Genomic DNA, 56705 nt, shown 5'->3' with positions numbered 1-56705 from the left:
TGAGCCCGGCGAGCGCCGCCGCGCGAACCGGGGCCGCGTTCTCGCCGACCCCGGCGGTGAAGGTCACGGCGTCGACCCGGCCGAGCAGCGCCGCGTACGCTCCCACGTACCCCTTGATGCGCTGGCAGTACATGTCGAACGCCAGCGTGGCCGCGGCGTCGCCCGCGTCCCGCCGCGCGATGATCTCGCGCATGTCGTTGTCCCCGGCCAGGCCGACCAGGCCGCTGCGCCGGTTGAGCAGTTCGTCGATCTGGTCGACGTCGAGGCCACCGACGCGACGCAGGTGAAAGATGATCGTCGGGTCGATGTCGCCGCTGCGGGTGCCCATCACCAGGCCCTCCAGGGGCGACATGCCCATGGACGTGATGAGGCTGCGCCCGCCCTTGACCGCGCACGCGCTGGCCCCGTTGCCGAGGTGCAACGTGATCACGTTGGTGTCGGTCACCTCGCGGCCGAGCAGCGCGGCCGTACGGCGTGACACGTACTCATGGGACGTGCCATGGAACCCGTACCGCTGGATGCCCCACCGGTCCGCCACGGACGTGTCGATGGCGTACGCGCGCGCCCAGGCCGGCATGGTCCGGTGGAAGGCCGTGTCGAAGACCGCGACCTGCGTCACGTCGGGCAACAGGCGGCGGGCCACCTCGATGCCGGTCAGGTTGGCCGGATTGTGGAGCGGGGCCAGCGGCACCAGGTCGCGCACCGCGGCGATCACCTCGTCGGTGACGATGGTCGGCGCGCTGAACCGGTCGCCGCCGTGCACGACACGGTGGCCCACGGCCGCGAGACCCGAGAGGTCCACACTGGACAGGATCGACGCCAGGGCGGCCTCGTGATCGGCCGGCCCGCCCGAGCCGACCCGCTCGACGAGTCCTTTGCCGGCGGTGTCGGATCCGTGGAACAGCCGCCACTTCACGGACGACGAGCCGCAGTTGAGCACCAGGATGCGCGACATGCCTCAGCCTTGGGCCTGGATCGCGGTGATCGCGATCGTGTTGATGATGTCGGGCACGGTCGCGCCCCGGGACAGGTCGTTCACCGGCTTGCGCAGGCCCTGCAGCACCGGCCCGACGGCCACGGCGCCGGCCGACCGCTGCACGGCCTTGTAGGTGTTGTTGCCCGTGTTCAGGTCCGGGAAGATCAGCACCGTGGCCTGGCCCGCCACGGCCGACCCGGGCAGCTTCGTGGCCGCCACGGCGGGGTCCACCGCCGCGTCGTACTGGATGGGCCCTTCCACGAGCAGCTCCGGCGCGCGCTCCCGGACCAGCTTCGTCGCCGCCGCCACCTTGTCAACGTCGGCGCCGCGCCCGGACGAGCCCGTCGAGTACGACAGCATCGCCACCCGTGGGGTGACGTTGAACCGGGCGGCGGTACGCGCGGAGGACAGCGCGATGTCGGCGAGCTGCTCGGCCGTCGGGTCGGGATTGATCGCGCAGTCGCCGTAGACGAGCACGTGATCGGCGAGGCACATGAAGAACACGGACGAGGCGACGCTGACCTCGGGAACCGTACGGATGATCTCGAAGGCGGGCCGGATCGTGTCGGCGGTCGGGTGCGTGGCGCCCGACACCATGGCGTCGACGCGGCCGGTGTGCACCAGCATCGTGCCGAAGTAGTTCACGTCGGTCACCGTGTCGAGCGCGTGGTCGAGGGTGACGCCCTTGGCGGCGCGCAGGCGCGCGTACTCCCGGGCGAACTCCTCCCGCAGCGGCGACGTGGCCGGATCGACCAGCTCCGCTCCGGAGATCTCCAGGCCCAGCTCGCGGGCGCGGCGCGAGATGTCGTCCGGGTGCCCGAGCAGCGTCAGGCGCGCCACGCCCCGGCGCAGGACCACCTCGGCGGCCCGCAGGATGCGCTCCTCACGGCCCTCGGGCAGCACGACGTGCCGCGGGTCGCGGCGGGCGCGGTCGATCAGCTCGTACTCGAACATGAGCGGCGTGACCCGGTCGGAGCGGGCCACGTCGAGCCGCTTGGACAGCTCCCGGCCGTCGACGTGCGACTCGAACAGGCCGAGAGCCACCTCGATCTTGCGCGGGTTGGCGGCGGTCAGCCGCCCTTCCAGCTCGGCCAGCGACGCGACCGTGGTGAAGCTGTCCTGGTCGACGGAGATCACCGGCAGGTCGGTGCGCAGCTTGCCGACGAGGTCGAGCACCCGCGCGTCCGGCACCTCGCCGAGCGTGAGCACCACCCCGGCCACGGACACCACCCCGGCCGCGTGCGCCGCGAACGTCGCCGTGACCAGGTCGTCCCGGTCGCCCGGGGTGATCACCACACCGCCGTCGGCGAGGTGGTCGAGAAAGACCGGCACGTGTGCCGCGCCCACCACGTACCGCAGCGCGTCGCGGGAGAACGCGTCGTCGTCGCCGAGGATCCGGCGCGCGCCCAGCGCCTGGGTGACCTCGGCCAGCGTCGGCGCGCTGATCGCCGGGTCGGCCGGCAGGGCGTAGACCGGCACCGGCGGCAGCGCCGCCGCGCCGAGGATGGCGTCGCGATCCGCGGGGGCGGTGCGGTTCGCGATGAGCGCGGCCACCGTCGTGCCCAGCTCAACCAGAGAGTGGTACGCGCTGCGCAGCGTGCCCGCGACCGTCTCCGGGGTCCGCCCGGCCCCGTCCACGACCCCGATGACGACCGCGCCGAACTCGCTGGCCAGCCGGGCGTTCATGGCGAGTTCCTCGTGTACGCCCGAGTCGCCGGCGTCCTGCCCGAAGTCCGAGCCCACGACCAGCACGGCGTCCGCGCCGTCGGTGACCTCGTGGTAGCGCTCGATGACCCGCGCCACGAACTGCTCGGCGCGGCCCTGGCTGAGCAGCGCGGCGGCGTCCGTGTACGTGGTGCCGAAACCCGCGTCGGTCAGCTGGAAGCGGTCGCGCAGCAGGGCCACGATGGGGTCGTCGGCGTCGCGGACCACCGGCCGGAACACGGCCAGGCGGTGTACCCGCCGCGACAGCAGCTGGGCGACGCCCAGCGCCACCGCCGACTTACCCCCGCCGGGCTCCAACCCGGTCACGTACACGCTGCGAGCCACCGTGGCCTCCTCGAAGATCCGCTACCAGGCTACGGTCGGCCATCCACGGATCAGGTGATAAGGCCGTTAGTCCTCATCCTCGTCATCAAGACGGGCCAGCCAGGTGGCGAGCCGCTCGATGGGAGTCTCGAACTCCGGGTTCAGGTCGACGAAGTCGCGCAGGCGCTCGGCCAGCCACTCGAAGCTGACCTCCTCGTCTCCGCGACGGGAGGCCAGTTCCTCGATGCCCCGGTCCGTGAAGTACATCAGGCGCTCCGGGGGAGGGCCGCCTCGATGAGGGCGGCCTGCTCGGCGTCGTGGGTCTTGGCCGAGCCGCCGGCCGGGGCGGCCGCGGCGGGCCGGGAGACCCGGCGCAGCGGGATGCCGTCGAGGTGCTCCAGCAGGTTGAGCGCGATGAACGACCAGCCACCCTGGTTGGCCGGCTCCTCCTGGACCCAGACGATGTCCTTGGCATTGCCGTAGCGGCGCAGCACCGCCTTGATCTCCTCGACCGGCAGCGGGTAGAGCTGCTCCAGTCGGACGATCGCGGTGTCCGTGATGCCCCGCTCGCCCCGCGCCTGCAGCAGGTCGTAGAAGACCTTGCCGGAGCAGAGCAGCACCCGCTCGACCTTCGCCGGATCCGGCGTGAAGTCGCCGAAGCCGGGGTCGTCCAGCACCGGCTGGAAGCCGCCCGTCGTGAAGTCGGCCACGGGCGACACGCACAGCCGGTGCCGCAGCAGCGACTTGGGGGTGAACACGATCAGCGGCTTCTTCTTCGGCGACAGCGCCTGGCGGCGCAGCAGGTGGAAGTAGTTCGCCGGGGTGGTCGGGATGGCCACCCGCATGTTGTCGTCGGCGCACAGCTGCAGGTAGCGCTCCGGGCGGCCGGACGTGTGGTCGGGGCCCTGACCCTCGTGACCGTGCGGCAGCAGCATCACGACCGACGAACGCTGGCCCCACTTCGCCTCGCCGGACGAGATGAACTCATCCACGATCGACTGCGCGCCGTTGGCGAAGTCGCCGAACTGCGCCTCCCACAGCACGAGCGCGTCGACGTTCTCCACCGAGTACCCGTACTCGAAGCCGAGCACGGCGAACTCGCTCAGCAGCGAGTCGTGCACGAAGAACCGCCCGCCCCCGGCCTCCGCGAGCGCATTGAGCGGCAGGTAGTCATCGCCTGTGCGCGCGTCCACCACGGAGGCGTGCCGCTGCACGAACGTGCCGCGCCGCGAGTCCTGGCCCGACAGCCGTACGGTGGCGCCGTTGCTGACCAGCGAACCGAACGCGAGGATCTCGCCGAAGCCCCAGTCGATGTCGCCCTCGGCGGCCATCTTGGCGCGCCGCTGCAGCAGCTGCATGACCCGCTTGTGCGGGGTGAAGCCCTCGGGCAGCTCCAGGTGCGCCTGACCGATGCGGGCGATCTCCGCGGCGGGGACGCCCGTCTCGATCACCGGTTCGGGTTCGATGCCCGCGGGGCGTACCGCGCGGCCCGGGCTGCTGCCCGCCGCGTCGCGGGTCGCCTTGAACACCTGCTCCAGCTGGCTCTGGAAGTCGCGCAGCGACTCCTCGGCCTCCTCGAGTGAGATGTCGCCCCGGCCGATCAGCTCCTCGGTGTAGATCTTGCGAACGGAGCGCTTGGTGTCGATGATCTGGTACATCAGCGGGTTGGTCATCGACGGGTCGTCACCCTCGTTGTGACCGCGCCGGCGGTAGCAGAGCATGTCAATGACGACGTCCTTGTTAAACGCCTGCCGGTACTCGAAGGCCAGCCGCGCCACCCGGACCACGGCCTCAGGGTCGTCCCCGTTCACGTGGAAGATCGGCGCCTGGATCATGCGCGCGACGTCCGTGGAGTACATGGAGGAGCGCGAGTACTCCGGGGCGGTGGTGAAGCCGACCTGGTTGTTGACCACGACGTGCACCGTGCCGCCCGTGCGGTAGCCGCGCAGCTGCGACAGGTTCAGCGTCTCCGCCACCACGCCCTGGCCCGCGAAGGCCGCGTCGCCGTGCACCATGAGCGGCAGCACGGTGTAGCCCTCCAGCTTGAGGTCGATGCGGTCCTGCTTGGCCCGCACGATGCCCTCCAGCACCGGGTCGACCGCCTCCAGGTGCGACGGGTTCGCCGTCAGCGACACCTTCGTGGTGTGCTCCCCGTCCGGGGTCGTGAACTTGCCGTTCTGGCCCAGGTGGTACTTCACGTCGCCGGAGCCGTGCGCCGACTTCGGGTCCAGGTGGCCCTCGAACTCGGAGAACACCTTCTCGTACGGCTTGCCGACGATGTTGGTGAGTACGTTGAGCCGGCCGCGGTGGGCCATGCCGATGACGACCTCGTCCAGCCCCGACTCGGCGGCCGCCTGCAGCACCTCGTCCATGAGCGGGATCAGCGACTCGCCGCCCTCCAGCGAGAAGCGCTTCTGCCCGACGTACTTGGTCTGCAGGAAGGTCTCGAACGCCTCGGCCCGGTTGAGCCGGTTGAGCACGTGCTTCTGCTCGTCCGTGGAGGGCTTGGCGTACTTGGTCTCGATGCGTTCCTGGATCCACTTGCGCTGCACCGGGTCCTGGATGTGCATGTACTCCACGCCGACCCGGCGGCAGTACGAGTCGCGCAGCACGCCGAGCACGTCGCGCAGCTTCATCTTCTGCTTGCCCGCGAAGCCGCCCACCGGGAACACGCGGTCGAGGTCCCACAGGGTCAACCCGTGCTGGATGACGTCCAGGTCGGGGTGGCGGCGGATCTCGAACTCCAGCGGGTTCGTGTCGGCCATGAGGTGGCCGCGCACCCGGTAGGCGTGGATCAGCTCCACGACCCGGGCCGCCTTGTCGATCTGCCCTTCGGAGGTCTTGGCGACGTCGCGGGTCCAGCGCACCGGCTCGTACGGGATGCGCAGCGACATGAAGATCTCGTCGTAGAAGTCATGCTCGCCGAGCAGCAGCTCGTGGATGACCTTGAGGAACTCGCCGGACTGCGCGCCCTGGATGATGCGGTGGTCATAGGTGCTGGTCAGGTTCATGACCTTGCTGACGGCGAAGTCGGCGAGCTGCTCGTCGCTCATGCCCGCGAACGGGGCCGGGTGCTCCATCGCGCCGACGCCGAGGATCGTGCCCTGGCCGGTCATGAGGCGCGGGATCGAGTGCACCGTGCCGATGCCGCCGGGGTTGGTCAGCGAGATCGTCGTCCCGGCGTAGTCGTCCATGGTCAGCTCGTTGCGCCGGGCCCGCCGCACGATGTCCTCGTACGCCTGCCAGAACTGGCGGAAGTCCATCGTCTCGGCGGCCTTGATCGACGGTACGACCAGGGTGCGGGAGCCGTCCGGCTTCACCAGGTCGATCGCGAGGCCGACGTTGACGTGCTCCGGGGTGATCATCGTCGGCTTGCCGTCGGTGACCGCGAAGGAGTTGTTCATCTCCGGGTGGGCCACGACCGCCTTCACCATGGCGTACCCGATGAGGTGCGTGAAGCTGACCTTGCCGCCGCGGCCGCGCGTCAGGTGGTTGTTGATCACAATGCGGTTGTCGGAGACCAGTTTGGCGGGCACGGCGCGCACGCTCGTGGCGGTCGGCACGGTCAGCGACGCGTCCATGTTCTGGACGATCTTGCTGGCCACGCCCCGCAGCGGGGTGACCTTGGGACCCTTGGCCGGCTCCGCCTTCTTCGCGGGCGCGGGCTTCGGGGCGGTGGTCGGCTTGGCCGGTGCCTCGGAACTCACTGTGGCGGCGCTCGCGGCCGGCGCGGTCGCCGTCCGGCCCGCGTTGGCCGACGGGGCCGGGATGTCCGGCGTCGTGCCGGCCGCCGGGACCGCGGGCGCGGTGGACTTGGCGGCGGCCTTCACGGCCGAGGTGCTCGCCGGACCGGCGGCGTCGCCGCCTGGTTTGTAGTCGTGGAAGAAGTCGTGCCACGCTGGGTCGACGCTCGTGGGGTCGGCCAGGTAGCGCTGGTACATGTCCTCGACGATCCACTCGTTGGGCCCGAAGCCCACCAGAGGATTGTCCTGCGAGTTTGTCGCTTGGGTCGACACGGCCCTAATCGCCTCTTCCACCGAACACGGCTCCGCCACGGCGGCGGGATCTGAATGCGGGTTAAAGGCTACGCGTTAGCGTCCGTCCCGGCATCGCGGCCAGCGTCTCGTGTCGTGGTTCACACCGGAGCAATGGCGATCCAGGTGCTTGACGCCCTGGCCAGTGGCGCGCCCGTCGGGTCGTACAGCGTCGTCCTGACCCGGGCTTTCCTGCCCTCCTCGCCGAGCACCTCGCCCATGATCACGCACTGGCTGCCCGGTTCCGGAGCCTTTGCGACGCTCGCCGTGATGCGCCCGAGAACGTACGGGCGGGCCTCCAGCGGCACGGCCCAGCCGCCCGGGCAGTCCAGCGCCGCCCAGACCAGGGTCTCGTCCACGTCGCCGGGCACGAGCCAGGGCGCCGCCGTGCGGGTGGCGTCCACCCGGCCGGGGAACAGCCGCAGCCCGTCGCCGGGCGCCCGGTCGGGCCCGCACACGAAGCACGTCGGGAACGGGTGGCTCGTCAGCCCGCTGTAATGCCGCGACGCCGCCACGGCGGCGGCCCACGACACGGGCGCGACCAGCGCCTCGTCACCCAGCTCGGCGGGCGCCGCGTCCGCCACGAGCCGCCCCTCCGGGTCGGTGAGCGCCACCCCGGCGTCCGTGGGCGCCACGTCGAGCGGTGTGTCCAGCGGCGGCGGCCGGCGCAAGGTCACCACAGCCCCGCCCGGCGCGGCCAGTTCGCGGGCCAGCAGGCCCGCCGTGTACCCGCCATTGGCGGACCCGGGCGGCCCGTTGAACCGCCAGTCAATGACCATGTCCCGCACCACGCCCTGATGGTATGCCGCCCGCCGCCCCCAAGATCCCGACGTTTGGGTGGTTCCGCGCGGAATCGGGCCCCTCCATGGGGCGCGAAACCACCCAAACGTCGGAGCGCGCGGGCGCGCGGGCGGGCGGGGCGCGGGCGGGCGGGGTGGGCGGGGGCGGCGCGTCAGCGGCCGACGGCCCTTTCCAGCTCGGACTTCGTCATCTGGCTGCGGCCTCGGATGTTCTTCCTTTTGGCCTCCTCGTAGAGCTGGTCGCGGGTGCGGCCGGCGGCGCCCTTGTGGGAGCGCAGGCCGCCGCGACGGCCGGAGGAGATGTCCTGCTTCGACAGCTTGCTGGACGTCCGGGCCTCGCCGGCGCGTGCCCGCTCCTTGTTCACCGTGCGGGCGGCGATCTCCTTGGCGGTGTCCTCGGACTCGCCCCGCTCCTCGGCGCTCTCCTTGATGTGCTCGTACTGCCGTTCGCGCTTCTTGTTCCACGCCTGCTGCGGCATGACGCCCTCCTGTTGAACGCGGACTCCGTCAACCACCCCCTGCCCCCGCCCAACCGTCACGAAACGCCCGCACCCCCCTCGCCGGGTGCGCACCTGGGCGGCTACGCGGTGACCCGGATGCCGCCCAGGTGCGCACCTTGTCAGCTGGGTTCGCTCGGGGAGTGGGGGGTGCGGGAGTGGGGGGTGCGGGAGAGGGCGGAGGGCCACCAGACGCGGCGGCCCACGTCCAGGGAGAGGGCCGGGACGATCAGGGTGCGGACGATCAGGGTGTCCAGCAGGACGCCCAGGGCGACCACGATGCCGATCTGCATGAGCGACACCAACGGCAGCACCGTGAGCACCGCGAACGTCGCGGCGAGCACGATGCCGGCGCTGGTGATCACCCCGCCGGTCACCGTCAGGGCGTGCAGGACGCCCTCCCGGTGGCCGAGCGTGGCCGCCTCCTCGCGGACCCGGGTCATCAGGAAGATCGTGTAGTCCACGCCGAGCGCCACAAGGAAGAGGAACGCCAGCAACGGCATGGTCAGGTCGATCTTCGGGTACCCGAGCGCGTTGAAGATCAGTGCCGCCCCACCGAGCGCGGCGCCGAAGGACACCACCACGCTCGCGATGAGCAGCAGCGGCGCGACGACCGCGCGCAGCAGGATCACGAGCACGAGGAACACCACGATCAGGATCAGCGGAATGACCAGGCGGTTGTCGTCCGCCGCGGCCCGCTCGGTGTCGAGCTGGACGGCGGTGTCCCCGCCGACGAGCGCGTCCGAGCCGGGCACGGCGTGCGTCGCGGCCCGGATCGCGTCCACCGCCCGCGCGGCGGCCTCGCTGTCCGGCGGGTCGGCGAGGACCGCGTCGACCCGTACCCACGTGCCGTCGCGCGAGGTCACCGGGTCCTGGACGGTCGCGACCCCGGGGACCGTGCGGACGGCGGCAACGACCGGGTCCGTCGCCGAGGCGCGGGCGATGACCTGCACCGGCGAGGACGTGCCGCCCGGGAAGTGGGCCTCCACGAGGCGCCCGCCGGTCACCGAGCCGACCTCTTTGGTGAACTGCTCGGACTCGGGCAGGCCCAGGCTCAGGTTGGTCACGCCGATCGTCAGGGCCAGCAGCGCCGCTGTCGTGAGGGTCCACAGCATTCGCGGCCGGCGGCCGACCAGGCCGGCCACCCGGCCCCAGATGCCGTGCTCCTCGGCGACGTCGTGCGCGGCCGCGTCCTCGGCGTAGCGCGGCACGAAGGGCCAGAACAGCCACCGCCCGCAGATCACCAGCAGGGCGGGCAGCAGGGTGATCATCGAGACGAGGCCGGCGGCGACGCCGATCGCGCCGACCGGGCCGAGCCCGCGAAGGCTGTTGAGCTGGGCGGCGAGCAGGCACAGCAGGCTGATGGTGACCGTGGCCGCGGACGCCAGGATGGCCGGGGACGACCGGCGCAGGGCCTCCTTCATGGCGTCGTGGCGGTCGCGGTGGCGGCGCAGTTCCTCCCGGTAGCGGGCGATGAGCAGCAGGGCGTAGTCCGTCCCCGCGCCGAACACGAGGACGGTCATGATGCCCTGCGACTGCCCGTTGACGGTCAGGTCGGCGTACTTGGCCAGCAGGTAGACGGCCGCGGTCGCCAGCTGGCTCGCGATGCCCACCGTGAGCAGCGGGATGATCCAGAGCACGGGGCTGCGGTACGTGATGAGCAGCAGCACCGCGACCACGCCGGCCGTGACGAACAGCAGCGTCGTGTCGATGCCTGCGAACGCGTCCACGACGTCGTCGACGGCACCGGCCGGACCGGTCAGGGCCGCCTGCAGGCCGGGCTCCCCGCCGGTACCCAACTGATTTTTGATCTTTTCGATGGACGCGTCCCGCACCTCCTCGTCGCCGGCGACCGGGAACGAGACGATCGCGGCCTGGCCGTCCTCGCTCTCGATGAGCGGGCTGACCCGGCCGCCCTCGGCGAGCGCGGCGAATGACGCGGCGTCCGCGCCGGCCTTGGCCTTGTCGGCCGCGGTGAGGCCGGTGTCGCGCGCGTAGACGACGACCGCGACGAGCTGTTCGGCGCCCGCGAACTCCGCGCTCGCGCGCTCGTACGCCTGGGTCGCCTCGGCGCTGTGCGGCAGGAAGCTGACGGCGTTGTTCGTCGTGACGTCGCTGAGCTTGCTGGCCAACGGCGTGGCGATGCCCGCGATGGCGGCCCAGATGAGCACCACCACCCACTTCGACCAGCGGCCGGCGACGGCGCCGGACGGAAACCTTGCAGACATGACCGTCCTTAGGGGGAGTTGATCGGCAGAGCGTATTCGGAGCCCGTGCGGAAACGGATTGGGTGTCGCGATGTATCGCGTGTACGATACGATGTATCGCGACGTCAGTTACCCCCAGGCGCGGAGGCCAACCATGACAACCCGGACCATCCACGAACCCCAGCGACTACCGCTTGACGGCGATGTTTCCCGCCTGGATGTGTGGCTCGCCGCGGGCCGGCTCAACGTGGTCGGCACGGACGGCCCGCCGAGCGTCACCGTCAAGCTCGTCGGCCGCAAGGGCCTGACCGTCAGCCACGAGAACGGGGAACTGTCCGTCCGCCACGAGATCGCCCCGTCCCGCCTGCGCCCGATCGTCGGCTGGTGGCTCTTCGGCGGCAAGCGGCGCTACAACGCCGACGTGACGATCGCCGTCCCGACGACCGCGGCCGCCAGCCTCACGCTGATCTCCGGCAGCCTGACAGCCTCCGGGCTGCGCGACGGCGTCGACGCGGACGTGATCAGCGGTTCCATCACCCTGCTGGGACTCGGCGGGCGGGTGCGCGCCAAGACGGTGTCCGGCTCCGTGGAAGCCCTCGGCGTCGGCGGCGACCTGCTCATGGAGACCGTGTCCGGCGAGATCGTCCTCGGTGACTCCTCGGCCGACCGGGTCAAGGCGCGCACCATCTCCGGCTCGGTCACCTGTGACCTGGACAACCCGAAGGCGCGCGACATCCGGGTCGACACCACCTCCGGCGAGATCGTCGTCCGGGTCCCGGAGAACGCCGACCTGCAGGTCGACCTCAACGCCACGAGCGGCCGGGTCTCCAGCGCCTTCCCGCAGATCGCGAGCCAGGGGCTGCCCGGCGCCCGGTACGCGCGGGGCCGCCTCGGCGCGGGCACCGGCCAGCTGTCCGCCTACGCGGTGTCTGGCAACGTATCGCTCCTGGCGCGACCGACCGAGGACTTCTCTGAGGAGGATCAGGCATGAGTGCGGTGTTCAGCCACGGCCGGCTGAGGTTGTACCTGCTCAAGCTGCTGGGCGGCGGTCCCAAGCACGGGTACGAGCTGATCCGCCTGCTCGAGAACCGTTTCCTCGGCCTGTACGCGCCCTCCGCCGGCACCATCTATCCGCGCCTCGCCCGGATGGAGGCCGACGGCCTGGTCACCCACACGGCCGCCGGCGGCCGGAAGGTGTACGAGATCACTGAGGCCGGCCGGGCGGAACTGGCCCAGCGGGCCGACGAGCTGGCCGCCCTGGAAGCCGAGATCCACGCCTCCGTGGCCGACCTGGGGGCGGTCGCCGAGCAGATGGAGCAGGGCGTGCGGGGTTCCGCGCGCGACCTCAAGAAGGAACTGCGGGCGGCCGCCCGGCAGGTGCAGGGACCGCGTACCCAGGACTGGAAGCAGTGGCGCGCCGAATGGGAGCGCGGCACGCGCGAGCCGGCGCCCGCCCCGCCCGCGGCGGCCGGGGCCGGCACGGAGGTCGAGCGGGCCGCCGACCTGCTCGTCGCCGAGGTGCGGGACGCGGTGGCGAGAGGGCAGGGCACGCCAGATAATCTTCGAGTGGCCGCCGCGTTGATCGACTCGGTCCGCGACCAGGTGCGCCGCCTGATCGGTGGGTAGGCGCGGGAGTACCGTCAAGAGGATGGTCGCTCTCCCAGGAACTTCCCAGAGAAAGCCAAGCCCTGGCACAGCCGACCGCGCCAGGATGGTGGCCATGGGAGTCACGGACGGTGTGGTGCAATCCGGGGTCACCGCCTCGTCGGGCCCCCGGTTCGGAGAAGCGCAGGCTCGCGCGCGGCTGCTCGTGGTGGAGGATGATCCAAACATCCTGGAGCTGCTCTCAGCGAGCCTGCGCTTCGCCGGGTTCACGGTCAGCACGGCCACCAACGGCGCCGACGCGGTCAGCGTCGCCCGGGCCGACAAGCCGGACCTCATGGTCCTGGACGTGATGCTGCCCGACCTCGACGGCTTCGAGGTCATCCGCCGCCTGCGCGACAACGGCGTGCGGACGCCCGTGGTCTTCCTCACCGCGCGCGACGGCACGGAGGACAAGGTCCGCGGCCTCACCCTCGGCGGCGACGACTACGTGACCAAGCCGTTCAGCCTCGAAGAGCTGACGGCCCGCATCCGCGCCGTGCTCCGCCGCACGATCGGCGAGCAGGAGGACACCTCCCGCCTGACGTTCGCCGACCTCGAACTCAACGAGGAAACCCACGAGGTACGCCGGTCCGGCGAGCGCGTGCTGCTGTCCCCGACCGAGTTCAAGCTGCTGCGTTACCTCATGCGCAACGCCGGCCGCGTGCTCAGCAAGGCGCAGATCCTCGACCACGTCTGGCAGTACGACTTCCGCGGCGACGACGGCATCGTCGAGTCCTACATCTCGTACCTTCGCCGAAAGGTCGACAACGTCGAGCCGCGGCTGATCCACACCCTCCGCGGCGTCGGGTACGTCCTACGCCTGCCGTCCTGAGCATCTCGTGAGCACCGCTCCGCGCATACCACTACGGGTCAAGCTGACCGTCGCGATGCTCGCGCTCGTGGCGGCCGCGATCGTGGTGATCAGCGCGGCCGGCACCGTCCTGCTGCGTGACTACCTGATCGACCGCATCGACGCGCACCTCGTCGAGCAGGCCAACGACATCATCGAGGTCGACAAGCAGGGCCGCATGCCCACGCAGCAGGAGGTGTGCTTCGTCGACTTCAATCCGGTCAACCCCGAGATCGCGCTGGTTTTCCAGAACGACGCGTGCGGCGTGCGCTCGTTCCTGCCGCCGCGCTACCGGGAGGAAGCCGGCCCCAAGGTCGACGGCTCCCTCGCCGAGGCGCGCGAGCAGGCGGGGGTCGTGCACACCATTCCGGCACAGGACGGCAGCCACCGCTGGCGGGTGATCAGCGTGCCGTTGCGTGGCGGCCAGGTCGTCACCGTCGGCGAGGACCTGGCCGGCGTGGAGCACGCCATCGGTCGCCTCGTGCTCATCCAGCTGCTGGTCGGCGCTGCCGTACTGCTCACGCTCGCCACCGCGGGCGGCTGGGCGGTGCGGCGCAGCCTGCGACCCCTGGGCGAGATCGAACGGACGGCGGCGGCCATCGCCGGCGGCGACCTGCGCCAGCGCGTACCGGACCTGGGGTCGCAGACGGAGGTCGGCCGCCTGGCGGGAGCGATCAACGTCATGCTGGCGCAGATCGAGCAGGCGTTCACCGCGCGGGCCGCGTCCGAGGCGCGGGCCATCCGCTCCGAGGAGCGCATGCGGGAGTTCGTCGCGGACGCCTCGCACGAACTGCGTACCCCCTTGACCACGATCCGCGGCTTCGCCGAGTTGTACCGGCAGGGCGCGGCCGACGACCCCGCCGCCGTGCTCAAGCGCATCGAGGACGAGGCCGCCCGGATGGGCCTGCTCGTGGAGGACCTGCTGCTGCTCGCGCGCCTCGATCGGGAGCGGCCGCTGCAGATGAAGCCGGTGGGCCTGGCCGGGCTCGTCACCGACGCGGCCGTCGCGGCCCGTGCGGTCGCGCCCGACCGCACCATCGAGGTGGAACTTTCACCGGCCGACCCGGTCGTCGTGGGCGACGAGCCCCGGCTGCGCCAGGTGATCGGCAACCTCGTGACGAACGCGCTGACCCACACACCGGCTGGTTCGCCCGTGACGCTGCGGCTGCGCGAGGAGGCCGGTGGCCCGCACGCCGAGGGGACCGCGGTGATCGAGGTCAGCGATGCCGGGCCGGGCCTCACGGCGGAGCAGGCGGAGCGGGTCTTCGAGCGGTTCTACCGCGTTGACAAGGCACGCACGCGGAAGGCGGCGAGCAGCGGCAGCGGGGCCACCGGCGCCCCGCACAGCGGCAGCGGGTTGGGCCTGGCCATCGTCGCGGCCCTGGTCGCGGCCCACGACGGCACGGTTGAACTGGACACGAATCCGGGCCAGGGCGCGACGTTCCGGGTCCGGTTGCCGTTGGCGCCCTCACCACAGTCTGTGACTCACAGCTAACTTCCAGTTCGGGTCCAGCGGTACCGCAGTCCGGTCGGGCAAGCTCGTAGGCATGAACGAGAACCAGCCCACCCACGGGTCGGAGGCGAGCGGCCCGGCGCCGGGCTCCGCCTGGGCGCAACCGCCGGCGACCCCCGGCACGTCCATCCCGGCCGCGCAGGCTCCGGCGTCGCCTGACGCGCCGGGCGACGCGGCACAGCCGTCCCAGGGCGCGCAGCCGTCCCACGGCGCGCAGCCGGAGAGCGCCGCGCAGCCGGCCTCGGCGCCGGTGGAGACTGGCGCCGTCGCCCGCGACGACGCTCCCGCGCGCGACACGACCGAGGTTCCCGCGCGCGACATGACCGCGCAGCCCCAGAGCCCGTCCCAGAGCCCGTGGCAGCAGCCCGCCAGCCCGACCACGACGTGGCCGACCACGCACGCGACGCCCCAGGCCCCGCCGCCGAGTCCGTACGCGAACCCGGCCGCGGCCAGCTACCCGCAACCGGCCACCGGCACGCCCGGCTACGGCCAGCCCGGCGCCGGCCAGCCCGGCGCCGCTCAGCCCGGCTACGGCCAGCCTGGCTACGGCCAGCCGTACGCCCAGTCGGCCTACGGGCAGCCCGGATACCCCCCGGCGAACGCCCCGACCACCGGCCAGATCCCGCCGTGGGCCACGAACACGACCGTCCAGCCCAAGAAGCCCTCCCGGGCGGGCCGGATCGTCGGCGTCGGCCTCGCGGTCGCCCTGCTCGCCGGCGGTTTCGGCGTCGCGGGCGGCTACGTGGGCTCCGCGCTGCAGTCCGACGGCGGTACGTCGATCACCAAGGTGTTCGACTCCGCTCCCGTGGTGGACCGCTCCTCGCTGGCGGAGATCGCCGCGAAGGTGCAGCCCAGCGTCGTGCACATCACGACCAACTCCGGCGAGGGCTCCGGCATCGTGATGACCGCCGACGGCTACATCCTCACGAACAACCACGTGATCGCGGGTGCCCGCGGCACCTCGGTGACGGTCGGCTTCAGCAACGGCAAGAAGGTCAAGGCCACGGTCGTGGGCGCCGACCCGCGTACGGACGTCGCGGTCATCAAGGCCCAGGGGGTCACCGACCTGACGGCGGCCGAGTTCGCCGACAGCGACGGCGTGCGCGTGGGCGACACCGTGCTCGCGATCGGCAGCCCGCTGGGCCTGGAGGGCTCGGTGAGCGCCGGCATCGTCAGCGCCCTGCACCGCACGATCTCGGTCGGCGGCGAGCGGCAGTCGCCGTTCGAGCAGGGTACGGGCGCCACGACCATCGGCGACGCGCTGCAGACGGACGCGGCCATCAACCCGGGCAACTCCGGCGGCGCGCTCGTCAACACCGACGGCAAGGTCATCGGCATGAACACCGCGATCGCCACCGGCAACTCGTCGAACAGCGGCAACATCGGCGTGGGCTTCGCGATCTCCTCCAACAAGGCCAAGAGCGTGGCCGACCAGATCATGAAGGGCGGCAAGGTCAGCCACCCGTACCTGGGCGTGAAGGTCACCGACGCGGAGACCGGCGGCGCCAAGATCACCTCGGTCGAGACGAACAGCCCGGCCGACAAGGCCGGCCTCAAGGTCGGCGACGTGGTCACCAAGGTCGGCGGCCAGACGATCGGCGGCAGCGAGGGCCTGGTCGCCTCCGTGCAGGCCGGCACGGTGGGCCAGAACCTGCAGCTCACGATCACCCGCGACGGCAGCGAGCAGACCCTGACGGCGACGCTCGGCGAGGCGCCGTAACCCGATCTCTCCTCTCCTCCCAGAGCGCGCGGGCGGCATCCTCCGGTGCCGCCCGCGCCGCCGTCTGTCAGACCCAGTCGAGCGTACGGGCGACCGCCTTGCGCCAGCGCCGCTCGCCGGTCTCGCGCTCCCCGGCGGTCAGCGTGGGCTGCCAGGTGCGCTCGGCGTGCCAGTGGGTGCGCAGCTCGTCGGTGCCGGACCAGAAGCCGACCGCGAGCCCGGCCGCGTACGCCGCGCCCAGGCAGGTGGTCTCGATGACCTGGGGCCGGGTCACGGGGATGTCCAGCACGTCGGCCTGGATCTGCAGCAGCACGTCGCTGGCGGTCATGCCGCCGTCGACGCGCAGGCCCGCGAGCGCGAGGCCCGCGTCCCGGGTCATGGCTTCCGTGACCTCCCGGACCTGCCAGGCGGTGGCCTCCAGCGCCGCGCGGGCCAGGTGGGCGCGGGTGACGAACCCGGTGAGCCCGACAATGACGCCCCGCGCGTCCGAGCGCCAGTGCGGGGCGAAGAGGCCGGAGAAGGCGGGCACGATGACGCACCCGCCGGTGTCGGGCACGGTGACGGCGAGTTCGTCCACTTCGGACGCCCGGGACACGATGCCGAGGTTGTCCCGCAGCCACTGGATGAGCGCGCCCGTGACGGCGATGGAGCCCTCCAGGGCGTACACGGCCGGCGCGGCGCCGAGCTGGTAGCCGACCGTGGTGATGAGACCGGCCTCGCTGCGCACGGGCCGGTCGCCCGTGTTGAGCAGCAGGAACGATCCCGTCCCGTACGTGCACTTGGCGTCGCCCGGGTCGAAGCAGGCCTGGCCCACGAGCGCGGCGTGCTGGTCGCCGAGGGCCCCGGCCACGGGCACGCCGGCCAGCGGGCCGCGGCTCGTGCCGTACACCTCGCTGGAGGGCCGGATGGCCGGCAGCGCCTCGGCGGGAACGCCGTAGGCGTCGAGCAGGTGCGGATCCCAGCCGAGCGTGGTCAGGTTCATGAGCATGGTGCGCCCGGCGTTGGTCACGTCCGTGACGTGGTGGCCGGTGAGCTTCCAGATCAGCCACGCGTCGACCGTGCCGACGAGCACCTGGCCCGCCACGGCGCGGCGCGCTGTCTCCGGGTACTCATCAAAGATCCACCGCAACTTGGGCGCGGAGAAGTAGGTGGCGAGCGGCAGCCCGGTCCGGTCGCGGAAGCGGTCCTGCCCGCCCTGCGCGGCGAGCCCGGCGACGACGCGGTCGGTGCGGGTGTCCTGCCAGACGATGGCGGGGTGCACCGGCTCGCCGGTCGCCCTGTCCCACACGACGATCGTCTCGCGCTGGTTGGTGATGCCGATGGCGGCCACGTCGGCTCTGGTGGCGCCGGCCGCGGCGACCGCTTCGTCGAGGCACGCGACCACGTTGCGCCAGATCTCGGCCGCGTCGTGCTCGACCCAGCCGGGGCGCGGAAAGATCTGCCGGTGTTGCAGCCGCGCCACCGCGACCGGCCGCCCGCCCCGGTCGAACACCATGCACCGCGATGAGGTCGTCCCCTGGTCGATGGCGACCACAAACTGTGCGCTCACGCCGCCCAGTCTCGTGGCCGCCGCCCGGCTCTGTCACCCCGGCACGCCGCCTGGAACATCCACTACGCACGGTCATGTCCCGCGCGCCGGCACCTGGCCACCCGCCGCGCTTGTCCTGCCGCCCATACACGCTATGTAGTACCTCCAGTTCGGATAGTGGGAGTAGCGCCGCCAACACGGGTGGTCGGCTGCGGTGGTCGCCGTCGTGGTCGCTCTCCGTGACGCCTTGGTGAGTACGCAGCGTGAGCGCCGTGAACGGCCCCGGGGCGGATCGGAGGTGCGCGTGTTAGATTGCCGCGAATTTCGATCCAACGATTCGAACCGTGAAGGTCGGCGCTATGGCCACAAGGGCAGGGTTGCGCGCGGCGGTCGCCGTGATCGGGCTGGCGCTCGTCGCCGGCTGCGGTGGCGAGACGCCGCCGCCGGCAGGCGGCGGGGGAGGCGCGGGAGGCGCGGCGTCCTCGGCCGACGCGCCTATCGGCATTCTCAAGAGCCCCACCGACGGCCTCGTCGTGTTCATCGGCAACCAGTGTGGCGACGCCACCTATCCCACGCGGGTGACCGTGAACAACTACGACACGGCGGCCAACAGCGAGAAGTCGCCGGCCGTCTGGGACATCTCGACGAGCAGGCCCAACCTGCTGGCCTCGCTGGTGATCGGCAAGCTGCCCGACGGGTTCAACGAGGTCACCAACAGCATCGACGAGCAAGGGCTCGGGCCGGTGCTGCGCGTGCAGGTGGTGGCCGACGGCGCTCAGGCGGGCGTGTTCGATACCGGCAGGGCCGCCGACGGTCAGCTGGTCGACGCGCGGGGCAACATCACCACGATCGACGAGTTCCGTAAGCGCTGGGGTTGCGGCGCGAAGTGACTCGTATGTGACCGCGGCTCGCAAACCCTGACATCATCCGCCTACTCTGCGGGCGGACATCGATGGAGGGCTGTGGCGGTGGCGGTCGGCAGGACCCAGATCAGCGTGTGGGAGGCGCTCGCGGGACGAGCGCCCGGACGGCCGACCGGTCCGGCCGACCCGGGACTGTGGGCGGCGGTCGCTGAGCGGATCAACCCCACCAAGGCCCGACCCCAGCTGCGCGACGGCATCGAGCGCGCGGACCTGGTCAGCGTGCGCGGCGTCCCCTACGTCATGCTGCGCTCGCCCGACCACGGCAACGGCCGGCGCGGCAGCGCACCCTGCTACCTGCGGCTCGCTCCCGAGGAGGTCGCCCTCGCCGAGCTGATGGACGGCACGCGCACGCTCGCCCGGCTCGTCGCGGACTTCGCGCGCATCAGCGGGCAACTCGCGCCCGACCGCGTGCGGCGCGTCGTGGCCGACCTCGCCGGCAACCGGATGCTGGAGGAGCTTCCGGTCGACGCGTTCAAGCCGCTCGCCCGCGTCCGGCGCGACCCGTGGCCGCTGCGGCTGGGCCGCGCGATGCTCGCCTTCGCGCAGGGCCGGCGGATGATCGTCGCCAACATCGACCCGGTGCTGTCCTTCGCGTACCGGGCCGGCGGATGGCTGCTGTTCACCCGGCCCGTGGCCGTCCTGCTCGCCACCATCGCCGTGGTGGGCCTGGGCGCGTTCGGCTGGCTGTGGTGGGGCGGCGAACACTCCGTGTTCCTCAATGGACAGTCCTACGTGACCGGCGCGGCGATCCTGCTCGGGCTCAACGTGTTCGCGCTGGCCTGCCACGAGCTCGGGCACGGCCTGGCCGCCAAGCACGCCGGCCGCCGCGTGCCCGTAGCCGGCTTCCTCATCTACTTCGGCATCCCGAGCGTCTTCGTCGACACCACGGACGTATGGATGGGCGGGCGGCGGGCGCGCATCCGCACGACCGCCGCCGGCCCGGCCGCCGGGCTCGTGCTCGCGGGGGCGTCCGCGCTGGTCGGCGTGACGAACCCGGCCCTGGCGCCGTGGTGCTTCAAGCTCTGCTTCGCCTGGTACGTCAACGCGCTGTTCAACCTGAACCCGTTCCTGGCGCTGGACGGCTACTACCTCGTCATGGACTGGCTGGAGGTGCCGAACCTGCGCGCCCGGGGCCTCGCCTGGGTGACCGCCCGGGTGCGGCGCAAGCCGCCGCGCTGGCGGGCCCTGGACCGGGAGGGCCGCCTCGTGGCCCTGTACGGGCTGCTGTCCATCGCCTGGCTGGTCATCGCGGCGAACATCGCCTACCGGGTGTACGTCGACCGGGTCGCCGGGCTCATCGTCGGGCTGTGGCGTACCGGCTGGCTCGCGCAACTGCTCGTAGTCGGGGTCATCGCCGCACTCTGCGCACCGATGATCTATCTACTGTGTACGTGGCTCAATCGGCACCGGCGCCGGATCGTCGACCGGTGGCGCGAGCGGCGCGACGCCGCCGACGTGCCCCGCCGCGAGCACGCGCTGCGCCAGTCGACGCTCGGTGAGCTGTCCCCGGCCGCCCTCGCCGACCTGGCCGCCCGTGCCACCTGGCTGCACCCGCGCCCCGGCGAGCAGCTCATCTCGGCCCGCCAGCCGGTGCCGACCGTGTACGCCGTGGTGGACGGGGCTCTGGAGGGCCGCGCCCCCGGCGACCCGGGTGGCACGGTGCGCGAGCGCGTCGGCGTGGGCGGCGTCGTGGGTCTCGGCAGCGCGCTCACCGGGGCGCCGTCCGCACTGACCTGGCACGCGGCCGGCACCCGGCTGTTGGCCCTGCCGGCGGTGTCCGTCGCCGCACACGTGCGCCCGCACACGGAGAGCCTGTCGGTGGCGCTGGCCGCCGCGACCGAGACCGAGGCGCTGCTCGCGCGGGCCCCCGCGCTGGCCGGCCTCACCTACGAGGACCGGCTCGGGCTGGCCGCCGCCGCGCGGCCGGTCACCCTCGCGCCGGGGCAGCCGGTCATGCTCGACGACGCCGAGACCGCCGTGCTCGTCATGGCCGGCATGGTCGAGGTCGCCGGCCGCAGGACGCACGGCCCGGGCATGGTCATCGGGCCGACCGGCGAGCAGGGCGTCAGCGAGGTCGGCGTCGCCCGTACGCCCGTGCAGATGCTGGTCATGCCCGCCGTGAGCGGCCTGCCGCTACTGCTCGGCGCGTCCGAACACGCGCTGCGCGCCGAGGCGGAGGGACGCGAGGCCGGGCGCGCGCCGGTGTTCGGGGTACACCCGCCGGCGGCGTACCCGCCCATGGCCGTGCCGCCCGGGCCGCCACCGACCACCGTGGATGTCGACCGCGACCGCTGGTTCGAAAAGCGCATGCGCTGGCTGTTGCTGCTCATCCTGCTGATCGGCCTGCTGCTCACGGGCGGGAACCTGATCGCGCCGTTCGCCTGGGCCGAGATGCCGTCCGACCGGGTACTGCTGAGTGTCGAGGACGGCACGGTCACCGCGCGGCAGAACGGGCGCCTCGTGCGCCTGGCCGAGGGCGACAAGCTGTACCTGGCCGCCGCCGACGAGGTGACCGTCGACGACAAGTCCACCGCGCTGCTCACCTACCGGGGCGGGGCGTGGTCGCGGGCGTGCGCCGGCACCCACCTCGTGCTCGGTGAGCTCGTCAGTACCGGCCGTCCCCTTACCCCGTCGGCCGACCTGCGGCTCGACCGTGGCCTGCTGGTCACGGACACGCACAGCCGCGGCACCGCGTTCACGCCGCTCGCGCCGAGGCAGAATTCGCCGGCCGGCGTCGTGGAGAGTACGGGCGAGGCGTGGTTCGCGGTCTCGGCGTCGGGCGTGGCGGTGGCGCGCGGTTCGGTAACCCGCAACGGGGAGCCGGTCGAGCGGACCGCCCGTGCGGTCGGGTGCTTCGGCGCGGACTATGACTCCCCGCCCACTCCGGGCACGACCGAGCCGCCGCTGCTTGTGCCGACGGACGAACTGACAACGGACCTGCCGACGCAGACCCCGGACGCGTCGTTGCCGCCGTCCGGAGTTCCGTCCGCGTCGCCGGGCACGACCCAGACGACGGTACCCACGACGGACCCTGGGCCGGTAACGACGCCCGGGTCGCACATCACCACCCCGCCGGTGCCCACCACGACCCGACCGACGACGACGCGGCCAACCACGTCGGCACCGGTCACGACGCGGACCAACGCCCCGCCGACTGTGCGAGTCGGGGTTTCATCGGCGACGATTTACGCGAACCGTTGTCGGGCGACGCCGCACGAGACCACGGTGAACGTCACCCTTGGCGACGATGGCGGGCTGGCCAACCTGACAGTTACGTATACCTGGTCGATTCCGGATCTTAATGAGCCTGGCCAGGGGGGATGGTCCGGGCGGAACGGCAGCTTCACGGTCGCCCCGACGAGCAATCCGAATCTGGACTCGAAATACTCCCTCATCGTCTCGGTGGTAGCGCACGACCGACAAGGCAGGTCGACCACGGTGATGCGCACGCTCACGTTCGTGACATGCACGACGGTAATTCGGTGATACGGAGGAAACGGTGTTCTGTTGGTTCTGCGCCAAGGCGGCGCGCGGGACGTGCCGGTTCTGCGGCCGGGGGACGTGCGAGGATCACGCGCGCTTCGGCCCGTACCTGTTGGTGCTCAACCGCAGCGACCGGCGGCAGCGCACCGAGGGTCTGGTTGTCGAGGACGCGCTGCAGTGCGGCACGTGCCGGCCCAGGCCGCAGCCCATTCCCATGCCCGAGCTCGACTGACGACGAGGAGTAGGCGATGAGCGACTTCGACCGCGTACTGGAACGACTGCTCGACGACCCCGGGTTCCTGGCGGCGCTGGCCGCCGACCCGGCCGGGGCGCTGCGCGGCTACCAGCTCACCGAGGATGAGCGGGCACTGCTGTACTCGCAGGTCATGGCCGGCAGCGGCGGCCAGGGTCCGGTGGAGACCCGCACGAGCAAGTCGGGGCTCGCGGGCATGTTCGCGCCGGTGGCCGGGACGCTCGGCATGGGCGCGGTCGCCGCGGGCGCGGGCACCGGGGCGTACGCGGCCGGCGGGCTGGAGCCGCTGGCCGGCACTGCCGCGGCTGGCGCCGAGGCGGCGGGTCACGCGGGCGTGGAGGGCCTGGGCCAGGCGGGCCTCGCGGGCTCGGAAGGGCTCGGTCAGGTCGCGGGTGCGGAGGCCGTCGGTCAGGCCGGCGGCTGGGAGAGCATCGGCCCGGCGGCGCGGGGTGGCGAGTCGATCGGCGAGGTGGGTACGGCCGGCCCGTACGCCCCGAGCGGCACCGAGGGCTTCGGCCCGGCGGGCGAGTGGGAGGGCGTCGGCGGCGGGTCGCGGTCGGAAGAACTGGGCACGGTCGGCCGGAACCCGGGCCCGGACCTGGATCCGGACCCGGGCCCCGCCCCGGGCCGGGGCCCGGAACTCACCGACTACCGGCCGAATGTCGACGTGGACGGCGACGGCCGGTGGGACACCTACCAGGCCTACGGCGCGGCCGACGGTGGTGTCGAGATCGTGGCGGACATCGACGGCGACGGGCGCGTGGACTTCATCGGCCGTGACTACGACCGCGACGGTCTCGTGGACTCGGCGGACTACGACACGGACAACGACGGCCGCCTCGATACCCGCATGACGGACGACGACGGCGATGGATGGCTGGACCGTTCCACTGACCTTCCACCAGGGTCTTGACATGAATGTTCTACAGTTCGCGCCATGACTTCGACCATCGTGGTCAACAACATCGCGAAACAGTACGGCGACGTGCGGGCGGTTGACGGCGTCTCATTTGAGGTTGAGGAGGGGGAGTTTTTCGGCATTCTGGGCCCCAACGGCGCCGGCAAGACGACCACTCTCGAAATCATTGAAGGGCTACGCGAGGCCAATTCGGGCACGGTGTCCGTGTTCGGCCAGTCGCCGTGGCCCCGCAACCAGGCGCTCCTGCCGCGCATCGGCGTGCAGTTGCAGGCGTCCAGCTTCTTCGAACTGCTCACCGCCCGTGAGCAGATTCATACCTTCGCCTCGCTGTACGGGGTGTCCGGCAAGGCCGCCGACGAGATGCTCGAACGCGTCGGGCTGGCCGACAAGGCCGGCACCCGTACGGAGAAGCTCTCGGGCGGCCAGGCGCAGCGCCTGTCCATCGCGTGCGCGCTCGTGCACAACCCCGACCTGGTGTTCCTGGACGAGCCGACGTCCGGGTTGGACCCGCAGGCCCGCCGGAACCTGTGGGACCTGCTGCGCGACATCAACGACCAGGGCCGCACGGTCGTCCTGACGACGCACTACCTCGACGAGGCGGAACAGCTCTGCGACCGGGTGTCCATCATGGACTCCGGGAGGATTCTGCAGTCCGGACCGCCCGCCACGCTGGTGCGGGGCCTGGACGCGCCCACCCGCATCTCGATCGAGAGCGGGACGCTCGCCGAGGCGCAGGCGCGGGAGCTGTTCGGCGACGCCGAGGTGAGCGACGACGGGGTGTCCCTGACGATCGCGACGCGCACGCCGGCGCCCGTGCTCGCGGCTCTCGCCGAACGCGGCGCGCTCGCCGGCCTGTCCGTGGCCGGGGCCACCCTGGAGGACGTCTTCCTCAAGCTGACCGGACGGGAGTACCGCGCGTGACCAGCATTGTCAGCCTCTCGAAGGCCATCGCGCGCGGCTTCGTCCGGGACCGTACGGCCGTGTTCTTCACGGTCCTCTTCCCGCTGATGTTCCTCTTGCTGTTCGGGGGCATCTTCAAGGACCAGACCGCCCCGAAGTCCGAGGTGATCCAGGTCGGCGCGGTGTCGCTGCTCGACGACATGCCGGCCGACGCCAAGACCGGACTGTCCGACATCCTGGAGCTGACCCGCGCGGACGACCGGGCGGCCGCGCTGGAGCAGGTCCGCAAGGGCGACGTCGACGCGATGGTCGAGCAGTCCGGCGGCACCATCGTGCTGCACTACTCGGCGGCCGACCAGGTCACCGCCGGTACGGTCAACGGCCTGTTCTCGTCGCTGGTCAACGCCGGCAACCTCGCGGCCGCCGGGGTCACCGCGCCGGCGTTCACGCTGCAGGGCCAGCAGGTCGAGGACGAGTCGCTGGGCACCATCCAGTATGTGACGCCGGGCCTGCTCGGCTGGGCCATCGCCACGGGCGCCACGTTCGGCGCCGCGATGACGCTGGTGACCTGGCGGCACAAGAAGCTGCTGCGCCGCCTGCGCCTCGCCCCGATCAATGTCGGGTCGGTGCTCGCCGCCCGGGTCGGCGTGAGCATTGTCATCGCGCTGGTCCAGATGGCCATCTTCCTGGGCGTGGCCGTCCTGCCGTACTTCGGTCTGGTCCTCTCCGACTCCTGGTGGATGTCCATCCCGCTCGTGCTGGTCGGGACGCTGGCGTTCCTGTCGATCGGCCTGCTCGCCGGGTCGTTCGCGAAGACGCCCGAGGCGGCCAACGTGATCGCCAACCTGGTGGTGCTGCCGATGGCGTTCCTGTCGGGGGCGTTCTTCCCACTCGACAACGCCCCCGGCTGGTTGCAGGCCGTCGGCAACGCCCTGCCGCTCAAGCACCTCGTCGACGGCATGCAGGCGGTGATGGTTCGCGGCGAGTCGCCGGGCGCCGTCCTGCCGCAGCTGGGCATCCTGGCCGCTTTCGCGGTCGTCACGTCGGCGATCGCCGCGCTCCTGTTTCGCTGGGACGACGTCTGACAATGGGGCCGCCGCCCTCGGTCGGGGCGGCGGCGCCATCGCCCGCACCTGACGGCCGAACACGGTCCGTCACAGTAACGGAGGGTGCTGGTTGGTGTCGGGCGCGAGATACGACTCCCGTCCCTTTGCTCTGCTTACCTAGAGGAAGCGGCCCCTGACCAGGACCGACCCCCGAGCGTTCCCACCGCGTACATCACGCTCCGTTGCTGATGCGCATGAGTAAGCAGAGCAAAGGGCGGGGGGTGGCATGCCGGGTGGCGGAGGGATTGTGACGTTGGGTAACGGCCGCCGGCTGCGGCTGGAATGCGAGCCGAGCCGGCTGGCCGTGGCTGCGTCTATGCGGGCAGCGTCACCGTGACGACGAGGCCGCCGCCCTCGCGTGGGGTGGCGGCCACCTCGCCGCCGTGGGCGCGCGCCACCGACCGGACAATGGACAGCCCGAGGCCCGCGCCCTTGTTGGTGACGACCCGTTCGGCGCCCAGTCGCCGGAAGGGTTCGAACAGGACCGGGACGTCGTACGGCGGGACGACCGGCCCGCTGTTCATGACCTCCAACAGGACGTGCCCGTCGCCCGTGGCGCGGCTTGTCACCTGCGCGAACCCGCCCTCGGCGACGTTGTGCTGGATGGCGCGTTCTCCACCGGGTTCTGGGCGATCCGTTCCAGGAGTACGGGGTCGCCGTGGGCGACCGCCTCGCCCGGACTCTGGGACAGCTCCACGCCGGCCGCGCGCGCCTCGGCGGACGCGCTCGCGCAGACGTGGCTCACCACGTCGGCCAGGTCGACCTCGGTCCGGTCGGAGACGGGCGTGTCGGGGCGGGCGAGCAGGAGCAGCCCGTCACCCGAGGCGTGTGGCGAGCAGCCGACATACGCTCGGCACGCTGGTCAACGCGCCTTGGGGCCGCGCGGTCCCTTGGTGTGCTCGGTCAGCGACCGGGCCGCGTACACGGCAAGGCCGAGCTGGAGGAGCAGCGAGAAGAGCACCGGGACGCCCAGTGTCCCGGTGGTCTGCCGCGCGATGGTCACCACGAACCAGACCTGCGCGACGGCGTTGAACCCGATGGCGGCGTACGTCGCCGTGGTCAGCCAGTGCTTCGGCGGGTCGACGAGCGATACCACCCACAGCAGCGCGCCCATCACGGCGGCGACGATGGTGACGACGACCTGCGCCTGGAACAGGGTCGAGTGGTCGGAGAAGGTAACCAGCCGAGCGGCGTTGAGCACGGGCACGATGGCGCCGATGAGCCTCAGCCGCGTGGTGGACGACCACCCGGACTGTGGCGTCGCGTTGTCCCTACTCATCGGCCCCCCTACTGGTGTCAATCGGCGCGAGCACATTATGCGTCGGTTGCCGGAGCCCGAGAGTGGTCAGCGAGTCAGACTACGGATGGTGACCATTGCCTCAACGGTCAGCAATGCTGAGCGGTCCGGGGTGTTCTCGCACTGGTGCGAACAGCGTGGACGTAGGTACGGTGACGGCGTGAAGGTTCGGCGCCACTGGTGGAACGGCGGCAAGACGCCGCGTGCCCGCCGCGATGTGTATATCCGTAGTGACGGTCAGCGGTGGGATGTGCTGGCGCAGATCGGCGGCCCAACGGGGCGGTGCCGGGTGCAGGAATGTCCGAGTTCCAGTTCCGCCCTGATCGTCGCCGACGCCTGGCGCGGTTCGAGCGACGCCTGGCGCGAGATGGCCCTGCCGTAGCGGGCGCCTCCCGGTTCAGGCGGAGTAGGCCTTGGTCTCGGTCGCCTTGACGGCCGCCCACACCTCGGTGCCCAGCGTCAGTGACAGCGCCGCCACGCCCGCCGCCGTCACGTCGGCGGCCATCGGTACGTCGCCGTCCAGGCGTACGCGCACGTTGTCGCCGTGCCGTTCCAAACCTGTGACCGTGGCCGGCCACAGGTTGCGAGGGCTGCCGTCCGGTCGGGTGCGGTGCAGCGCCACGGCTGCGGGCGCGAACGCCACGAACGCCGGTCCGTCGAGGGAGTCGGCGCACGTCACGGTCGTACCGTTGGGCAGTGTGACGACGTGGCCGGAGGCGGCGCCCCGGTAGAGGTTCAGCCCGACCAGCCGGGCGATGTAGTCCGTACGCGGAAACCGGGTTATCTCGGCCGGCGTGCCGGATTGGGTCACCGTGCCCGATTCCAGGACCACGATGCGGTCGGCGAGCACCATGGCGTCGAGCGGGTCGTGGGTCACGACGACGGTGGCCCGCTCCGGGGAGGCGAGGTGGTGTCGCAGGTCGGCCCGTACCTCCTGGCGGGTGGCCGCGTCCAGGGCCGCGAGCGGCTCGTCCAGCAGCAGCAGCCGGGGGTGCGGCGCCAGCGCCCGTGCCAGGGCGACCCGCTGGGCCTGCCCGCCGGACAGCCGCGCCGGGCGTCGCCCGCCGAGCGGGCCCAGCCCGAACCGGTCCAGCCATCGCGTGGCCGCCGCCCGCGCGGCCCGCGTGGACAGCCCTCGCGTCCGCAGCCCGAACGCGACGTTGTCCAGCGCCGACAGGTGCGGGAAGAGCAGGTAGTCCTGGAACACGACGCCCACCGACCGGGCCCGCGCCGGCACGAAGACGTCCGCGGCCGGGGCGTCCCACACCGCACCGTCAACGACGATCGAACCGGAGTCCAGCGCCAGCAGCCCGGCCAGCGACCGCAGCGCGGTGCTCTTCCCGGCCCCGTTCGGCCCCAGCAGGGCAACGACCTCGCCGGCCGCCACGTCGAGGGAAGCGGACAGGGCGAACGTTCCACGGCGTACCCCCAGAGAAGCCGCGAGCAGGGTCATAGCGCGCCCACCCACCGCTCCCGCAGCAGGGCCAGGATCGCCACGCACACCACCAGCAGCACCAGCGACAACACGATCGCGGCGGCCGGGTCGGTCTCCATGGCGAGGTAGACCGCGAGCGGCATCGTCTGGGTACGCCCCGGGAAGTTGCCCGCGAACGTGATCGTCGCCCCGAACTCGCCCAGCGCCCGCGCCCAGCACAGCACCGCGCCGGCCGCCACGCCTGGGGCGACCAGCGGCAGGGTCACCCGCCGGAACGTCGTCCAGCCACCCGCACCCAGCGTCGCGGCGGCCTCCTCGAACCGGGTGTCCGCCGCGCGCAGCGCGCCCTCCACGCTGATGACGAGGAACGGCATCGCGACGAACGCCTCCGCGACGATCACCCCGGCGGTCGTGAACGGCAACGAGAACCCGGTGTGCTCGTAGATGAACGACCCGACCAGCCCGCGACGGCCGAGCGCCAGGAACAGCGCCACGCCGCCGACGACCGGCGGCAGCACCAGCGGCACGGTCACGAACGCGCGCACGATCCGCCGCCCCCGGAACGGCACCCGCGCCAGCAGCCAGGCCAGCGGCACCCCGAACACCAGGCACGCCACGGTGGCCACAGTCGCCGTGAACAACGACAACCTCAGCGCCGCGAACACCGCCGGGTCCGCGAGCCTTTCGCCGATCGAACCCCAGGGAGTACGCGCGACGAGCCCCACCAGCGGCAGCACCAGGAACGCCAGCCCCACCCACGCGGGGATCAGGAGCGCGATCGGCGCCCGCGTTCGGACGCTTCGCCGGCGCCCGGGTCGCGTGCTCATGGCAGGCGGAAGCCGACCGAGGAGAGCTGGTCCTGGCCGGCGGGGGTGTGCAGGAAGTCCACGAACGCGTTCGCCGCGACCGGGTTGGCCGATGTCGCCACGGCCGCGGCCTGGCATTCGCCCACGGCGGCGGACGACTCGGCGAACTCGACGGTCGACACCTTGTCGCCGGCCGCCCGGGTGTCCGTGCGGTACACGAGCGCGGCGTCGGCCGCCCCGGACGTGACCTTCTTCAACGCGGTCGCCACGTCGGGCACGCGGGTCACCTTCGGGATGCCCACACCGGCGGCCGCGAACACGGCCGTGGCGGCGGTCCCGCACGGCTCGGACGCCGCGCAGATCGCCACCCGTACGCCCTTGCGGGCCAGGTCCGCCAGGCCGCTGACGCGCTTCGGGTTGTCGGGCGCCACGGCGATGACCAACTGGGTACGCGCGAACGGCAGCGGCGGCCCGCTCACCGCCGCCCCGGCGGCGCCCATGGTGGCGGCGTCCGCGGTGATCAGCACGTCGGCCGCCTCGCCCCCGGCCACCCGGGCGGCGAGCGCGGCGCTCGGCCCGAGGGTCACGATGACCTCGGTGCCCCTGTAGGCCTCCTGGAACTGCTTGGCCACCCGGCCGAGCACCATGCCGAAGGCGGCGTCGGCGAGGACGGTCACCGTGCCGCTCGGGACGGCCGCCGCCCCGCGTGGCTTGCGCGCTCCGCCCCCGGTGCACCCGGCGACGGCGATCACGAGCGCGACGGCCGCCAACCCGGCGACGGCCCGCCACCGCCCGGTGTGTGCCGGCCTGTCCGCCGGGTCCGGGGTGATCATGGCCGGCCGGTTTCGATGATCACGTTCGTCGACTTCACCACGCCGACCGCCAGGTCCCCGACCTTGAGGTCCAGGTCGTCGACCGCCTCGCGGCTCATCAGCGACACGATCCGGAACGGCCCCGCCTGGATCTCCACCTGCGCCATGACCCCGTCGCGGGCGACGGCCGTGACGATGCCGGGCATCCGGTTGCGGGCGGATGACCAGCCCGACTCGGCGGCCTCGGCGGCGGACAGCGACCGGGCGAACGCCGCGAGATCCGCGCCCTCGATCCAGCGGTGGCCGTGGGCGTCGCGGCCGGCGGTGAGGCGCCCCGCGTCGACCCAGCGCCGGATGGTGTCGGGGCTGACCCGCAGCAGTTCGGCCGCCTCGCCGATCCGGTAGGTGGGCATGGCGGGCACTCTACCTCGGCGAATACCAGTGCAACACCGGCCCGACCATCGCAGATGCGGGTTCATATGATCGGCCGTTCCCCGACTGGCCGCGGATCCGACAGGATAGAGAGATGGGAACGCCGGGCGATATTACGGATCTTGCCCGGCCGCAGCCGCGCTCGCACCTGCTCGACGCCGCGATGCGGATCATTACGCCGCTGCTGGACACGGATGACGACAAACGGGTCATCGTCGGCCTAACCGGACCGCCCGCCGCCGGCAAGTCGACCCTGTCGGTCGCCCTGGCCGCGACGTACGAGCGGCAACTGGGCGAGCACCGCGCGGTGGCCGTACCCATGGATGGTTTCCATCTGTCCAATCTGGAGCTGGACCGGCTCGGGCTGGCCGACCGCAAGGGCGCGCCGGAGACGTTCGACGCGGCCGGGTTCGTGAACCTGCTGCGCCGGCTGCGGGAGGAACGCGACGGCGTCGTCTACGCGCCCAGCTTCAACCGGGCGCTCAACGAGTCGATCGGCAGCGACATCCCGGTGCTGCCGCAGGCGCGGCTGATTGTCGTGGAGGGCAACTACCTGCTGCTGACCGAGGGGGCGTGGGCGGGCGTGCGGCCGCTGCTCGACCGGGCGCTCTACATCGACGCGCCGCAGCCGTCGCGCATCGGCTCGCTGCTGCGCCGGCAGCGGGCGCGCGGGCTGGCCGAGGCGGACGCGCGCGACTGGGTGTTCCGCAGCGACGAGGCCAACGCGCGCGTCATCGCCGCCACGAAACCGCTGGCCGACGCGGTGCTCACGCGCCCTGGCTAACGGGGTGCGACGAGGCGGTAGCCGACCCCGCGCACGGTCAGGATCATCGACGGGTTGTGCTGGTCGTCGCCGAGGCGCTGGCGCAGCCGCTGAATGTGCACCGTGATCGTGTTGGAGCCGGGTACGCCGCCCCACACGGCCTCGCGGATCTGGGCGCGCGTCACCACCCGGTCGGCGTGCTGCATGAGCAACTGCAGCAGGCGCAGCTCCCGCAGCGGCAGGCGGATCGGCTCGCCGCGCAGGTGCACCTGCAGCGTCGACGGGTCGAGCCGCAGCGCGCCGTGCTCCAGCGCCGGGCCGCCCGCCGGCACGCTGTCGGGCCGGATCGCCCGCAGGATCGGCAGCAGTTCCTTCATGCGGTACGGGTACGCCACGCAGGCGGTCGCGCCCGCCGCCAGCGCGGCCACGGCGGCCGCGCCGTCGCCGTCACCGACCCCCAGCACCACCGGGATGCCGGTGCGCGCGGTGATCGTGCGCGCCAGGCCGGGTCCGTCGACGCTGGGCAGGCGCACGGCGGCGAGCACCGCGTCCGGATGCTCGCTGCCGGCGACGAGCAGCGCGTCCGCCCCGTCGGCGCAGAGCAGCGCGCGTACCTCGTGGCCCGCGAGCTCGGTCGCCAGCTCGTTCGCGTGTGTCGTGTCCGGCTCGGCGATGAGCAGGACGAAGGTCTCGGAGTCCACGTGGGCCTAGCCGAACCGGCCCGTGATGTAGTCCTCGGTGCGCTTCTCCGCGGGATTGGTGAAGATCTTCGAGGTCACGTCGTACTCGATGAGGCGGCCCGGGTCGCCGGTCTTCTCGATCGAGAAGAACGCGGTCCTGTCCGAGACGCGGGCGGCCTGCTGCATGTTGTGGGTCACGATGATGATCGTGTAGTCGTTCTTCAGCTCCACGATCAGGTCCTCGATCGCGAGGGTGGAGATCGGGTCGAGCGCCGAGCACGGCTCGTCCATGAGCACGACCTGCGGTTGCACCGCGATCGTACGGGCGATGCAGAGCCGCTGCTGCTGACCACCGGACAGGCCGGCGCCCGGTCGGCTCAGCCGGTTGCGGACCTCCTCCCACAGGTTCGCCCGTCGGAGCGCCTTCTCACACGCGTCGTCCAGAGTGGACTTCTTGCGGACGCCGTTGAGCCGCAGGCCCGCCACCACGTTGTCGTAGATGCTCATCGTGGGGAACGGGTTGGGCCGCTGGAACACCATGCCGATCGTGCGGCGCACCGCGGTCACGTCGACGTCGCGCTGGTAGATGTCCTGATCGTCGATCGTCAGCCGGCCCTCGACGCGGGCGCCGGGGATCACCTCGTGCATCCGGTTCACCGAGCGCAGGAACGTCGACTTGCCGCATCCGGACGGGCCGATGAGGGCCACGACGGAGCGGGGCTGCACGGTCAGCGACACGTCCTCGATCGCCTTGAACGCGCCGTAGTACGCCGTGACGTTGTGGGCTTCGATTCGCTTGGCCATGACCGTCTCTCTATCGGGCGAACGTGTTGCGGCGGGCGAGCAGCTTCGCCGCGATGGTGAGGGTGAGGACGAGACCGACCAGGGTCAGCGCCGCCGCCCACGCGCGCTGCGGGCCGTATTGCGACGCGAGACCGGCCTGGTCGTAGATGTAGATCGCGAGCGAGGACTGGTTGCCCTCGAACGGGTTCATGTTGATCGACGCGCTGTTGCCGGCGACCAGCAGCACGGGCGCGGTCTCGCCGGCCGCGCGGGCGACGGCCAGCATGACGCCGGTGACGATGCCGGGCAGCGCGGTCGGCAGGACGATCCGCACGATGGTCTTCCACTTCGGTACGCCCAGGGCGTACGCGCCCTCGCGCAGCGCGGCGGGTACCAGCCGGATCATCTCCTCGCAGGAGCGGGTGACCGTCGGCAACATGAGCACGCTCAGCGCCAGCGCGGCGGCCAGGCCCGAGTAGCCGGCCCGCCCGTCGTTGAACACCGGCGTGACGATGAGGACCCAGAAGGCCAGCATGAACAGGCCCGCGACGATCGACGGGATGCCCGTCATGACGTCGACGAAGAACCGGATCGCCGTGGCGAGCCTGCCCCGGCCGTACTCGACGATGTAGATCGCGCCGGCGATGCCGAGCGGCACCGTGATGACCGTGGCGATGCCCACCTGCTGGAGCGTTCCGATGATCGCGTGGTACGCCCCGCCGTGCGAGTCGAACGCCGTGATGCCGTTCATCGAGTGGGTGAAGAACTCGCCGTCGAGCCGCGCGGCACCCTTGCTGACGACCGTGGCGGCGACGGAGATCAGCGGCAGCAGGGCCAGCGTCAGCGCCGCGTAGACCAGCGAGGTGGCGATCCGGTTGCGGGCCGCCCGCGACCCCTCGACGGCCGTGGCGAGCGCGAAGAGGCCGAGCAGGAAGAGCAGGACAGCGGCCACGCCGCTGAGCACCAGCCCGCCGCCGAACGCCTCCAGCGAGAACACCACGACGTACGCTGCGGCGGCGGCCGCCACGGCGACGGCGACCGGCGTCCACCTGGGCAGGCGGCGGGCCTTCAGATCCACGGCTACGGTCATGCGGCACTCCCGACGAACTCGCGGCGGCGGTACACGATGAGCCGCGCTGTCATGTTGACCACCAGCGTGATCGCGAACAGGACGAGGCCGGAGGCGATGAGCGCGCCCCGCCCGATGTCGTTGGCCTCACCGAACTGGTTGGCGATGTTGGCGGCGACCGAGTTGCCGCCCACCCCGATCAGGTCGAACGAGATGACGAACGACGCGCCGAGCGTCATGGCCAGCGCGATCGTCTCGCCCAGCGCCCGGCCGAGGCCGAGGATGACGGCCGCGATGACGCCGGGCCGGCCGTAGGGGAGGACCGCCGTGCGGATGACCTCCCACTTCGTGGCGCCCAGGGCGTACGCGGCCTCTTCGTTCATCTGCGGCGTCTGCAGGAAGACCTCGCGGGACAGCGAGGTGACGATCGGCAGCACCATGATGGCGAGCACGAGCCCGCCGAGCAGGATCGACTTGCCGTACGGCCCGTCGCTGCCGAAGATCGGGAGCCACCCGAAGTACGTGTGCAGCCAGGCGGACAGGCTCTTCACCGGCTCCGCCAGGTACTCCCGGCCCCACAGGCCGAACACGATGCTCGGCACCGCGGCCAGCAGGTCGATCATGAAGCCGAGCGCGGTGGCGAGCCGCCTGGGGGCGTAGTGCGACAGGCACAGGGCGATCCCCAGTGCCACCGGCACCGCGAGGACGAGCGCCAGGCCGGAGCTGAGGACGGTACCGACCGCGAGGGCGCCGATGCCGAACCTGGGTTGAGCGCCGTTGGGCGACCAGCCGGAGAACGTGAAGAAGTTCTCCGTGTTCGCGCGCAGCGCGGGGACCGCCTTGGCGATCAGGAAGACCGCGATGGCGACGATGATGACGAGCACCATCGTGCCGGCCGCCGTGCTGGCGCCGCGGAACACCGTCTCCGCGCCGAAGCGCCGCCGGGTGGGCAGGCGCTCGCTCTCCTCGGGCGGGGGAACCCGGTCGCCCGGGTGGCGGGGCGGGATGGGTCCGCCTCCGTGGGGCTTGGACCCCGCCGGCGGCTCCGCCGAGGCCGCGGTCGCGGCCTTGGCGGGTCCGGCGAGGGAGGGGCTGCTCATCGCGAGCTTCTCCGTCCGCTCGGCTCTCTGTCAGGCGAGGTTGGTGATCGCGGTCTTGACCTTGTCGGCCACGGTGGCCGGCAGCGGGGCGTAGCCGAGCTTCGTCAGCGCGGTCTGCCCGTCGCCGGCGGCGTGGGCGAGGAAGCCCTTGACCAGCGCCAGCTTGTCGGCCGGGGTGCCCTTGCCGCAGACGATCTCGTACGTCACCAGGACGATCGGGTACGCGCCCGGCGCGGTGGTGTTGTAGTCGATGTCCAGCTTCAGGTCGTCGCCCGTACCGGTGACCTTGGCGCTCTCGATCGTCTTGCCGGCCGACTCGGCGGTCAGCTCGGTGTACTCGCCGGCGCCGTTCTTCACCTTGGCCTTGGTGAGGCCGTTCACCTGGGCGAACGACCACTCGACGTAGCCGATCGCGCCCTTGTTGGCCTTCACCGCGGAGGCGACGCCGTCGGACTTGGTCTCGCCCTGGCCGCCCTCCTTGAGCGGCCATTCCTTGGCGTTGCCGAACGTCCAGTCGGCGGCGGCCGTCTTGCTCAGGTACTTGGTGAAGTTGTCCGTGGTGCCCGACGAGTCGGCCCGGTGGATCGCCAGGATGGCCGTGCCGGGCAGGGTGACGCCGGGGTTGTCGGCCGCGATGGCCGGGTCGTTCCACGTGGTGGCCTGGTAGCTGAAGATCTTGGCCAGGGTCGCCGGGGAGAGCTGCAGGTTCGTGACGCCGTCGAGGTTGTAGACGACGGCCACCGGGCCGATCACCAGGGGCAGGTGGATGGCCGAGTTGCCGGTGCCGCAGCGGGCGTCGGCCCCCGGCTTCTCCTCGTCCTTGAGCGCGGAGTCGGAGCCGGCGAAGTCCGCGGTGCCCGCGGTGAACGCCTGGATCCCGGCGCCGGAGCCGGTGCCCTGGTAGTCGATCGAAGCGCCGGAGCACTTCGCCGCGTAGTCCTTGATCCACTGGTCCATGGCGTTCTTCTGCGCCGTGGAACCCTGTGCGGTGAGCTTGCCGGTGGCGCAGTCGCCGGCGGCGGCGCTCGTGCTATCGGTGCCGGGAGTGGTGTTGTCGTCCGTACCGCACGCGGCGAGCGCGAGCGTCGCGGTCAGCACAACGCCGGCCAGGATGCCGTGCCGCTTGAGCTTCACGTGCTGTCCCTTCGAGGGGTGGGAAGCCGGTCCGGGGTGTCTCCCCCCGGCCGGGCCGGTCTTTTAACCGGCTGAGCAGGACGCTAAGCGGGGCAGGTGGACGGCGAACCGGACGCTGGTGAACGCCCGGTGAACAGGCCGGACCGCCGAGGTGACGTGACGCCACGCTCCTCGGCGGTCCGGGTTGGTGTGTCTTAATCGGCCAGTCTGCGCAGGCGGAAGGCGGCGACGATGTCCGTGACGCCGTGCGTGAGCGCGATGACCGCGACGTAGACGATCAGCAGGTACGCGGAGCGCTCGAACCGTCCGGCCGCCCAGAAGCCGAAGCCCAGCTCGATGATGCCGACGATCAGGAGCAGCCACCAGGCGTCGTTCTCCTCCTTCGTCAGGAAGGCCAGGACGATGTCGGCCGCGCCCTTGAACAGCAGGTACCAGCCGATGAACGCAGACAGCCAGAAGAACGTGCTGCCCGGGTTCAGCAGGGCGACCACCCCGGTGATCAGGAACAGCACCGCGAGTACGCCGTGCAGCCAGCGCCAGCTGGGGGCGGTGAAGGCGTGCGCCGCCTCCACCACGGCGGCCGCGAGGATGACCACCCCGGCCAGCACGGCGATCGCGGCGACCGAGGTGACCGTGAACCGCAGGACGATCCAGGCGATGGCGATCCAGCAGATCCCGGTGATCAGGAAGAACCACCAGGACGCCGTCCGCAGTTGCGGCGGGCTCGGGATGGCGGTCATGTCACACCGCCGATGGATGAACGCCTGTTCATGCTGGTCACCTCTCTGAGCCGTCGGGAATCACGAGGTTGATCAGCCAGCTGACGACCGACACGATGATCGCTCCCCAGAAGCCCGACCAGAAGCCTTCGACGTGGAATGGCAGGTTCAGCTGCTCGGCGAGCCAGCCGACCAGGAGGAAGAGGAGGGCGTTCACGACCAGGGCGAACAGGCCCAGCGTGATGATGTAGAAGAAGCAGCCGAAGATCTTGATGAGCGGCTTGAGGACCGCGTTGACCAGGCCGAAGATGATCGCCACGACGATCAACGTGAGGACGTTCTGCCACGCCTTCGCGCCCGAGGTGTTGATGCCGCTGACGATGAGTGTGGAGATCCACAAGGCCACCGCGGTGACCAGTGTGCGGATGATGAAGCCCATGTCGTCTCCCTCCGGTGCCACCACCGTCATAGTGGCCCGTTCGGGCCGCGAAAAGGAACAAATCCCCTAAATTAGGCGTCATGACCGGTCTGCGACGGACGCTGGTCCGGGGGCACCGTGACTAGCGCCGACGGGCCCGGCGCCGAGGAACGGGCGGAGCTGGCGCGGCTGCGGGCCGAGATCTCGGCGCTGCGCGCCGACGTGAGGACCGGCCACCAGGGGCGCTGGGGGCGACGCGGGCGTTGGCTCGGCGCCTGCGCGCTGCTGCTGCTCGCCGCCGTCCTCGGCGGCGTCAGCCTGCTCGCCGGGTACGTGCGGGGCCAGGTGCTCGACACCGACACCTACGTGGAGACGGTGACGCCCGTGCTGGCGGAGCCGGCGGTCCAGGACGCCGTCGCGAGACGACTCACCGACGAGATCATGCGGCGTGCGGACGTCGCCGGGCTGGCCCGGACGGTCGCGGACCGGCTCGTCGACGAGGGCGTGCCGCCGGCCGTGACGACGCTCGTCGACCCGGTGGTGGCCGGCCTCAACTCGTTCCTCTACGACCGCATCCGGCCGCTGCTGGCCACCGAGCAGGCGCAGGCCGTGTGGCAGCAGGTGAACACCCTGGCGCACCAGGCCGTGGTCACGGTCCTCACCGGCCGGGAGGGCACCTACCTGACCAGCGCCGGCGACTCCGTCACCCTCAACCTGGGCGCCGTACTCTCGTTCGTCAAACAGAAGCTCGTCGAGCAGGGCCTGACGTTCGTCGCCCGCATCCCGGACGTGTCCATCCCGTTCACCGTGGTGCAGTCCGACGCCCTGCCCGACCTGCGCACGTACACGCGGGTACTCGACGTCGCGGCCACCTGGCTGCCCTGGGTCGTGCTGGCGCTCGCCCTCGGGGGCGTGCTGGCCGCCCCGAACCGCCGCCGGGGCATCATCACCGGGGCGGTCATGCTCGGGGTCGTCGCAGCCCTGCTGCTGTTCGCGATCGCGGTCGCCCGGGCGTACTACCAGGACAACCTGCCCGCCGATGTCTCCGAGCCGGCCGCGCTCGCCGTCTTCGACGCGTTCCTGCGGTTCCTGGTCGCCGCGCTGCAGGCGGTCCTGGTCGCGCTCGGCCTCATCGTCGTGATCGGGCTGCTCTGGGGCCCCAGCCCGCCGGCCGTGTTCGCCCGGCGGTGGGCCGACCGGGGGCTCGACGCGCTCGGAGCGCAACTGGCCCGTACGGGTCGCTGGGCCGTGGCGGCGGGTCGCGCGATCGGGCCCGCCCGGCGCGTCATCTACGTGCTGGTGTGCCTGCTCGCCGTGGTCGGCTACGTGGCCGTCGCGCGGCCGTCGATGGCGACCGTCTGGTGGCTCCTCGCGGGCGTCGCCCTGGTCGCGCTGGTGGTCGAGGTGTTCGCCCGCGCCGCCACGGTGCCGCCTCCGGTGCGCAAGGCCGAGCCGGGCGTCGTGGCGGGCTAGCGGCATGGACCGCCGATCGCCCGGGACCGTACCGCTGTCCGGGCGGCTGCGCGCCTTCGTGCTCCTGCTGGTCGGAATCCTGCTCGTCTACGCGGCGATCATCGTGATCGACGACTTCACGGTCTCGGGCGCGCCGAAGGTGGCCGTGCTCGGCGCGCTGCTGGTCGGGGCGGCGTGGACCCGCCGGCACAGCAGCGCCCGGCTCGCCGCGTTCGGCGTCGTCAGCGCGGTGCTCGTGCTCGTCGTGCTCGCGGTGTCCGTCGCCGGCCCCGTACGCCTGGCGTTCGGCGTGAGCGGGGCGGCCATGGTGCTGCTCAGCGTCGGTACGGTCGCGATGCTCATCGCGACGCTCGCCGCAGTGCGCCGGGTGGATTTTTCGACTGTCCTCGGCGTCCTGTGCGTGTACCTGCTCATCGCGCTCATCTTCGCGGCTCTGGGCCAGGTGGGCGCGGCCTTCCAGTACGGCCAGGACCAGTTCGTCCGGGGCGTCGTCGGCCCGCCGTCGCCGTCGGACCTGCTTTATTTCAGCGTCATCACCTTGTGCACGGTCGGCTACGGCGACATCGCGCCCGTGAGCGCCGTGGCCCGCGCGCTCGCGGTGATCGAGGCTCTGGTCGGTCAGCTCTACCTCGTCTCCATCGTGGCGGCCGTGATCGCTGGCTGGCAGGTGGGCGGCACCGCGCGCGCCGAGCGGAAGGACCGTTAGGCCCTTTATTCCGAATAGATACCTAAAGACAGAATCAGCCGCTTACGCTCGTGTTGTTACCCAGGCGACCGGCGGGGTCGCCCGGGCTCCTGGCGCCGCGGGGGCCCGCGCGCCGGCTGCGGATCAGGGGGTACGCGATGAGTGCAGCGGATGCCGCGGCCGGCCGGCCGGCGACGCGCGCGACAACACCCAGGGCCAGCGCGGTACCGGCCAAGGCCTACATCTCCTGGGTGGCCCTGGCTCTCATGACGACCAGCTCGGTGGCCAGCCTGCGCCCCTCGCCCACCATGGCCATGTACGGCCTCGCGGCCGTCTTCCTCTATGTCGTGCCCGGCATCGTCTTCCTGCTGCCGACCGCGCTCGTGTCTGCCGAACTCGCCTCGGGCTGGACCGGCGGCGTCTACAACTGGGTGAGCCAAGGACTCAGCAAGCCGCTGGGCTTCCTCGCCGTCTGGTGCCAGTTCGCCATGACGATCTTCTACTACCCGAGCCTGCTCGGGTACGTGGCCAGCACCCTCGCGTACGTGTTCAATCCCGCCCTGGCGGCGAACGGCCTGTGGACCGCTTTGGTGATCATGGTGTGCTACTGGGCGGGCGTCTACATCTCGTCGCAGGGCACCAAGTCCGTCGCCGGGCTGTCCAGCGCCGGGCTCATCATCGGCACTCTCGTCCCCGGCGCCCTGCTCGTCATCCTTGGCGCGATCTTCCTGGGCGAGGGCAACCCGTCGGCCGCCCCGATGGACGCCTCCCACCTGCTGCCCGCGTGGGCCGGCATCGCGAGCCTCGTGCTCATCGTGAACAACTTCCTGTCGTACTCCGGCATGGAGATGAACGCCGTCCATGTCAGCTCCCTGCGCAACCCCAGCCGCGAGTTTCCCCGGGCGATGTTCCTGGCGATGGGCCTCGTGCTGATCATCTTCATCCTGCCGGCACTGGCCATCGCGTGGGTCGTGCCCGCCCAGCAGTTGTCGCTCACGGCCGGCGTGATGCAGGCGTTCGACGCGGTCCTGTCGGAGTTCGGCGCGAACTGGCTCACCCCGGTCATCGGGATCGCGCTGGTCACGGCGTCGCTCGGCGGCATGCTCACCTGGCTCGCCGGACCGTCCAAGGGCCTGCTGCTGATCTCGCGGCAGGAGGGCTACCTGCCGCCCTTCCTGCAGCGGCTCAACAAGCACGGCGTGCAGCAGAACATCCTGGTCACCCAGGGCATCGTCACGACCGTCATCGCCCTGCTCTACGCCTTCATCCCGGACGTGTCCAGTGCGTACTGGATCTTCTCGGTGATCACCACGCAGGTATACCTCATCGTGTACCTGCTGCTCTTCGTCGCCGCGGTGCGACTGCGGCGCACCCAGCCCGACCACCCGCGCGGCTACCGCGCCCCGATCCTGCTGCCGCTGTGTGTCGTCGGCTTTCTCGCCTCGATCGCCGCCCTGCTCATCGGCTTCGTCCCGCCGTCGCAGTTCAGCGGTGGCGGCGTCGGCGTCTACGTGGCCGTGGTCGCCAGCGGGGTGATCCTCATCGGCCTGTTGGTGCCGTTCCTCTTCTACCGGATGCGCAAGCCCAGTTGGAAGTCGCCCGACGCGGCGGCGACGGCTGAGGAGTAGCCATGAACGTCCACGTCGACGCCGCCCCGAAGACCACCCGGATCATCACCTACGTCGTGCTGGGCGCGATCTTTCTGATCCTGTTGCTGATCGGGCTGGGCACCTTCCGGACGGTGCAGAGGAACCAGCAGGCCATGGGCAAGGCGGCCGAGTTGCAGGCCGCGTACCGCACGGCCGGCCTGCCGGTGCCGAGCACGGAGCAGATCACCGGCCTGCTGGGCACCGATGGCGGGCGACTCTGTGACGACCCCGTCGCGTTCTTCCACCGCACCGTGACGCAGTACGCGGCGACCGGCGCCGGCAATCCGGGCGCCCGCCCGATCATCACCACGGACCAGTTCATCGAGGGTACGGCGTTGGCCATCAACGTCTACTGCCCGGAGGAACTGGCCGAGTTCACGAGTTTCGTCGACGACAACTACGAACTGCGGGGGAAATGATGAACGAGGACCTCCGCACGGCGGTCGAGGACCAGCTGCCCCGCATCCGCACCGAACTCGCCGAACTGGTGTCGTTCCGGTCGGTCGCCGACGCCCGCCAGTACCCGCCGCAGGAGTGCGAGCGGGCCGCCACCTGGGTGCGCGACCGCTTCGGCGAGCTGGGTTTCACGAACCTCGCGCTGTACCCGACCGCCGATGGCAGCAAGGCGGTGTACGGCGAGCGGCGCGCGGCCGGCAACGGACACAGCCCGACCGTGCTGCTCTACGCGCACTATGACGTGCAGCCGCCCCTCGACGAGAAGGCCTGGCACACCCCACCCTTCGAACTGACCGAAGTGGACGGCCGCTGGTACGGCCGCGGCGCGGCCGACTGCAAGGGCAACATCCTGATGCACCTCACGGCCCTGCGCGCGCTCGGCGACGACATTCCCGTCAACCTCAAGCTCATCGTCGAGGGCTCCGAGGAGCAGGGGACGGGCGGGCTGGAGGAGTTCGTCCCCGAGCATGTCGACCTGCTGCGCGCCGACGCGATCCTCGTGTGCGACACCGGCAACGCGGCCGTCGGCGTGCCGACCGTGACGACGTCCCTGCGCGGGCTTGTCAACGTTGTCGTCACGGTGGCGGCGCTGTCGAGCGAGATGCACTCCGGCATGTTCGGCGGACCCGCCCCGGACGCGCTCGCGGCCCTCGTACGAATGCTGTCCTCGCTGCGCGATGAGCAGGGCAACACCACGATCACCGGCCTCGACGCCAGCCAACGATGGCACGGCGTGGACTACCCCGCCGACCAGTTCCGGGCGGACGCGCATGTCCTCGACGGTGTCTCTCTGCTCGGCTCCGGGTCCGTCGCGGACATGCTGTGGGCGCGTCCGGCCGTCACGATCCTCGGCATCGACTGTCCGCCCGTGGTCGGCTCGGCCGCCGCCATCCAGCCGTCCTCACGCGCCCGGCTCAACCTTCGCATACCGCCCGGCATCGAACCCGGGGCCGCGTACGACGCGCTGTCCGCTCACCTGAGGGCCGCGGCCCCCTGGAACGTCCGGGTGACGGTCGAGCGGGAGTCGGCCGGCTCGCCGTTCGAGGTCGGTACGGACGGCCGGGCGTACGCGGCGCTGCGCGAGGCCTTCCGCGAGTCGTACGGGCGGGACATGACGACGGAGGGCCAGGGCGGCTCGATCCCGCTGTGCAACGTGTTCGCCGAGACCTACCCGGACGCGGAGATCGTACTCATGGGGGTGGAGGAGCCCAAGGCGCTCATCCACGCCCCGAACGAGAGCGTGGACCCGTCGGAGATCACCCACATGGCGCTGGCGGAGGCGCTGTTCCTGCGCGGGTACGCGACCGCCTAGAGCGGATCGGGCCGTGCGTGCCGGGGGCGGGGCGCCAGCAGGATCGACCACAGCGACAGCGCCACGGCCGAACTCTCCGGCCGCTCGCCGGGCCGCTTGGCCATGCACGCGCGGGTGATGTCGGCGATCTCGCGCGGCATCCCCGGCACGCTGAGCACCGGGGTCGGCGCCGCGTAGTGCAGCCGCCCGGCCGCGAACGCCGGGCCCGGGCGGCCGCCGGGGCCGCGCATGGGACCGGCCGGCCCGGGGGAGACCCCGGTGAGCATCTGGTAGAGCAGGACACCCAGGGCGTACACGTCGTCGGCGGGATCGCCCGCGCTCGCGCCGCCCTGCGGGTGGGCGGGCGCCGGCTGGGCGGGCGCCGAGTGCGCCTGGGACAGCGGGCGGCGCAGCCGGCCGCTCGTCACCCGGCGACTGGGCGCGGCCGTGAGCCGGCCGGTGAGCGGCTTCGTCGTCACCGCGAGGCCGAAGTCGATGAGCTTCACGCCCGTCGTGGTGATCATGATGTTCTCGGCGGAGACGTCGCGGTGCACGACGCCCCGGCGGTGCGCCACGGCCAGCACGTCGCCGATGGTGGCGGCGATGCGCACCGCCTCCTGCCAGGGAAGCGGCCCGCCGGCCACCCGGGCCGCCAGCATGACGCCCGTCAGCAGCTCCATGACAACGTAGGGCACCATCGAGCCGTTGGGCAGCGGCGCGTCACCGAAGTCGTAGACCTTGGGCACGCTCGGGTGGCGCAGCATGTTCGTGATCAACGCCTCGCGGCGCACCCGCTCGCGGGCGACCGTGTCGCCGGCGTGGGTGGGCGCGAGCATCTTGATGGCCATCGGCTGGCGCCGCACCGTGTCCACGGCGTGGTACACGATGGAGACGCCGCCCTGCCCGATCGGTCCCATGAGGACGTATCGCTGTCGGAAGGCGGTGCCCATCTGTAGCCACGACACGATTCCGGACTATTCCGTACCCGGCGACCCAGGACAAGAGGATGGCCGCGACGTTCACCGTATTGCTATGCGCCGGGCGCTATGGGTAACCGCCGGGCGTTCCGGGTAACCCTGAGAATTTTTGACTTTGTCGATATATGTTCGAGCTGGTAGAGGCCCCAAAGAGGCGCCTGGTAGGCCGTTGACCTCGGCTTCTTCCACCAACTTACGTCGATATCGAGGCCTCGCTATGTATGGGAATGCCGGTTTTTGGACACCCAAACGCAATGGGGCGTTGACAAGCTCGAAACGATGGACCACGCTGTGTCCGTGGGAGCGCTTCCATAGAGTCCCAACGACGTGGACCCTGTTGTTCGGAGACCCCGATGACCATTGCTGATCTGCAGTACCTGCCCCGTCCCGCCGGCGATGACGACCCCGAGTCCGACTCCCCGACCCTTGCCCACGTGGCGGCGCTCGCCGGAGTGTCCTTGGCGACCGCCTCGCGGGTGCTAAACAACTCCGCCGGAGTGAGCATGCGCGCCCGCGAGCAGGTGCGCGACGCGGTCACCCATCTGGGATACGTGCGTCGTCGGGCCGCCCGCGCCACCACCACCAAGCGCGTACGCGCGGTAGCCGCCGTCGTGTGCGCCAACAACAACCGTCTCTTCTCCGACCCGTTCTACGCCCGGATCATCTCCGGGGCCACCGAGGAACTGGCCGGACACGACGTCCCGCTCATGGTTATCCCGGTGACCGACGACCGGCTCTCGCTCATCGAGCCGAGCTTGCACTCCGGACACTACTCCGGTGTGCTCCTCGTTGGCGCCCACGACCGGCACTCGCTGACCGTCTCGCTCCCGGCGGCTGGTGTACCGGTAACGATGATCGGCCGTCCGCTGCACGCCACCCGGGCGTCGTACGTCGACGTCGACAACAAGGGCGGCGCCCGCCTCGCGGTTGAGCACCTGATCCGCCAGGGCCGGCGCAACATCGCCACGATCGCCGGACCGCCGAACATGGCGGTCGGGGCCGACCGGCTCGCGGGCTACAAGGAGTCCCTGGCCCGCGCCGGCCTGCCCGAGATGCCCATCGCGTACGGCGACTTCAGCCAGGCGTCGGCCGTGCACGCCATGTGGCGGCTGCTCGACCAGCGCCCCGGCCTCGACGCCGTCTTCGTGGCCTCGGACATCATGGCCACCGGCGCACTGCACGCCCTGCGCCGGGCCGGTCGTCGCGTCCCTGACGACGTGGCCGTGGTGGGCTTCGACGACATCCCGCTCGCCGCACACACCAACCCGCCGCTCACCACCATCCGCCAGCCGATCGAGGAGACCGGGACCATGGCCGCCCGGCGTCTTCTCTCCATCATCGACGGCGAGGCCGAAGAGCAGGACCCGCTGCTGCCGACGACTCTCGTGGCCCGGGCTTCCGCTTAAGCACGGCGGCTTCCCTGGCGGCGGTCGGTCCCACCACCCCGACCGCCGCCAGGGACTTCTCTCAGACTTCTCCTCCCTCCCGAGCCGGGCGTGGTTCCCGTGGGTGACCCCTGCGGGACCACGCCCCGCTTATTCCCAGAGGGCCGTTCGACGGGCCAGGATGCACGGGTGAAGGCCAACCTCTCGGCCGCCGCGGCGGTGCTCATCCTGCTGGTGGCGCTCGGCGCCGCCGTCTACGCCGTGGTCCGCCAGCGCGGCCGGCGGGTCATCGCCACGGCCGGCCAGCGGGCCACCTACGAGGTGCTGCACACGGCCGGGCTGGCGGCCGAGCCGCTGCGCGCCGGGCTGTCCGCGGCGACGGCTGGCAAAGCCGCACGTCACCTGCGTACGCTCATCGGCTCTTCGGGGTTGGCGATCGTCGGGCGCGACGGGCTGCTCGCCTACGACGGCGCCGACGACCACCACCGTGACCAGCTTGAGGCCGCCGCGCGCCGCGCCGTGGCCACCGGGCGGTCCACCGTGATGAGCGCCCGTGACCTGCACTGCGACGAGATCGACTGTGCGGTGCGCGGCGCGGTCGTTGTGGCCCTCGCCCTGCCCGACAGCGCGGCGGTCGAGGGCGCCCTCGTCGCCGTGACCGACCGGCCGGTCATGCCCGGCATGGTCCGCGCCGCCCTGGAGACCGGCCGGTGGGCGGCCACCCAGCTGGCGCTCGCCGAGCTGGACTCGTCGCGGGCCCGGCTCGCCCGCGCGGAGCTGCGGGCGCTGCGCGCTCAGATCAGCCCGCATTTCGTCTACAACGCGCTGTCCGCGATCGGTTCGTTTGTGCGCACCGACCCCGAGCGGGCCCGGGAGCTGATCCTTGAGTTCGCCGAGTTCACCCGCTACAGCTTCCGGTCGCACGGGGAGTACACGACGCTGGCGGAGGAGCTGCGCTCCATCGACCGCTACCTGACGATCGAGCGGGCCCGCTTCGGCGAGCGACTCCAGGTGCGCTTGCAGGTGGCACCCGAGGTGCTGCCGGTGGGCATGCCGTTCCTGTGCCTGCAACCGCTGGTCGAGAACGCCGTCCGGCACGGGGTCTCACCCAAGCCGGGGGTCGGCACGGTCAGCATCGTGGCCCGCGACGCCGGCGCCGAATGCGTGATCACGGTCGAGGACGACGGTGTGGGCATGGACCCGGAGGTGCTCGCCCGGGCGGTTGACGCCGACGAACCGGACGCCGGCCAGCACGTGGGTCTCTCAAACGTCGACGAGCGGTTGCGTTCCGTCTTCGGCGACGGGTTCGGCCTGGTCGTGGAGACCGCCCCTGGCGCCGGCACGAAGATCAGCATGCGGGTGCCGAAGTTCCGCCCGGACGTCCACCCCGCCCGGGCGACCTGACGAGGCTCAGGCGAACAGCTCGTCGACGCTCGTGGCGGTCGTCGCGCGGCGGATCCACCGCTCCAGCTGGGCAACGTCCGTGCACGCCGTGATGCGGGCGCGCGCGTCGGAGGACACCTCGATGCCGCGGGCGTCCAGCACCGTGAGCAACGACCGCGCCTCGCCCTCGGCGCGGCCCTCAGCGCGTCCCTCGATCCGCCCTTCGATGCGGCCCTCGGTGAGGCCCTCGATGCGACCTTCCGTACGGCCTTCCGTGCGGCCCTGCTCGAGGCCTTCCTCCAAGCCGAGCTCGCGCCCTTCCTTGCGCCCCTGCATGACGAACTTGCGGACAAGCTCGCTCTGGTATTCGCGGACGCGGGTCGCCATAAGGTCCTCCAAGGTCTGGCGGGCGGCCGCGCTCAACGCCTCGGCCACGATGTCAGAATACAGGGTCGAGCGCTCGCCATCGACGCTCTCAAGCACCGTGAGCAGTGCGTTCGCGATCTCCGGGAACTGCGGGTCGTCGCCGTGCGCCATCGCCGACAGGACGACAAGCTCGGGTGTGTGCACGGCCTTCTCCGCGTCGGTGACGACCGGTACCCGGTCCGGGCCGAGGACCAGCGGCACGAGCGTGAAGCCGGGGTGGCCCAGCTCGATCGGTGTGGCACACCAGGTGAGCTTTGTCGAGTCGGGACAGACGACCAGCAGGACGGTCGGGCAGTGCAGGCGGGCGCGCAACGTGGTCACATAGACCGGCCAGCTCCACCGCTTCTCCTTGTCGCGGCCCAGTTGCACCTCCACGATGACGGCAAGGACGGGCGTCCCCGTCGCGGTCAGCACCGCCACGGCGTCGGCCCGGTACTGGGTCGGCGCGAGGTCCGCATAGTCGCCCGGCTCCATCCGGGTTCCGTCATGCGGCGGCAGTTCGACACCGAGCGCGTTGGTCAAAAGCTCCGGGGCCAGCGACGGTCGGTGCCGGAACAGCTCGATGAGCGCTTCGTGGAGGTTCGAGGGCATGCGAGCGAAGCTATGGGATGCGTGCTTTGGGCCGTCAACGCTTGTCACCCGATCGGGTTAGTGCTCAGGCGAGGTCGGCGTCGTGGACGAGGAGGGCGATCTGCACGCGGTTGTTCAGGTCGAGTTTGGTGAGCAGCCGGGACACGTACGCCTTCACGGTCGCCACGGACATGAACAGCTCCGTGGCGATCTCCGCGTTGGAGCAGCCGCGGCCGACCGCGAGCGCCACCTCGCGCTCGCGCGGGCTCAGCGTCGCCAGCTGGCCCAGGGCGCGGTCGCGGCGCTCGTCGCCGCCGGTGGCGACCACGTGCGTGATGAGCTGGCGGGTGACCGTGGGGGACAGGGTCGCCTCGCCGGCCGCCACGCGACGGATGGCGGCCACGATCTCGGCGGGTGGGGTGTCCTTGAGCAGGAAGCCGCTCGCGCCCGCCCGCAACGCGCGCAGCACGTACTGGTCGAGGTCGAAGGTGGTGAGGACGAGCACCTCGGGCGCGTCCGGGGCCGCACGCAGCGCGGACGTCGCGGCCAGGCCGTCGACGCGGGACATGCGGATGTCCATGAGGACCACGTCGGGCGCGCAGGCGCGCACCGCGTCGGGCACCTCGTCCCCGTCGGCTGCCTCGCCGACAACGGTCAGGTCGGGCGCCCCGCCGATGATCATCGACAGGCCGGCGCGGACCAGCGGGTCGTCGTCGGCGATGAGGACGCGGATCACGCCGGCCACGGCAACCAGGCCTGCACGCGGAAGTCGCCCGCCGGCGTGGTGCCGTTGCGGAAGTGGCCGCCGATGAGCGTGACCCGCTCGGCCAGCCCGGCCAGCCCGGTGCCCGTGCCCGGAATGCCCGACGGATGCACCGCCGGGGGTGGGTTGCTCACCGCCATGGTCAGGCCCTCGCCCGGGCCACCGTTCAGCTCGATGCTGACCCGCGCGCCGGGGGCGTGCTTGCGCGCGTTGGTCAGCGCCTCCTGAACGAGACGGTACGCCGTGGTGGCGATCGTGGCCGGCGCCTGATCGCTCGCGACGACCTCGTTGTGCACGTCGACGCGCATGCCGGCCGACCGGCACTCGTTCACGAGGCCGGGCAGGTCGGCGAGGCGCCGTTGAGGCCGCTCCCCCTCGCCCGCCGCCGCGCCGCCGTCGGCGTCACTGTCACGCAGCACGCCGAGCACCTCGCGCAGGTCCGACAGCGCCTGGTGGGCGCTGGCCCGGATCACGGCCGCCGCCTTCGCGACCTCCGCCGGCGGGGCGTCCGGCCGGAACTCCAGGGCGCCCGCATGCAGGCTGAGCAGCGAGATCCGGTGCGCGAGCACGTCGTGCATGTCGTGGGCGAGCCGCGTGCGTTCCAGTTGGCGCGCCTGCGCCACGCGCAACTGCTGCTCCGCCTCGGCGCGTTCGGCCCGCTCCCGCAGCGACAGCACCAACTGCCGGCGTGCCCGCACGAAGAGCCCCCAGGCCAGCAACAACGCGACAATCACCACGTTGGTGATGAACGTGCCGAGCCAACCGACGTCCTGATCTGGACGCAGCGCGTTGAACGCCGTCCCCGTCGCGACGGCGCCGGCCGCCAGCGGCGCGGAGACGGACAGTGGCCGGTGCACGATGACCGAGAACAGGACGAACGCCTGGGCCACGCCGCCGGACACCGAGAACACCGCGACCGGCAGCGCGGCCACCGCCAACGCCACGGGCCAGCGCCGGCGCAGCCACAGCACGCCGCAGGAGAGCAGGCCGAGCGCGGAGTCGAGGTCGAGCAGCCACGACGGGCCGTTGAGCCCGATCCTCAGCGGGTTCTCCGGCAGGGTGGCCCCCCACGACACGTAGAGCCAGAACAGCAGCGCGCCGACGAAGGCGATCGTGTCGACGGCCCAGTCCCGCGCCGACCGACCGGGCCGGCCACCCGCCGGACGGGCGGTCAGGCTGGCCGGCAGCAGCCAGGGGTGGTCGGGCGCGACGGTGCTGCTCATGCCGTAAATCGTAGGGAGCGGCGGCAGGGCGCCGATACCTACCAAAGTCGGTGGCGGACGCGACCCCGGTCGGCGCGGCGCTAGACCGACAGCCGCAGCGGCGCGGGCGCCCGCGCGGCGACGCTGATCCGCATGATTGAGATAACCCACCTGACCAAGAAGTACGCCGGACGAGCGGTCGTCGACGACATCTCGTTCACGTGCCGCCCCGGCACCGTCACCGGGTTCCTGGGTCCCAACGGCTCCGGCAAGTCGACCACCCTGCGCATCCTGTGCGGCCTGACGCCCCCGTCGGCCGGGTCGGCGACCGTACTCGGCGGGGCCTACCGCGACCTGCCCAACCCGGCGCGGCGGGTCGGCGTCCTGCTCGACGCGTCCGCCCAGCACGGCGGGCGGACCGGGCGGGAGGCGCTCACCCTGGCCTGCCTCACCGTGGGCGCGCCGCGCGGCCGGGTGGCCGAACTGTTCGCCCAGGTCGGACTCGACGAGCGCGCCGCGCGCAAGCGCGTCCGGGCGTACTCACTGGGCATGCGCCAGCGGCTCGGCCTGGCCGTGGCCCTGCTCGGCGAGCCCGAGGTGCTCATCCTCGACGAACCCGCCAACGGACTCGACCCCGAGGGCATCGCGTGGATGCGCACGCTGCTGCGCAGCTTCGCCGACCGGGGCGGCACGGTGCTGCTGTCGTCGCACCTGCTCGGCGAGGTGCAGGCCGTCGCCGACCAGATCGTCCTCATCCACCACGGCCGGGTCGTCGAGCAGGGCCGGACAGCAGACCTCGTCGCCGGGGGCCGCTCGCTCGAGGACCTCTTCCTCACCCACACCGCGTCCGGAACGGAGACCACCCCATGACCGAAACCACCCCGTCGCTGGGCCGCCTCACCGTCGTGGAGCTGCGCAAGCTCGTCGACACCCGGTCGGGCCGGTGGCTGCTCATCACCATCGCCGTCCTGGCGGCCGTCGTCGCGACGCTGCAGGCGATCTTTTCCGAGCCGGGCGACCGTACGTTCGCCAACTTCTACCTCGTGTCCGTGTTTCCTGTCGCGCTACTGCTGCCCGTACTCGGGATTCTGCTCGTCACCAGCGAGTGGTCGCAGCGGACCGCGCTGACCACGTTCACCCTGGTCCCGAAGCGGCATCGGGTCGCGGCAGCCAAGGTGACCGTCGCGGTGATCGCGTCGGTCGTCGCCGTGCCGGCGAGCCTCGCGGTGGCCACGGTCGCGACGGCCGCGTCCAGCGGTGAGTGGACGTTCCACGCGCAGCTGCTCTGGGGCGCCGCGCTGGCGCACGCGATCGGCGTGCTGATGGGGGTGGGGTTCGGCATGCTCCTGCTCAACAGCCCGTTGGCCATCGTGGTCTACCTCATCCTGCCGACGCTGTGGACCATCCTGGGCGCGACCATTCGGTCGCTGAACACGGTGGCCCAGTGGCTCGACACGACCATCACCACCGCGCCGCTGTTCGAACCGGAGATGACCGGCGGCCAGTGGGCCCGCTTGGGCGTCTCCGTGGCGGTGTGGGCACTCCTTCCGCTGGTCGCGGGGATGATCCGCATCAACATGCGCGAAGTCGCTTGACCCGCCGGTGACGATCGCAAGCGTGAACACCCCGAACCGTCAGATCCGCGCCCGCTACACCGACGAGACAATCACGGTCTATCAGGCGTACTCCGACGAGATCGCCCGGCCCGCGCTCGCGGCCGGGCGGTTCGTCGCGCCGTTGAAGCGCGAGCGGATGACCTGGATCAAGCCGTCGTTCCTCTGGATGATGTACCGCTGCGGGTGGGCCACGAAGCCCGGCCAGGAACGGGTGCTGGCTATCGAGATCACCCGCGCCGGCTTCGAGTGGGCGCTGGCGCGCGCGTGTCTGAGCCACTACGACCGCGATCACCACGCCTCGCGCGACGAGTGGTCGCGGCAGCTCAAGGTCAGCCCCGTGCGGGTGCAGTGGGACCCCGAGCGGTCGCTGCGCCTGGAAGCGCTTCCGTACCGGTCGCTGCAGGTCGGACTGTCCGGCGCCGCGGTCGCCGACTATGTCGACGCCTGGACGGTCGCGATCACCGACGCGACGCCGCTCGCCAAGGAGATCCGCCGCCGGCTGGACGAAGGCGACGAGGCGGGCGCGACGTCCCTGCTGCCCGCCGAGCGGCCGTACGGTCTCCCCGCCAGTATCGGCGCCGTTGTCGGTGCCACCTCGGCCCGGTCGGAGGAGGACACGGCGACGTCTCACCGACGATGATCGCCGGATGGTCGTGTGGATGGCGGCGGACCCGGTGGCCGCGTCGTGGACGCTCGGCCGGGTGATCGGGATCGGGTGCCCACTGCTGTTCGTGGCGGTCACGGCGGTTCTCCTCATAGCGTCCGCCGGCCGGCGCGGGCGCGGGTAAACGAGGGGTAGCCGGGGAAGGGTCCGAACAGCGAGGATGCTCCCTATGGGCACTCATATCTACACCGGTCTACGTGTCCTCGCCGTTGACGACGAGCCACCGGCCCTCGACGAGCTGGCCTTCCTGCTGCGCGGCGACCCGCGCGTGGCCACCGTACGCACGGCCGGCGACGCGACCGGTGCCCTGCGCGTCCTGCGCGACGAGGAGGTCGACGCCGCCTTCCTCGACATCCGGCTGCCCGGCCTCGACGGCGTGGAACTGGCCCGGGTGCTCAGCCGCTTCGCCCGCCCGCCCGCGATCGTGTTCGTCACCGCGTACGACGACCGGGCCGTGGACGCGTTCGACCTGGGCGTCGTCGACTACGTGCGCAAACCCGTGCAGGCCGACCGGCTCGCGGAGTCGCTGCGGCGCATCGCGTCCGCCCGGCTCGTGCCCGCCCACCCCGCCGTCGCGGCGAGCCAGGCGCGGGCGGCGGCCGACGCCGCCCCCGACGTGATGATCCCCATCGAGCTGGCCGGCACCACGCGGCTGCTGCCCCGCTCCGCCGTGCGCTGGGTGGAGGCGCAGGGCGACTACGCGCGGCTGCACACCGCCGAGGCGTCGCACCTGATCCGGGTGCCGTTGACGACCCTGGCCGAGCGCTGGGCGGACGCCGGTTACGTCCGCATCCACCGGTCCTACCTGGTGCAGTTGGCGCTCATCAGCGAGCTGCGGCTGGCCGGCAACGCGTACGTGGTCGTCATCGACGGTCGCGAGCTGCCGGTCGCGCGCCGGCACACGCGCGAACTCAAGGACCGCCTCGTCCGCGCGGCCAAGCAGGACTGGGCGCGCTGATGTCCGAGGAGAAACCCCAACGGGTACGGATCGTGCTCGCCGATATCCCCCGGCCGTCGCGCACCGCCGCCACCCGCACGGAGCTGACTGAGCAGACCCACGTCGGCGACGCGCTCGTGCGCGGCCTGGTGCGGGCCCAGCTCGCCCTCGCGGTGCGCCTCACGGCCGTGGTGGCGATCGGGCTGGGCGGGCTGCCGCTGCTGTTCGCGGTCGCGCCGGTCGTGGCCGACCAGCGGCTGTTCGGGGTGTCCCTGCCGTGGCTGCTGCTCGGCGCGCTGGCCTACCCGTTCCTGTTCGCGGTCGGCTGGGCCTACGTGCGGCTGTCCACGCGCGCGGAGCGGGACTTCACCGACCTCGTCGAACGTCCGTGACCGGGCGGAACGGGGTGGCGGCGTGACCAATTCCTACGCCGTGCCCGCGATCGTCGCGATCACGCTCGTCACGGTCGTCATCGGCGCGTTCGGGCTGCGCCTGGCCCGGTCCACCTCCGACTTCCTCGTCGCCTCCCGCGAGGTGAGCCCGCACTGGAACGCGGCCGCCATCTCCGGGGAGTACCTGTCGGCCGCGTCGTTCCTGGGCGTGGCCGGCCTCATCCTCAAGTACGGCGTGGACGTGCTCTGGTACCCCGTGGGCTTCGCCGCCGGGTACCTGGCCCTGCTGCTGTTCGTGGCCGCGCCGCTGCGCCGGTCGGGGGCGTTCACCCTGCCCGACTTCTGCCAGCTGCGCCTGGGCGCCCCGTGGCTGCGCAAGCTCGCCACCGCGTTCGTCATCTTCATCGGCTGGCTCTACCTCGTGCCGCAGTTGCAGGGCGCCGGCCTGACGCTGCGCGCCGTCACCGGCGCCCACTACACCCTCGGGGTGTTCCTCGTCGCCGGCGTGGTCACCGCGAACGTGGCCCTGGGCGGCATGCGCTCCATCACGTACGTGCAGGCCTTCCAGTACTGGCTGAAGCTCACCGCGCTCGCCGTACCCGTGATCTTCCTGCTCGGTCACTGGCAGCGGCAGGGCCAGCCGCCCATCCCGACGCCGACGGAGTGGCTGCTCCCGCTGGTCGGCGAGGAGCACGGGCTGTTCGCCACGTACTCGCTGATCCTCGCCACGTTCCTCGGCACGATGGGGCTGCCGCACGTACTCGTGAGGTTCTACACCAACTCCGACGGCGCCGCGGCCCGCCGCACCACGCTGGTCGTCCTCGGCCTTGTCGGGCTGTTCTACCTGTTCCCGACGATCTACGGGGTGCTCGGGCGGTTCTACACGCCGGACCTGGTGGCCACGGGGGAGACCGACACGGTCGTGCTGGCGCTGCCCGGCGCCGCGATCGGCGGGCTGGCCGGCGAACTGCTCGGCGCGCTCGTGGCGGCCGGCGCGTTCGCGGCGTTCCTGTCCACGTCGTCGGGGCTGCTCACCGCCGTCGCCGGCGTGCTGTCCACCGACGTGCTCGGGCGCGGTTCCGTGCGCAGCTTCCGCTGGTCGGCGGTCGTCGCGGGCGCGGTACCGGCGGCGCTGGCGCTGCGCGTGGACGCCCTCGACGTGTCACAGGTCGTGGGTCTGGCGTTCGCGGTGGCCGCGTCGTCGTTCTGCCCGCTGCTGGTCCTCGGCATCTGGTGGCGCGGGCTGACCGACATCGGCGCGGCGGCCGGGATCATGGCCGGCGGCGGGTCGGCGGTCGGCGCCGTGCTGGTCACGGTCGTCGGGCCGCCGCTGTCCGGCTGGGCCGCCACGCTGGTCGAACAGCCCGCTGCCTGGACCGTTCCGCTCGCCTTCACGGTTATGGTGACCGTGTCGATCATGTCCCGGCGTCGCGTGCCGGCCTCCGTCGGCGCGATCATGCTGCGCCTGCACGCCCCGGACGCGCTCCGGGCCGACACCCCTCGGTAAGCGGTCGCGATCAATGCGCTCGGCGCAGCGCACCCGCCGTTCGGCGCACGCGGCGCCCGTTGATCGGCGCGTGTGGCGCAGGGCACACCTAGCGTGCCGTCAGTCCACCACGTGGGCCTGTCGGCCCACCTCATAGCGAGGCGGTGACACCTATGACCGACGAGCCAGAGCCGGCGACGTCCGGCGACGGTGGTTCGCGATACCTACAGGTGCAGCAGTCAGCGGAGTTCGCGGGCCTACGGCGGGCGTTCCGGCGCTTCGTCTTCCCGGCCACGGCCGCCTTCCTGGTCTGGTACGCGCTCTATGTGATCCTCTCCGCGTACGCGCGGGACTTCATGGGCACGAAGGTGTTCGGCAACATCAACGTCGCCCTCATCTTCGGCCTGCTGCAGTTCGTGACGACGTTCCTCATCGCGTGGCTCTACGAGCGGTACGCCACCAACAAGCTGGAGCCCGTCCAGGAGAGCCTCAAGGCCCAGGTCGAGAACGGGGAGGAGCCGGCATGAGCGAGCGAATCATCAGCTCAGTGGTAGATCATGCCGACGCCGAGCGGAGCGAGGTGGCGGCATGATCCTCGCAGCTGAGCCGGCCGTTTCCGCCCGTACCCTGACGATTGTTCTGTTTGTCGTCTTCGTCGCGATCACCTTGTGGATCACGGTCTGGGCGAGCCGGCAGACCCGTAGCGCCACGGACTTCTACGCCGGTGGCCGGTCGTTCTCCAGCTTCCAGAACGGCATGGCGATCGGCGGCGACTACATGTCGGCCGCGTCGTTCCTCGGCATCGCCGGCATCATCGCGCTGTCCGGCTACGACGGGTTCCTCTACTCCATCGGCTTCCTCGTCGCCTGGCTGGTCGCGCTCCTGCTCGTCGCCGAGCTGATGCGCAACTCCGGCAAGTACACGATGGCCGACGTCCTGGCGTTCCGCATGCGCCAGCGGCCCGTCCGTACCGCCGCGTCGATCTCCACCATCGTCGTGTCGATCTTCTACCTGATCGCGCAGATGGTCGGCGCGGGTTCGCTCGTCGCCCTGCTGCTGGGCATCCAGACCGGCGAGACGTTCCTGGGCATGTCCGGCGAGACCGCGAAGATCGTCACGATCATCTTCATCGGCATCCTCATGATCGTGTACGTCGTCATCGGCGGCATGAAGGGCACCACCTACGTCCAGATCGTCAAGGCGTTCATGCTGATGATCGGCGCCCTGCTCATGACGTTGCTCGTCTTCGTGGCGTACAAGTTCAACATCTCCGACCTGCTCGGCGACGCCGCGGAGAAGTCCGGCAAGGGCGACGCGTTCCTCGAACCGGGCCTGCGCTACGGCAAGGACATCGCCGACAACGCGCTCGCGTCGACCGTGTCGAAGCTCGACCTGCTCTCCCTCGGCCTGGCCCTCGTGCTCGGCACCGCCGGCCTGCCGCACATCCTGATCCGCTTCTACACCGTGCCCACCGCGCGGGCCGCCCGCCGCTCCGTCGTCTGGGCCATCGGCATCATCGGCACCTTCTACCTGATGACGCTGGCCCTCGGCTTCGGCGCCGCGGCGCTCGTCGGCTCCGCCGACATCGCGAAGCAGGACGCCGCCGGCAACACGGCCGCGCCGCAACTCGCCCAGGCACTGGGCGAAAAGTACCTGGGTGGCGGTACGGGCGGGGCAGTCCTGCTCGCCGTCATCGCGGCGGTCGCGTTCGCCACGATCCTCGCGGTCGTGGCCGGCCTGACCCTCGCCTCGTCCTCGTCGGTGGCGCACGACCTGTACGCCAACGTCATCAAGAAGGGCGAGACCGGCGAGCGCGACGAGGTCAAGGTCGCCCGCATCGCGGCGTTCGCCATCGGCGCCGTCGCGATCCTGCTGGCCATCTTCGCCCGCGGACTCAACGTGGCGTTCCTCGTCGCGGTCGCGTTCGCGATCGCCGCGTCGGCGAACCTGCCGGCGATCCTCTTCTCGCTGTTCTGGAAGAAGTTCAACACCCGGGGCGCGACGTGGGGCATCTACGGCGGTCTCGGCTCGGCACTGCTCGTCGTGATGCTCAGCCCGATCGTCTGGGGCGGCGCGAGCTCGTCGCTGCCGGCGGCGAAGCTCACCCCCGCCCAGGCGGCGACCTGCAACGTGGCCGCCGACTCCAAGGAGGTGGCGAACGCCTCGGCGCTGTTCAGCTGCACGACGCCCGCGCCGATCCCGTTCTCCAACCCCGGCCTCATCTCCATCCCGCTCGGCTTCCTGTTCGCCGCCATCGGCGCGGTCACGAGCAGGGAGCGCGACGAGGAGAAGTACGCCGAACTGGAGGTCCGCTCCCTGACCGGCGCCGGAGCCCACTAGGCGACCCGCGCACGCACCCCTCTCCAGGTGCCCGCCCCGCAACGAAGCGGGGCGGGCACCTTCCCACGCCCGGGCCGCGCTTCGCGCCCACCCGCGCCGCGTCTCGCGCCCGCCTGGGCCGCCAAAGTGATGCTCCTATGGTTTGTCAACGGTGAGGGCGTGGTGGATTTCGCGTGCGATG

Annotated in this window: 53 protein-coding genes and 2 pseudogenes (1 of these 55 running past the window's edge); 29 read left to right on the top strand and 26 right to left on the bottom strand. The window is 71.5% G+C overall.

All coding sequences use genetic code 11. From position 1 onward, the window contains the following. The 7 genes from ABD191_RS00275 to ABD191_RS00245 form a co-directional block, all read right to left on the bottom strand. On the bottom strand, nt 1–955 hold the 5' portion of the coding sequence (locus tag ABD191_RS00275; RefSeq protein ID WP_344075417.1) for an acetate kinase. The gene continues 182 nt to the left of window position 1, outside the view; 955 of the gene's 1137 nt are visible here — the first part of the coding sequence; its start codon is at nt 953–955; its stop codon lies off the left edge, out of view. A gap of 3 nt (nt 956–958) precedes the next feature. Then, the gene (gene pta, locus ABD191_RS00270; RefSeq protein WP_344075415.1) at nt 959–3025 is read right to left on the bottom strand and encodes a phosphate acetyltransferase; all 2067 of its coding nucleotides are present in this window, start codon (nt 3023–3025) and stop codon (nt 959–961) included. 66 nt (nt 3026–3091) lie between these two features. Further along, nucleotides 3092–3271 carry a DUF6104 family protein gene (locus tag ABD191_RS00265; protein WP_344075412.1) on the bottom strand — a complete coding sequence of 60 codons (180 nt, stop codon included), beginning with the start codon at nt 3269–3271 and terminating at the stop codon, nt 3092–3094. Next, nucleotides 3271–7020: a multifunctional oxoglutarate decarboxylase/oxoglutarate dehydrogenase thiamine pyrophosphate-binding subunit/dihydrolipoyllysine-residue succinyltransferase subunit gene (locus ABD191_RS00260; RefSeq protein ID WP_344075410.1), complete on the bottom strand. Its 3750-nt coding sequence runs from the start codon at nt 7018–7020 to the stop codon at nt 3271–3273. Before ABD191_RS00260 ends, ABD191_RS00265 begins: the two co-directional genes overlap by 1 nt. Nucleotides 7021–7139: 119 nt before the next feature. Then, the gene (locus ABD191_RS00255) at nt 7140–7817 is read right to left on the bottom strand and encodes a hypothetical protein (protein WP_344076103.1); all 678 of its coding nucleotides are present in this window, start codon (nt 7815–7817) and stop codon (nt 7140–7142) included. A gap of 173 nt (nt 7818–7990) precedes the next feature. After that, entirely contained in the window at nt 7991–8317 is a 327-nt protein-coding gene (locus ABD191_RS00250) for a plasmid stabilization protein (protein ID WP_344075408.1), read from the bottom strand. Nucleotides 8318–8457: 140 nt separating this feature from the next. After that, nucleotides 8458–10563, bottom strand: a complete 2106-nt coding sequence (locus tag ABD191_RS00245) for an MMPL family transporter (protein ID WP_344075406.1) — start codon at nt 10561–10563, stop codon at nt 8458–8460. A gap of 133 nt (nt 10564–10696) precedes the next feature. Here ABD191_RS00245 and ABD191_RS00240 point away from each other — a divergent pair, with 133 nt between their 5' ends. The 5 genes from ABD191_RS00240 (at nt 10697) to ABD191_RS00220 (ending at nt 16269) form a co-directional block, all read left to right on the top strand. Then, nucleotides 10697–11533: a DUF4097 family beta strand repeat-containing protein gene (locus ABD191_RS00240; RefSeq protein WP_344075404.1), complete on the top strand. Its 837-nt coding sequence runs from the start codon at nt 10697–10699 to the stop codon at nt 11531–11533. Then, nucleotides 11530–12168: a PadR family transcriptional regulator gene (locus ABD191_RS00235; protein WP_344075402.1), complete on the top strand. Its 639-nt coding sequence runs from the start codon at nt 11530–11532 to the stop codon at nt 12166–12168. The genes ABD191_RS00240 and ABD191_RS00235 overlap by 4 nt, the downstream gene beginning before the upstream one ends. Before the next feature lie 94 nt (nt 12169–12262). Beyond that, nucleotides 12263–13018 carry a response regulator transcription factor gene (locus tag ABD191_RS00230; RefSeq protein WP_344075401.1) on the top strand — a complete coding sequence of 252 codons (756 nt, stop codon included), beginning with the start codon at nt 12263–12265 and terminating at the stop codon, nt 13016–13018. Between the two features lie 55 nt (nt 13019–13073). Continuing rightward, entirely contained in the window at nt 13074–14531 is a 1458-nt protein-coding gene (locus ABD191_RS00225) for a sensor histidine kinase (RefSeq protein WP_344076101.1), read from the top strand. 52 nt (nt 14532–14583) lie between these two features. After that, nucleotides 14584–16269: a trypsin-like peptidase domain-containing protein gene (locus tag ABD191_RS00220; RefSeq protein ID WP_344075400.1), complete on the top strand. Its 1686-nt coding sequence runs from the start codon at nt 14584–14586 to the stop codon at nt 16267–16269. A gap of 67 nt (nt 16270–16336) precedes the next feature. Here ABD191_RS00220 and glpK read toward each other — a convergent pair whose 3' ends face one another. After that, nucleotides 16337–17818: a glycerol kinase GlpK gene (gene glpK / locus ABD191_RS00215; RefSeq protein ID WP_344075399.1), complete on the bottom strand. Its 1482-nt coding sequence runs from the start codon at nt 17816–17818 to the stop codon at nt 16337–16339. A 338-nt stretch (nt 17819–18156) separates the two neighbouring features. Between glpK and ABD191_RS00210 the strand changes: the two genes are divergently transcribed. The 6 genes from ABD191_RS00210 (at nt 18157) to ABD191_RS00185 (ending at nt 25360) form a co-directional block, all read left to right on the top strand. Then, nucleotides 18157–18687 (top strand): hypothetical protein, encoded by a 531-nt coding sequence (locus tag ABD191_RS00210; protein ID WP_344075397.1) that lies wholly within the window; start codon nt 18157–18159, stop codon nt 18685–18687. Between the two features lie 78 nt (nt 18688–18765). After that, a complete protein-coding gene (locus ABD191_RS00205) occupies nt 18766–22206 on the top strand; it encodes a M50 family metallopeptidase (RefSeq protein WP_344075395.1) in 3441 nt (1146 codons plus the stop codon). 13 nt (nt 22207–22219) lie between these two features. Then, nucleotides 22220–22435 carry a hypothetical protein gene (locus ABD191_RS00200; RefSeq protein ID WP_344075393.1) on the top strand — a complete coding sequence of 72 codons (216 nt, stop codon included), beginning with the start codon at nt 22220–22222 and terminating at the stop codon, nt 22433–22435. A gap of 16 nt (nt 22436–22451) precedes the next feature. Beyond that, nucleotides 22452–23369, top strand: a complete 918-nt coding sequence (locus ABD191_RS00195; protein ID WP_344075391.1) for a hypothetical protein — start codon at nt 22452–22454, stop codon at nt 23367–23369. A gap of 24 nt (nt 23370–23393) precedes the next feature. Continuing rightward, nucleotides 23394–24296, top strand: a complete 903-nt coding sequence (locus ABD191_RS00190) for an ABC transporter ATP-binding protein (protein WP_344075389.1) — start codon at nt 23394–23396, stop codon at nt 24294–24296. Beyond that, nucleotides 24293–25360, top strand: a complete 1068-nt coding sequence (locus ABD191_RS00185; protein WP_344075387.1) for an ABC transporter permease — start codon at nt 24293–24295, stop codon at nt 25358–25360. Before ABD191_RS00190 ends, ABD191_RS00185 begins: the two co-directional genes overlap by 4 nt. 335 nt (nt 25361–25695) lie before the next feature. Here ABD191_RS00185 and ABD191_RS00180 read toward each other — a convergent pair whose 3' ends face one another. The 3 genes from ABD191_RS00180 to ABD191_RS00170 form a co-directional block, all read right to left on the bottom strand. Continuing rightward, nucleotides 25696–25950, bottom strand: coding sequence for a sensor histidine kinase (locus tag ABD191_RS00180; protein ID WP_344075385.1), 255 nt, complete (start codon nt 25948–25950; stop codon nt 25696–25698). Further along, a complete protein-coding gene (locus ABD191_RS00175) occupies nt 25947–26129 on the bottom strand; it encodes a hypothetical protein (RefSeq protein WP_344075383.1) in 183 nt (60 codons plus the stop codon). The genes ABD191_RS00180 and ABD191_RS00175 overlap by 4 nt, the downstream gene beginning before the upstream one ends. A gap of 114 nt (nt 26130–26243) precedes the next feature. Next, the gene (locus tag ABD191_RS00170; protein ID WP_344075380.1) at nt 26244–26660 is read right to left on the bottom strand and encodes a hypothetical protein; all 417 of its coding nucleotides are present in this window, start codon (nt 26658–26660) and stop codon (nt 26244–26246) included. A gap of 88 nt (nt 26661–26748) precedes the next feature. Here ABD191_RS00170 and ABD191_RS00165 point away from each other — a divergent pair, with 88 nt between their 5' ends. Beyond that, on the top strand, nt 26749–27060 hold the full coding sequence (locus ABD191_RS00165; protein WP_344075378.1) for a hypothetical protein: 312 nt from the start codon (nt 26749–26751) through the stop codon (nt 27058–27060). 15 nt (nt 27061–27075) lie between these two features. Here ABD191_RS00165 and ABD191_RS00160 read toward each other — a convergent pair whose 3' ends face one another. The 4 genes from ABD191_RS00160 to ABD191_RS00145 are packed head-to-tail and all read right to left on the bottom strand — an operon-like array spanning nt 27076 to nt 30144. After that, complete coding sequence (locus ABD191_RS00160) at nt 27076–28131, bottom strand: ABC transporter ATP-binding protein (RefSeq protein ID WP_344075375.1); 1056 nt, start codon at nt 28129–28131, stop codon at nt 27076–27078. After that, nucleotides 28128–28940, bottom strand: a complete 813-nt coding sequence (locus ABD191_RS00155; protein ID WP_344075372.1) for an ABC transporter permease — start codon at nt 28938–28940, stop codon at nt 28128–28130. The genes ABD191_RS00160 and ABD191_RS00155 overlap by 4 nt, the downstream gene beginning before the upstream one ends. Then, nucleotides 28937–29752, bottom strand: a complete 816-nt coding sequence (modA, locus tag ABD191_RS00150; RefSeq protein ID WP_344075369.1) for a molybdate ABC transporter substrate-binding protein — start codon at nt 29750–29752, stop codon at nt 28937–28939. Before modA ends, ABD191_RS00155 begins: the two co-directional genes overlap by 4 nt. Next, a complete protein-coding gene (locus ABD191_RS00145; protein WP_344075367.1) occupies nt 29749–30144 on the bottom strand; it encodes a TOBE domain-containing protein in 396 nt (131 codons plus the stop codon). Before ABD191_RS00145 ends, modA begins: the two co-directional genes overlap by 4 nt. 113 nt (nt 30145–30257) lie before the next feature. Here ABD191_RS00145 and ABD191_RS00140 point away from each other — a divergent pair, with 113 nt between their 5' ends. Next, nucleotides 30258–30947, top strand: a complete 690-nt coding sequence (locus tag ABD191_RS00140) for a nucleoside/nucleotide kinase family protein (RefSeq protein ID WP_344075365.1) — start codon at nt 30258–30260, stop codon at nt 30945–30947. Here the strand turns inward: ABD191_RS00140 and ABD191_RS00135 are convergent. The 7 genes from ABD191_RS00135 to ABD191_RS00105 form a co-directional block, all read right to left on the bottom strand. Next, nucleotides 30944–31627, bottom strand: a complete 684-nt coding sequence (locus ABD191_RS00135) for a response regulator transcription factor (protein ID WP_344075363.1) — start codon at nt 31625–31627, stop codon at nt 30944–30946. The two genes, ABD191_RS00140 and ABD191_RS00135, sit on opposite strands and share 4 nt — an antisense overlap. Before the next feature lie 6 nt (nt 31628–31633). Next, a complete protein-coding gene (gene pstB, locus ABD191_RS00130) occupies nt 31634–32410 on the bottom strand; it encodes a phosphate ABC transporter ATP-binding protein PstB (protein WP_344075361.1) in 777 nt (258 codons plus the stop codon). 10 nt (nt 32411–32420) lie between these two features. Beyond that, a complete protein-coding gene (pstA, locus tag ABD191_RS00125; RefSeq protein ID WP_344075359.1) occupies nt 32421–33479 on the bottom strand; it encodes a phosphate ABC transporter permease PstA in 1059 nt (352 codons plus the stop codon). Then, the gene (gene pstC / locus ABD191_RS00120; protein WP_344075358.1) at nt 33476–34558 is read right to left on the bottom strand and encodes a phosphate ABC transporter permease subunit PstC; all 1083 of its coding nucleotides are present in this window, start codon (nt 34556–34558) and stop codon (nt 33476–33478) included. The genes pstA and pstC overlap by 4 nt, the downstream gene beginning before the upstream one ends. Before the next feature lie 30 nt (nt 34559–34588). Continuing rightward, entirely contained in the window at nt 34589–35692 is a 1104-nt protein-coding gene (gene pstS, locus ABD191_RS00115) for a phosphate ABC transporter substrate-binding protein PstS (protein WP_344075356.1), read from the bottom strand. A 194-nt stretch (nt 35693–35886) separates the two neighbouring features. After that, entirely contained in the window at nt 35887–36432 is a 546-nt protein-coding gene (locus tag ABD191_RS00110; RefSeq protein WP_344075354.1) for an HdeD family acid-resistance protein, read from the bottom strand. 37 nt (nt 36433–36469) lie between these two features. Continuing rightward, a complete protein-coding gene (locus ABD191_RS00105) occupies nt 36470–36850 on the bottom strand; it encodes a phage holin family protein (protein ID WP_344076100.1) in 381 nt (126 codons plus the stop codon). Between the two features lie 117 nt (nt 36851–36967). On the opposite strand from ABD191_RS00105, the gene ABD191_RS00100 reads away from it, so the two are divergent. The 5 genes from ABD191_RS00100 to ABD191_RS00080 all read left to right on the top strand — a co-directional run bounded on the left by ABD191_RS00100 (nt 36968) and on the right by ABD191_RS00080 (nt 42404). Continuing rightward, nucleotides 36968–38302 carry a hypothetical protein gene (locus tag ABD191_RS00100; protein ID WP_344075352.1) on the top strand — a complete coding sequence of 445 codons (1335 nt, stop codon included), beginning with the start codon at nt 36968–36970 and terminating at the stop codon, nt 38300–38302. Between the two features lie 4 nt (nt 38303–38306). Next, complete coding sequence (locus ABD191_RS00095; protein WP_344075351.1) at nt 38307–39008, top strand: potassium channel family protein; 702 nt, start codon at nt 38307–38309, stop codon at nt 39006–39008. 137 nt (nt 39009–39145) lie between these two features. Continuing rightward, entirely contained in the window at nt 39146–40615 is a 1470-nt protein-coding gene (gene gadC, locus ABD191_RS00090; protein ID WP_344075349.1) for a glutamate/gamma-aminobutyrate antiporter GadC, read from the top strand. Between the two features lie 2 nt (nt 40616–40617). Next, nucleotides 40618–41055, top strand: a complete 438-nt coding sequence (locus ABD191_RS00085; RefSeq protein ID WP_344075347.1) for a hypothetical protein — start codon at nt 40618–40620, stop codon at nt 41053–41055. Further along, nucleotides 41055–42404: a dipeptidase gene (locus tag ABD191_RS00080; protein ID WP_344075345.1), complete on the top strand. Its 1350-nt coding sequence runs from the start codon at nt 41055–41057 to the stop codon at nt 42402–42404. Before ABD191_RS00085 ends, ABD191_RS00080 begins: the two co-directional genes overlap by 1 nt. Here the strand turns inward: ABD191_RS00080 and ABD191_RS00075 are convergent. Beyond that, nucleotides 42401–43300, bottom strand: coding sequence for a serine/threonine-protein kinase (locus ABD191_RS00075; RefSeq protein WP_344075343.1), 900 nt, complete (start codon nt 43298–43300; stop codon nt 42401–42403). The genes ABD191_RS00080 and ABD191_RS00075 overlap by 4 nt on opposite strands. Before the next feature lie 413 nt (nt 43301–43713). Between ABD191_RS00075 and ABD191_RS00070 the strand changes: the two genes are divergently transcribed. Both ABD191_RS00070 and ABD191_RS00065 read left to right on the top strand, forming a co-directional pair. Next, nucleotides 43714–44766, top strand: coding sequence for a LacI family DNA-binding transcriptional regulator (locus tag ABD191_RS00070; RefSeq protein ID WP_344075340.1), 1053 nt, complete (start codon nt 43714–43716; stop codon nt 44764–44766). Nucleotides 44767–44934: 168 nt separating this feature from the next. Beyond that, nucleotides 44935–46149, top strand: coding sequence for a histidine kinase (locus tag ABD191_RS00065; protein WP_344075338.1), 1215 nt, complete (start codon nt 44935–44937; stop codon nt 46147–46149). 6 nt (nt 46150–46155) lie between these two features. Here the strand turns inward: ABD191_RS00065 and ABD191_RS00060 are convergent, their stop codons facing one another. From ABD191_RS00060 to ABD191_RS00050, 3 genes are all read right to left on the bottom strand, one after another. Beyond that, a complete protein-coding gene (locus tag ABD191_RS00060) occupies nt 46156–47145 on the bottom strand; it encodes a hypothetical protein (RefSeq protein WP_344075336.1) in 990 nt (329 codons plus the stop codon). Nucleotides 47146–47209: 64 nt separating this feature from the next. Further along, a complete protein-coding gene (locus ABD191_RS00055) occupies nt 47210–47878 on the bottom strand; it encodes a response regulator (RefSeq protein WP_425560632.1) in 669 nt (222 codons plus the stop codon). Next, on the bottom strand, nt 47857–49110 hold the full coding sequence (locus tag ABD191_RS00050) for a sensor histidine kinase (RefSeq protein ID WP_344075331.1): 1254 nt from the start codon (nt 49108–49110) through the stop codon (nt 47857–47859). Before ABD191_RS00050 ends, ABD191_RS00055 begins: the two co-directional genes overlap by 22 nt. Before the next feature lie 132 nt (nt 49111–49242). Here ABD191_RS00050 and ABD191_RS00045 point away from each other — a divergent pair. The 9 genes and pseudogenes from ABD191_RS00045 to ABD191_RS00005 all read left to right on the top strand — a co-directional run. After that, nucleotides 49243–49893: pseudogene (locus ABD191_RS00045) on the top strand (ABC transporter ATP-binding protein); the annotation flags it as partial. A 62-nt stretch (nt 49894–49955) separates the two neighbouring features. Further along, nucleotides 49956–50684 carry an ABC transporter permease gene (locus ABD191_RS00040; RefSeq protein ID WP_344075330.1) on the top strand — a complete coding sequence of 243 codons (729 nt, stop codon included), beginning with the start codon at nt 49956–49958 and terminating at the stop codon, nt 50682–50684. A 22-nt stretch (nt 50685–50706) separates the two neighbouring features. Further along, a complete protein-coding gene (locus ABD191_RS00035; RefSeq protein WP_344075328.1) occupies nt 50707–51345 on the top strand; it encodes a DUF4291 domain-containing protein in 639 nt (212 codons plus the stop codon). A gap of 7 nt (nt 51346–51352) precedes the next feature. Then, nucleotides 51353–51493, top strand: a complete 141-nt coding sequence (locus tag ABD191_RS00030; protein ID WP_344075326.1) for a hypothetical protein — start codon at nt 51353–51355, stop codon at nt 51491–51493. Between the two features lie 45 nt (nt 51494–51538). Beyond that, nucleotides 51539–52327 (top strand): LytR/AlgR family response regulator transcription factor, encoded by a 789-nt coding sequence (locus ABD191_RS00025; protein WP_344075324.1) that lies wholly within the window; start codon nt 51539–51541, stop codon nt 52325–52327. Further along, a complete protein-coding gene (locus ABD191_RS00020) occupies nt 52327–52698 on the top strand; it encodes a DUF485 domain-containing protein (protein ID WP_344075322.1) in 372 nt (123 codons plus the stop codon). Before ABD191_RS00025 ends, ABD191_RS00020 begins: the two co-directional genes overlap by 1 nt. A 22-nt stretch (nt 52699–52720) precedes the next feature. Then, entirely contained in the window at nt 52721–54205 is a 1485-nt protein-coding gene (locus tag ABD191_RS00015; protein WP_344075319.1) for a sodium/solute symporter, read from the top strand. Between the two features lie 152 nt (nt 54206–54357). Further along, complete coding sequence (locus ABD191_RS00010) at nt 54358–54711, top strand: DUF485 domain-containing protein (protein WP_344075317.1); 354 nt, start codon at nt 54358–54360, stop codon at nt 54709–54711. A 61-nt stretch (nt 54712–54772) separates the two neighbouring features. Beyond that, nucleotides 54773–56254, top strand: a pseudogene (locus ABD191_RS00005) (solute symporter family protein); the annotation flags it as partial. Nucleotides 56255–56705 lie beyond the last annotated feature (451 nt).

Source organism: Luedemannella helvata, from assembly GCF_039528415.1.
Taxonomy (GTDB): Bacteria; Actinomycetota; Actinomycetes; order Mycobacteriales; family Micromonosporaceae; genus Luedemannella; species Luedemannella helvata.
The sequence above is the reverse complement of the archived record's forward strand: the minus strand, read 5'-3'. Positions and strand labels throughout refer to the sequence as shown.

Bases quoted from the DNA above. Each gene is read 5' to 3' on its own strand.
- ABD191_RS00025 (WP_344075324.1), top strand. From the start codon at position 51,539: ATGGGCACTCATATCTACACCGGTCTACGTGTCCTCGCCGTTGACGAC.
- ABD191_RS00060 (WP_344075336.1), bottom strand. From the start codon at position 47,145: ATGCCCTCGAACCTCCACGAAGCGCTCATCGAGCTGTTCCGGCACCGA.
- ABD191_RS00170 (WP_344075380.1), bottom strand. From the start codon at position 26,660: ATGAGTAGGGACAACGCGACGCCACAGTCCGGGTGGTCGTCCACCACG.
- ABD191_RS00145 (WP_344075367.1), bottom strand. From the start codon at position 30,144: ATGCCCACCTACCGGATCGGCGAGGCGGCCGAACTGCTGCGGGTCAGC.
- ABD191_RS00190 (WP_344075389.1), top strand. From the start codon at position 23,394: ATGACTTCGACCATCGTGGTCAACAACATCGCGAAACAGTACGGCGAC.
- ABD191_RS00110 (WP_344075354.1), bottom strand. From the start codon at position 36,432: ATGACCGCCATCCCGAGCCCGCCGCAACTGCGGACGGCGTCCTGGTGG.
- ABD191_RS00030 (WP_344075326.1), top strand. From the start codon at position 51,353: ATGGTCGTGTGGATGGCGGCGGACCCGGTGGCCGCGTCGTGGACGCTC.
- ABD191_RS00080 (WP_344075345.1), top strand. From the start codon at position 41,055: ATGAACGAGGACCTCCGCACGGCGGTCGAGGACCAGCTGCCCCGCATC.
- ABD191_RS00070 (WP_344075340.1), top strand. From the start codon at position 43,714: ATGACCATTGCTGATCTGCAGTACCTGCCCCGTCCCGCCGGCGATGAC.
- ABD191_RS00050 (WP_344075331.1), bottom strand. From the start codon at position 49,110: ATGAGCAGCACCGTCGCGCCCGACCACCCCTGGCTGCTGCCGGCCAGC.
- ABD191_RS00020 (WP_344075322.1), top strand. From the start codon at position 52,327: ATGTCCGAGGAGAAACCCCAACGGGTACGGATCGTGCTCGCCGATATC.
- ABD191_RS00220 (WP_344075400.1), top strand. From the start codon at position 14,584: ATGAACGAGAACCAGCCCACCCACGGGTCGGAGGCGAGCGGCCCGGCG.
- ABD191_RS00235 (WP_344075402.1), top strand. From the start codon at position 11,530: ATGAGTGCGGTGTTCAGCCACGGCCGGCTGAGGTTGTACCTGCTCAAG.
- ABD191_RS00250 (WP_344075408.1), bottom strand. From the start codon at position 8,317: ATGCCGCAGCAGGCGTGGAACAAGAAGCGCGAACGGCAGTACGAGCAC.
- ABD191_RS00210 (WP_344075397.1), top strand. From the start codon at position 18,157: ATGGCCACAAGGGCAGGGTTGCGCGCGGCGGTCGCCGTGATCGGGCTG.
- ABD191_RS00040 (WP_344075330.1), top strand. From the start codon at position 49,956: ATGACCGAAACCACCCCGTCGCTGGGCCGCCTCACCGTCGTGGAGCTG.
- pstB (WP_344075361.1), bottom strand. From the start codon at position 32,410: ATGGCCAAGCGAATCGAAGCCCACAACGTCACGGCGTACTACGGCGCG.
- ABD191_RS00155 (WP_344075372.1), bottom strand. From the start codon at position 28,940: ATGAGCACGCGACCCGGGCGCCGGCGAAGCGTCCGAACGCGGGCGCCG.
- ABD191_RS00230 (WP_344075401.1), top strand. From the start codon at position 12,263: ATGGGAGTCACGGACGGTGTGGTGCAATCCGGGGTCACCGCCTCGTCG.
- ABD191_RS00240 (WP_344075404.1), top strand. From the start codon at position 10,697: ATGACAACCCGGACCATCCACGAACCCCAGCGACTACCGCTTGACGGC.
- ABD191_RS00010 (WP_344075317.1), top strand. From the start codon at position 54,358: ATGACCGACGAGCCAGAGCCGGCGACGTCCGGCGACGGTGGTTCGCGA.
- ABD191_RS00225 (WP_344076101.1), top strand. From the start codon at position 13,074: ATGCTCGCGCTCGTGGCGGCCGCGATCGTGGTGATCAGCGCGGCCGGC.
- ABD191_RS00095 (WP_344075351.1), top strand. From the start codon at position 38,307: ATGGACCGCCGATCGCCCGGGACCGTACCGCTGTCCGGGCGGCTGCGC.
- ABD191_RS00140 (WP_344075365.1), top strand. From the start codon at position 30,258: ATGGGAACGCCGGGCGATATTACGGATCTTGCCCGGCCGCAGCCGCGC.
- ABD191_RS00160 (WP_344075375.1), bottom strand. From the start codon at position 28,131: ATGACCCTGCTCGCGGCTTCTCTGGGGGTACGCCGTGGAACGTTCGCC.
- pstC (WP_344075358.1), bottom strand. From the start codon at position 34,558: ATGAGCAGCCCCTCCCTCGCCGGACCCGCCAAGGCCGCGACCGCGGCC.
- ABD191_RS00105 (WP_344076100.1), bottom strand. From the start codon at position 36,850: ATGGGCTTCATCATCCGCACACTGGTCACCGCGGTGGCCTTGTGGATC.
- modA (WP_344075369.1), bottom strand. From the start codon at position 29,752: ATGATCACCCCGGACCCGGCGGACAGGCCGGCACACACCGGGCGGTGG.
- gadC (WP_344075349.1), top strand. From the start codon at position 39,146: ATGAGTGCAGCGGATGCCGCGGCCGGCCGGCCGGCGACGCGCGCGACA.
- ABD191_RS00195 (WP_344075391.1), top strand. From the start codon at position 22,452: ATGAGCGACTTCGACCGCGTACTGGAACGACTGCTCGACGACCCCGGG.
- ABD191_RS00265 (WP_344075412.1), bottom strand. From the start codon at position 3,271: ATGTACTTCACGGACCGGGGCATCGAGGAACTGGCCTCCCGTCGCGGA.
- ABD191_RS00085 (WP_344075347.1), top strand. From the start codon at position 40,618: ATGAACGTCCACGTCGACGCCGCCCCGAAGACCACCCGGATCATCACC.
- ABD191_RS00255 (WP_344076103.1), bottom strand. From the start codon at position 7,817: ATGGTCATTGACTGGCGGTTCAACGGGCCGCCCGGGTCCGCCAATGGC.
- ABD191_RS00245 (WP_344075406.1), bottom strand. From the start codon at position 10,563: ATGTCTGCAAGGTTTCCGTCCGGCGCCGTCGCCGGCCGCTGGTCGAAG.
- ABD191_RS00075 (WP_344075343.1), bottom strand. From the start codon at position 43,300: ATGGGACCGATCGGGCAGGGCGGCGTCTCCATCGTGTACCACGCCGTG.
- pstA (WP_344075359.1), bottom strand. From the start codon at position 33,479: ATGACCGTAGCCGTGGATCTGAAGGCCCGCCGCCTGCCCAGGTGGACG.